A 56,744-nucleotide genomic window follows, 5' to 3' on the forward strand; every position below is an offset into this window, starting at 1 on the left:
TCGGCGAGCCGGCGGCCGATCGCAACGCCCTGCCCCTCGTCAAAACCCTCGAGCGTGCCCTGCTTGATGTTCTTGGCGATCGAGGTGAGGTTGTTGAGATCGTCGGCGCGGATGCCGCGGATGAAGACGCCGGCCGCGTTGAACGGTGAGGAGCCGAGCCCCTGCCCGTCCACCACAGGCGCGGCCAGACGGATGCCCTGGACCTGGCTGATGCGGTCGGCAACGTCCTTCCAGTCAGTCAGCGGCGATTCCAGCGGCTGCACCAGAAGATGTCCGTTGAGGCCGAGGATCTTGTCCAGCAGCTCCTTGCGGAAGCCGTTCATGACCGCCATCACGACGATCAGCGTGGCGACGCCGAGCATGATGCCGAGGAACGAAAAGCCGGCGATGACTGAAATGAACCCTTCCTTGCGACGTGCGCGCAGATAGCGTCCGGACAGCAGCCATTCGAATGGCGCAAAAGGCGGGGTACGGACTGGCTCGCTCATGGTCTCATCCATCTATCGATAATCCCATGATTCGGGCCAATTGTGGCCGGATTACCCCGCGGATAGGCGCGTGGTGAATAAACTTCAACTCGCCAGCTTTGCGACCAATTCGGCCGGGGTCATGTTCTCGCGCGAGCCATCGCTGCGACGCTTCACTTCGACCTTGCCTTCGGCGAGACCCTTGGGCCCAACGATGATCTGCCAGGGAATTCCGATCAGGTCGGCGGCGGCGAACTTCGCACCGGCGCGCTGATCGGTGTCGTCATAGAGCACATCGACGCCCTTCGCGATCAGGTCGCGATACAGGGTCTCGCAAGCGGCATCGACCGCGGCGTCGCCCTGCTTGAGGTTGAGGATCGCAGCGCGGAACGGCGCGACCGCCTCGGGCCATTTGATGCCGGCATCGTCATGGCAGGCCTCAATGATCGCACCGACCAGACGCGAGACGCCGACGCCGTAGGAGCCGCCATGGATCGGCACATCGACGCCATCGGGGCCAGCCACCATCGCCTTCATGGTGTCGGAATATTTGGTGCCAAAATAGAAGATCTGGCCGACCTCGATGCCGCGGGTGTTGACCCGCTTGTCCACTGGGACTTCGCTCTCGAACCGCGCGGCGTCGTGGACGTCCTCGGTCGCGGCGTAGACCGAGGTCCACTGCTTGATGATCGGCGTGAGATCGCCGTCATAGTCGACGTCGTCGGGCGGGATCGGCAGATCGAGCACGTCCTTGTTGCAGAACACGCCGGACTCGCCAGTCTCCGCGAGCACGATGAATTCGTGGCTGAGGTCCCCGCCGATCGGGCCGGTCTCGGCCCGCATCGGGATTGCCTTCAGGCCCATCCGCGCGAAGGTGCGCAGGTAAGCGACGAACATCCTGTTGTAGGAGCGCCGCGCAGCTGTTTCGTCGAGGTCGAACGAATAGGCGTCCTTCATCAGGAATTCGCGGCCGCGCATCACGCCGAAGCGCGGACGCTGCTCGTCGCGGAATTTCCACTGGATGTGGTAGAGGTTGAGCGGCAAGCTCTTGTAGGACTTGACGTAGGAGCGGAAGATCTCCGTGATCATTTCCTCGTTGGTCGGCCCATACAGCAGCTCGCGCTTGTGGCGATCGATGATGCGCAGCATCTCCGGCCCATAGGCGTCGTAGCGGCCGCTTTCGCGCCAGAGATCGGCGAGTTGCAGCGTCGGCATCAACAGCTCGAGCGCGCCGGCGCGGTCCTGTTCCTCGCGCACGATCTGCTCGATCTTCTTCAGCACCCGGAAGCCGAGCGGCAGCCAGGCATAGATGCCGGCCGCCTCCTGCCGCATCATGCCGGCGCGCAGCATCAGGCGATGCGAGACGATCTCCGCCTCTTTCGGATTCTCTTTCAGGATGGGCAGGAAAAACCGCGACAATCGCATGGGGTTACTCGGGAATCAGGGATGCGCCGGAAGAGCAGCAGTGAAACCGGATTGGGTGCGAAAACACAAGGCCGACAATTGCGACAAACCCGTCAAATCAGGCGATTTTCGGCCATTTCAGCGCCTTGCGCCCCACCCAGGCAGCCGGTCACGCAGGCCCTGCCCCTACCTGACCTCGACATCGTCTTCCAGCGTCACTTTCTTGAAATCGGTCACCAGGGCATCGATCTGCATGTGCCAGCGGCCCGGGAACGGCATCGGGACCTTGTTGACGTGCCAATAGCCGTCGGGTCCGAGCGCGGCGCTGCGTTCGATCGGCTCGATGCCCCGCTCGGGCAGGCTCAGCGTCAACGTCGCCTCCTTGGCGGCAAACGGGCTCGCATCACCGTTCATCAACTGCAGCACGAAATCGTTCTGTCCGACCTTGCCCGGCGCGATCAGCACCTGGAACATCGCGGTATCGGTGTGGATGTGAACGGCGAGCGGAACATCGGCCGACATCGCGAGTGCGCGCGGCGGCGGCGTGAAGCGCCAGCCGGCGACCAAGGCAAAGATCGCGACTGCAAGCACGCATTCCGCCAGCACCGATCGCAGCAGGGGTTTGGCGTTACCGACGTCGCGCGCGACCGCCGGCGTGAACACGAACCGGTTCAGCGCCGCCAGCACGAGCAACAACAGCACCAGGCCGAGCTTGAGCGCGAGGATGTTGCCGTAACGCGTGTCGATCAGCGCGGCAAAACTCTCGAGCTGGATGATGGCGAGCGCGAGGCCTGATAGCGCGATCAACGCCACGACGGGCACGGCGATGGTTGAAAAGCTCTTGAGCGTCCGCGGCAGCCTATCGCTTCGCCGCCACGCCATCGCCGCGAGCGGCCCGAGCGCGCCGATCCAGTAAGCGAGGCCGACGCCATGGATGAAAACCGCCGGCCGCGTCAGCCATTGCGGCGATGCCGTCGCGGCGTGTCCGCTCGCGGCCAGCGCGAGACCAACGCCGACCATCGCGACGGCGCTCGGTATCCGGGCCACGCTGACGGACGAAATTCGCCAGCCGATCGCTGCCATCAGCATCGCGGCAATCGCAATCAGCATCGCAGGACCAAGGCTGGTGGCTAGCGCGCTGACCCACGGCGCACGCGTCGCGAGTCCGGACAGCGGCAGGTTGAGCAGGTCAACGCCCTGCAGGCCGAGCGAGGCGATCGCGCTGACGAGTCCGACGCCGAGCGATCCCAGGATCACCCTTCCGCCCGCAGGCCCCTGCCCGATCCACGCCGCGAAGAACGCGCCGCCGACACCGATAAATAACCCGAGATAGACGCCGATCCGCGCCAGCCAGATCAGCGGAGTAACCACGCCGCCGCCCGAGGGGACCGCCGAGCCGGTCACGACGCCGATCGACAACAACAGCGAGCCGGCGACGGGATGGCCATCCTGCGACACCACGCGATAGCTGATGACCTGCGTCCCCACAGGCAGATCCGCGGGCAGCGTCACCTCGACGGATTGATCGACGGCGCGGATCGCGACGTCGCGCGGCTTGCCTGTGGCGTCGAGCAGGCTGACCGCGGTTGGCGCCACCGCCTCGTTGAAGCGGAGCACCACCGTTTTCGGCGCCTCCGCCAGCACGCTGCCATCGGCCGGTTCAGCACCAACAAGGACGGCATGCGCATGGGCCGCGGTCGCAAGACAGAGCGCGACGAGCAGCGCAGCAATGCTTGCGACCAGCCGCACGCGTCAGGACTTCGGCAGCAGCTTGACGCCGGGTGCCGGCGTTTTGCTACCACGGTCGTGGCCACCACCCTGCCCTTCGGCCGGAATGTCGATCCAGCGGCTGACGCCCTGCTCGCATTCCTGGACGACGGGGAAATACAGCGTGGTGTTCGGCTTCAGCGTGTCGGTGAGGAACGTCTGCATCACGAACTCATCGTAGTTCTTGTCCGCGAGCTTGCCGCCGCTCCAGGCCACCTCCGTTACACCTTCGGAAATCTTGGCACCGTGATTGTCATATTCAGTGGCGTACTTGCCCGTCACCGTGTCGACGTTCCAGCCAGCCTTCGGCATCGGCTTCACCCCGATCACGCCTTCCGGAATTTGCACGCGGATCTTGATCGTCGCCGAACCCGCGCAGCCATGTGGCACGGCAAACACCGCCTTGTAGGACGCGCCGACCGTCGCCTGTTTTCCTTCGAGCGTGATATGCGCCATCGCCGATGACATGGCGAGCGCCATGCCGGCGGCGACAAAGAGTGTATGCGTTCTCATGGTCGACCTCACATCTTCTTCATGTCCATATGGCCGGAATGGTCATCGCCGCCCGGCGCCTGCGCGCCGACGCCCTGCACATCCAGCGACACCGTGACCTTGCCGGCCTTCTCGAATTCGAGCGTGACCGGCACCTTGTCGCCCTGCTTCAGCTGCGCCTTCAGGTCGAACATCATCAGATGATAGCCGCCGGGCGCGAGCTTCACCGTCTTGCCGGGCTCGATGGTCAGGCCCTTGTCGAGCGGTCGCATCTTCATCACGCCATTGTCCATCGCCATCTCGTGGACCTCGATCTTGCCGGCGACGTCGCCCGAGCCACCGACCAGCCGGTCCGGCGTCGTTCCCTTGTTCTCGATCGTGAGGTAGCCGCCCCCAATCTTGGCGCCGTTCGGCGTGGCACGCGTCCAGACCTGCGAGATCACGAGATCGCCGGCCTTGACGTCCTCTGCGGACGCAGGCGCGACCATGACGAGGGCGAAGATCGCGGCAAGTCCAGCCAGTGTTCTTTTCATGATTGAAGCTCCTTTTGTTGTTGCCGACAGCTCGCCAGCTCAGAACGTGTATTTCCCGGCCAGAACGAAAGTCCGGCCCGGGAACGGGTGGAACAGGAAGTACTGCTCGTTGAAGATGTTATCGATGCCGAAATCGAACGCGAAATTCTTGGTCGCGTTGTAGTGGATCTTCATGTCCACGACGAAGTAGTTGTCGAACGCGCCGTAGACATGGGAGATGATATCGGTGTTGTCGAGTGTCGAGTACTGCTTGCCGCTGTAACGCGCCGCAACCGTGTAAGCCCAGCTTTCGTTCGGCCGATAGGTGACGCCGACCTTGGCGCGCCAGTCCGGAACATAGGGCACGCGCTTGCCGACGACGGTGGTCGGCAGGTTCGTCAACGGATTGACGCCGGCCCAACTCGCATCGGCCAATATCTTCGAATCGACATAGGTCACACTGCCGAACAATTGCAGACCGGTGACGAACACATTGTCCTTTTCGGCCGACAGCTCGACGCCCTGCATCTGGATTGCATCGACGTTGCTGATCACGGTGGTCGGAATCTGAACCTTGGTGGTGGGGTTTGTGACAAGATTCGTCTGCGAGATAATCGCGTTGTCGGTGCGCTCCTTGAACAAGGTCAATCTGACCCGTCCGTCGATCCATTTGCGCTCGATATTCAGTTCGCCGGTGAAATCCTGTTCAGGCTTGAGGAAAGGATTGGCAAAGGTAGCGACACCGCCGACCGTGAGGTTCTGGTAGAGTTCAGTTACCGTCGGGTAGCGGTACGCCTCGCCGAAATTGGCAGTGATGTTCCAGTCTTTGTTGGGATCATAGGACAGCGAGGCCTTCGGCGAGAAGTTCGTCGCACTCAGTTCGGGCTGATTGACCGAGGTCGCCGAGGTGATAACCCCGGCCGACGTCGCCGTGGTGTTGAGATTGAAGCCGTTTATCGCCTCCCAGCTCTCTAACCTGCCACCGAGTGTGAGCTTGAGGTTCGGCACAATCTTCCAGGCGTCCTGCACCCACAAAGCTTCCGTGCGCGTCTCGCCCTGGCCAGACGAATAGAGCTGTCCAGTACCAGTCAACGTCGTCGCATTCCAGACAGTCGATGCGTAAACGGGATTGTTGAGCTCGTAGCGGTCGCCATGGACGCCAAAGCTGACCTCCTGTGGTCCGTCGTAGCCAAATGGCCGCCAGATCGCCTTGGCATCTGCATTTTGCCAGTTGGTGCCGTCCATCCGGGTGATCTTGCCATTGGTCGAGTAGCCCGTTCCCGAAGCGGCAACCGTGTACGGATTGAGCTGAGTGTCCTCTAGATAGTTGTAGCTCGAAGCCGAAAAATCGAAGTCGTAGACTCCCTTGGTGTCGCTCTTGATCGACACCGCATTGCTCATGTGCGTTTCGTCCCAGACATACTTGCTGTTGGCAAAACTGCTGATGCCGGCGAAGGTTGGCGCGCCCGTGGCCGTCGAGCGCAAATAGGTCTGCGGGTCGGAGACCTGATGGTTGTTCCAGATTCCCAGCGAATAGGTTGCTTGCACAAGGGGAGTGACGTCATAAGCGACGCGGAAGTTGGCCGACGTCTGTTGCGAGTAAGCGAGGATGCCCGTGCCGACGACGTTTGCCGCCACACCCTGCTTGTTGAGCGCGGGAATCGTGCCCGCAGTACCCGCCGGTATCGTTCCGTTCGTCGTGTAGGTCAGCGGCTGCTGATAGCTGTCGAGGTAGTTGGCAGTGATCAACCACGACAGTCGGCCATCCTTGTTCCCGGCCGCCGCGCTGGTCTGGCTGGTCACATAGGTGTCCTTCGTGCCGTATTGATTCCACGGCATCACCGAGACCGTCTCCTTGGCCACGGCGAACGGCTTGTCGGGCATCTTCGACGTAATCAGCAGCACGCCGCCGATCGAGTTGCCGGGATAGGCGGCCGCGAACGGGCCGTTGAGGAAGTCGATCCGGCCGATCGCCTCCGGCGAGATCAGGTTCCATTTCGGCGAGGCGCCGGAGTTGTTGTTGCCGATCAAGGCCGAGATCAGCAGATCGTCGTAATAGATCAGCGTGCGTGCGCTCGAATTGAGGCCCCAGCTCCGCGTCGCCAGCACCGCCTGATTGTCGCCGTCGTTGCGTTTGCGCACGAACAGGCTCGGCATGTACTTAACCGCATCCTCGGGGTCCTTGAGGTTGATGGTCTCGTCGATCTGCTTCGAGGTGACGCTGAACGACCGCTGCGGCAACTGGAATCGCGCCACTGCCGGCGGCGTCCCCAGGGCGGCGTTGGCGCCCGCCCCGTCGGTCTGGACGACCACGACCGGGCGCGTCCGCTCGGCCGCGACAACGGGCGTGGTCCGCTGCCGAGCTGCGGCCGTCCGATTAGCCGGTTTGCGCGCCGCCGGCTTCGGCGGATGCGGCGATTCGACGGTGACGGGCGGGAGCACCCTTTGCTCGGCGCCCTGCGCGTAGGCGATCTCGGCCGGCGCCAGCAGCGCGGCCTGGATGGCAACAACGCTCACGCCACCGAGGGCATGATAGCGAAACATGGGAACTGTCCTGACACCGGCTCTCCTGCCGGCTGGTTCAATGGCACTGGCCGGCGCGCAAGGCGCACCGGTCGCGAGAACATCGTCAGGAGGAGAATGGCGGCGCGCGGGCCTGCGCATGCGAGCCGGCGCGGAAGCGATCGAACTCGGACGCGAAATCGAGCCACGCGACGTGGCTGGCCACGCGTTCGACGGCGACGGCTGCGATCTCCGGGGTATCAATCGGCGCCCCGGTGTGAAGCACGCTGCAGACCGAGCAACAGCCGTCATGGGCGCGATGCCCGGTTTGGTCGCCCTGCCCATTTTGTGGGCTTGCATTGCCATGGCAGATCGCGGCGGCCGCCAGCGGGTCGGAGGCGGCAAGGCTCGCCGCCCAGCACGCCCCGATCGGTGCAAAAATCTGCACCAACAGGGCAACCAGGACTATGGGCAGAAAATTCTTCAGCCGCCGGCGCATCATAAGACCCATCCGTAACGGAACTAACCATCGTGAGCGTCGGGAGTCGAGATCGTGGCGCTCTCCTGTTTCTTCCCGGCAACGAAAATTGCCGAGTGTGACGAGTTTGCGCGGGCTCCTCTGCGGAGTAGGGAAAGCGTCCGTATCCCCTTACCCGAGCGCGAGTTTTCAGGATTTTCTTGCAACCGGTAGTGGCAATATCCCAATCATTTCGCAAATTGCTCGAAATTTGAACAATCGTTGCCGAAAATGATGACAAACGAAAAAAGATAGTCTACCAATTCGGGCTCAGGCCAGCCGCAAGGCGAGTCCTGGTGGTCCAAGTCTCGGGAGGAGCCCGACGCGCACAAGCAGCGTCACCCCATCAATCAAGATCAATCGAATCTTTTGGGGCAAACAGGGTCGACACAATTTTTGGAGCAGGGCTCGGAGCCCTGCTCTTTTTTTGTCTGACGATCGCAACTTGCAATGACGTCATCATCCAATCCGATCGAGCAGAGCTTCGAACTTGCAGCTGAACGCTGCGATGATTTGACGCCGCTTGTTTATCGCCGCCTGTTTCACAGACATCCCGAAGCGCAGGCGATGTTTCGCACCGAAGGCAGCGAGCCTGTGAAAGGCTCGATGCTGTCGCTGACGATCGAAGCCATCCTCGATTTCGCCGGCGAACGCACCGGCCATTTTCGACTGATCGATTGCGAGGTGTCGTCGCACGACGCCTACGGCACGCCGCGCGAATTGTTCGTCGCGTTCTTTGCCGTGATTGCGGACACGCTGCGCGAGATCCTCGGCGAGCAATGGTCTGACGAGATCGATGCTGCGTGGCACAAGTTGTTGCGCGACGTCGCGGCCGTCGTCGCGCAACACGCCGAGTAGAAATATCCGCGGTCGCGAGGCCGTAGCGCGGCCGTTTCGATTGTGACACACTCCCTTGATCCGCGGCGCGTGCAACTGACGCCGACGGGCAGAAAAATGAAGAGGGAGCAAGCAACAATGCCAGGGATAGACAAGTCTCCGACGACCAAGTTTCCGACGACAAGGCGCGATCTTCTGCAAATGGCTGCAGCCGGCGGAGCGGCGGCAGCGCTGTTCGGCGGAATGAGCGTGAACCCCGCGCTCGCAGCCGAAATGGGCCGGTCGGAAAAGCCGCTGAAGGCCGCATTCTCCAACGCCGGACTGCAGGCGACATGGTGCGCACAAGGCAAGCAGGCCGCCGAGTTCTGGGGCAAGCTGTTCAACGTCGAAGTGACCTGGTTCGATGGCCAGTTGGACGCCGTCAAACAGCGCGCCGCGATCGACAATATGGCGTCGCAGAAATGGGATTTCGTCGCGATCCAGGCTTTCGGCATCGGCACCCTCACCCAGCCCGTGCAGAAGATGATCGACGCCGGCACGCCCGTGATCGACATGGACACGTTGATCGCGCCGCTCGACCAGATCAACGTCCACTCGTTCCTCGCGCCCGACAACGAGTTCATGGGCGCCTCGGTGACCCAGGCGCTCTGCAACGCGATCGGCGGCAAGGGCAAGGTCATCATGACCCAGGGTGCGCTCGGCCACACCGGCGCGCAGGGCCGCGCTAAGGGCTTCAACACGGTCATCAAGCAGTTCCCGAACATCGAGGTGCTCGATACCCAGCCCGGCGATTGGGATGTGTCCAAGACCGCCCGGCTCTGGGAAACCTATCTGACGAAATACCCGCAGATCGACGCGGCGTTCTTCCACAATGACGACATGGCGCTGGCCGCCGCCAACATCATGAAGGCGCATAACCGCACCAGCATCCTGATCGGCGGCGTCGACGCCATGCCGCCGGCAATCCAGGCGGTCAGCGAAGGCCGCATGTTCGCGACCGTCCGCAATCCGTCGTGTCGCATCCATGGCGGCGCGATCGTCGCAGGCGTTGCTGCCGTGGTCGGTGGCGAGAAGAGCGGCGCCCGCATCCCGAAGAGCGTCGTGACCGACGGTCCCGTCGTGACCAAGGCCAATGCCGCCGGCATGCAATGGATGGAGGATCACTTCCTGATCTGAGCACCCCGCATGTCGCAGGGACGCTCGCCGATCCTCGAGTTGAACCAGATCACGAAGGCCTTCGGCGGTGTCGAAGCCCTTCGTGGGGTCGACTTTGCGCTTCACGCCGGCGAGATCCATGGTCTCGTCGGCGAGAACGGCGCGGGAAAAAGCACGCTGATGAAGATCATCGCCGGCGTGCATCCGGAATTCTCCGGCCGCTTCATGCTGGACGGCAAGGAGACCCGCTTCCGCTCGACCCGCGATGCCCACGCGGCCGGGATCGGCATGGTGCATCAGGAGCTCAGTGTCGCCCCTGACCTCACCGTCGCCGAAAACGTCTTCCTCGGCAACCAGCCGACCAACCGCCTCGGCCTGGTGCAATGGCGGCGGATGGCGCGCGAGGCCCGCGAGCAGCTGTCTCGGTTTGGCATCGACGTCGATCCGATGACCAGGCTCGGCGACCTGCCGATCGGCCTGCAGCAGCTGATCGAGATTGCCCGCGTGCTGTTCTCGGGCGCACGCATCATCATCCTGGACGAGCCGACCTCCGCCCTCTCCCCGCCCGAGGTCGAGCGCCTGTTCGCGACGCTGCGCAAGCTGCGCGAAGAAGGCACCAGCATCGTCTTCATCTCGCATTTCATCGAAGACATCCTGCGTGTCTCCGACACGGTGACTGTGTTCCGCAACGGGCGGAAGGTCGCGGAAACCGCAGCCGCCGATACCACCAAGATCGCCCTGATCGAAGCCATGATCGGCCGCGGCGGCGAAGCGCTGGAGCACAGCTACACCGAAGACCGCATGCTGCAGCCATCCAGCGACGCCTCGGTGGTGCTGAAGGCCGACCAGCTCTCGCTCGGCCGCAACCTGCAAGACGTCTCCTTCGAGGCCCGCGCCGGAGAGGTGCTCGGGATCTACGGCTTCATGGGCTGCGGCCAGTTGGAGCTGTCGCGCATCCTGTTCGGCAAGCTGAAGCCGGATGGCGGAACGCTCGCGGTCGACGGCTCCGCGAAGCGATTCCGCAGCACCGCCGACGCGCGGCGTGCCGGCGTCGCGCTGGTGCCGGAAAGCCGGCGCGCGATGCTGTTTCACCAGGAACCGGTCTACAAGAACATCTCGATCAGCATCCTCGATCGAATCTCCACCCTGCTGCTCAAGCCCGCGCGGGAGCGCGAGATCGCGATGCGGCAGGTCGAGCAGCTGCAGATCAGGCCACCGGTCGTCGGCCTCGACCTCGGCATGCTCTCCGGCGGCAACCAGCAGAAGGTGGCGCTGGCGAAATGGCTGACCTACCCGCCGCGCCTGCTGGTGCTGTGCGAGCCAACCCGCGGCATGGATGTCGGCGCCAAGAACGACGTGATCAACATCGTCCGCGATCTCCGCGCCAAGGGACTGGCGATCATCGTGCTGTCGACGGAGCCGGAGACGGTGCTGTCGCTGGCCGACCGCATCCTTGTGCTGAAGCGCGGCGCGGTGGTGCGTGAATTCGTGGGCGAGGCGGTGAGTAAAGACCGCCTGCTCGAAGCCGCTTGATGGAGTCGAATGATGGCAAGCAGTGACGGCGCGACGACGCCGGTGGATCACAAGCGGCCGCGCGGGCTCGGCAGCTTCGTGCGCTCGCAGATGCGCAACATCGCACCGTTCCTGACGCTGATCTTTCTCAGCGCCTTCTTCGCCATATCGAGTCCCTCGTTTGCCACGCTCGACAATCTCGGCAACATCTTGACGCAGGTGTCGGTCACCGGCGTCATCGCCGTCGGCCTCACCTTCGTGATCCTGTGCGCCGAAATCGACCTGTCGATCGCCAGCATCGCCAACGTCACCGGCATCGCGGTGGCGTTTTTCACGCTGCAGGACTCCTACGTCAACATCGCCAACCTCCCGATGCCCGGCTGGGCCGCGATCCTTATGGCGCTGGCGCTGTGTGCGCTGCTCGGCCTCGTCAATGCGCTGGGCCTGACCATGATCGGCATCCCCTCCTTCATCATGACGCTCGCCATGATGCAGATCGCGGCCGGCGTCTCCGCGCTGCTGGTGCGGGGCCAGATCGCTTACAAGATACCGCCGCTGATCACGACGCTCGGCTCCGGCTCGATCGGCGGCATCCCCTGGATCGTAATCGTCGCCGCGGTGATGCTGCTCGGCGGCCATCTGGTGCTGACCTACACGCGGTTCGGCCGCTACGTCTACATGGTCGGCGGCAACCGCGAGGCCGCGGAATTCTCCGGCCTCAACGTCAAGCTGATCCTCGGCAGCGTGATGGTGATCTCGGCGGTCTGCTCCGGGATCGGCGGCATGCTCGGCGTCGCGCATTTCGGCAGCGCGCAGCAGAACGAGTTCGACACTTATCTTTTGGATTCCATCGCGGCCGTAGTGGTCGGCGGCACCAGCCTGTTCGGCGGCCGCGGCGGCATCGGCAACACCATCGTCGGCCTGTTCGTGCTCGGCGTGCTCAACAACGGCCTCGACCATGTCAATATCGACAGCTTCCTGAAGATCCTGATCCGCGGCGTCATCCTGCTCGCCGCGCTGATCATCAACGTCTATGCGCAGCGGCTGCGGGAGCGGACCGCGGACTAAGCTTGCTGACGGCGATGGCAACGGGTGCGCGGCTCTCTCACACCGTCGTCCCTGCGAAAGCAGGGACCCATAACCACAGGGTCGCGTTGTTGAAATGAGCTGTGGCCCCAGCGCTGCAAACCAATAGGCATTCGTGGGTATGGGTCCCGGGTCAAGCCCGGGACGACAGCGAATGTGTTGCGCGGTCTGTGATTCATACTTCCGCGTTCTCGCGGCATGATCTGCCCGAGCTTTGCTTCACGTTCCGCCCTCAAAGCAGAGGGCGCAGGGAATGCCGGGTGCACGCTGCACCCGCGGTCTCGTGTGCAATGGATAGAAAGAGAACGCACACGAGCATACAGGTTCAGCGGAGGCACTCCGGCATTCCCTGCGCGATGGCTTTACGGCTTATACGTGCTCTCCCCGGCGAGACCGGGCTTTGTTGTCACCGCTATCACAAAACGCTTGCGCGTTTGCGACAGGACACCGACCACTGGGGCGTCAGGTCCACACGACTTCACCGTCCGCCTCACGCGCTCTCGTCAGTTGCGCATTCGGCGGCCACCGCATCTCACCGCAACGTTCGTGACGATCGCGAGCGCCCCTCAATCGGATGAGACGGGAGATCTATAGCACTGAGTTGTCCTTCTGATAAAGCGAAATATTTTATCGCAGGGCCTTGCGCCGTCGGGCAACTCAGATGTATGGGCCGACCTTCCGTCCCAACTATCTGGCAAAATCCGGCTGCCATCCGCGCGCCTCGCGCGCCGCCCTCGTCACCGCGCCGATGGTCGTGAACGACGGCGTATCCAGCATCATGGTGCGCGCGAGCCTCAGACTCCGCGCCTCGCAAATCGCGCGCAGCTTCTCGTCGGCGATCGCCTCGAAATCGAGATTATGCGCGAGGCCGAGAATGCGCCGGATGGTTTTTGCCGCGGCGAAGCCGACCGTGTCCTGGAACAGCCGCGCCAAATAGGCCTGCCGCTCCGTCTCCAGCCGCGCGGCGCCGGCCTCGCCCGTGAACAGCGAGACCGGATAGCCGTCGCCCTTCCCCTCGCTGCGCCACAGCGCGAGGAATTTCCGGGAAAACTCGGTCCAGACGCCCTCGATCGTCTCCAGCAGCCAGGCCTCGAACGCGGCACGATCGCCGGGCGACCGCTCGTGCCCTGCGGAGGCCAGATAGGCCATGATGAGATTGCCGATGACGGCGCCGATATCGAACCCCATCGGGCCGTAGAACGCGAATTCGGGGTCGATCACCTTGGTTTCTGTTACGGTGACCATGATCGAGCCGGTATGCAAATCGCCATGGATCAGCGCCTCCGGGCTTGCCATGAATTTCAGCTTCAGCCTTGAGATCGCGACATGCAGCTCGAGGTCCTCGCGGAAGGCGGCCGCAATCGTGTCGAGCCAGGGCGCGGTCCAGCGGCTCTGTTCGGCGACGCGATAGGGGTCGGTGAAGATCAAATCCTCGGTGATCTTGCAGAGCGCGTGGTTGCCAGCGAAATCAGCGATCCCCTCCTTCTTCTCGGCGGCCGACAGCGCCAGATCGGACGAGAAGAACAGCGTCTGCGCCATGAAGGTCGAGATATCCTCGACGAAGCGCGGATAAGCGATACCGCCGATCAGCCCCTTGCGCATGATGATATGCGGCTCGAGCAACTCCATCGCAGTCAGCGCGAGCGGGTTGTCATGATGCAGGATCGCCGGCACCAGCTTCGGCGTCAGGCGTGCCTGATGCACGAGCGCCAGATGCTCGTAATGGGCGCGCGACAGCGGCAGCGGCCAGCTCTCGCCGACCAGCCGCACATAGGGCAGCGCCTGCTTGACGGCGATGCCGCCGCTGGTCCCCTTGACGATAAAGACGAGATTGAGGTTGCCGTCACCGACCTCGCTGATCGACCAGCCAGCTGGTACGCCACCGAGTTGCGCGGCGACGGGAGGTAGTCCCGCCAGATAATCGCGAAGATCGGCTTCCCGCAGGATTCGATACTGGCCCTGCCCGGAGGAGCTTGGTTGCGCCTGCAGGTTCATCTTTTTCGTCTCCCCACACTCACGGGGTGAGGTTGATCCTCACTCCCGTTCCAGGAAATTCGAGCCGATATAGGCCCGCTTCCCGACCGGATCATAGTCGCAATAAACGCTGTCGGCGACCAGCGTGTAGCTCGCGCTGACAATGTTCTTGTCGAGCTTGACCGAGCTGAGTCCGATCACGGCGGTCTTGCCGCTCCATTTGAACGGCGTGCTGCTCGGCGCCCGCTCGCAGGCAGCGACTGCGTCGGCAAAGACGGAGCTCTCGACAAAAGCCTGCACGGTGCGCAGCCGCGTCAGCGTCTTCCAGGAGAAATAGAACGATCCGGCGAGGCCGGCGGCAAGCAGCACGAAGAGAACGATCGCGATCCGCTGGAAATTCATTCATCTCCTCCGAATACTTAAAGTCGCTTCTAGAACGGCATCCCCATCAGTTTCGACAAACGTTCGACCGAAAGATAGCCGGCGTAATAGGCCCACATCCCGACCGCGAAGATCACGGCCGAGATCATCGTGGTCCAGATCAGCTTACTCCCCATCCGCGCCAGGATCGGCGCGCCGGGATCGGTGCCGGGTGCACCGACGCCGTCTTCATGCTGGCTGCGGACGCCGAACGGCAGCGTCAGAAACAGCACGAGCCACCAAAGAACGAAGTAGATCGCAAGCCCGGTGGAGATCAGGTACACCATGCGGCTCAGGCCTGCTCGATCTCGACCAAGGCGCCGGAAAAGTCCTTGGGGTGGAAAAACAACACCGGCTTGCCGTGGGCGCCGATCTTCGGCTGGCCATCGCCGAGCACCCGCGCGCCGTCGGCGATCAGGCGGTCACGGGCAGCGATGATGTCGGGCACGTCGTAGCAGATGTGGTGGATGCCGCCGTCGGCATTGCGCTCGACGAATTTCGCGATCGGCGAGGCCTCGCCGAGCGGCTCGATGAACTCGATCTTGGTGTTGGGCAGCGTCACGAACACGGTGACGACGCCATGGTCCGGCAGCGGCACGGCGTCGGAAATCTCGGCATTGAACGCGGAGCCGTAAATCTTCGCGGCCTTCCTGGCGTCCTTGACCGCAATCGCGACATGATTGAGCCGGCCCAGCATGCGTCTCTCCCTTGTCATCGCGCGCGCCTTTTAGGACGCGTCAGACCGTCAGAACGTGCACGAGGCAGATCGGCTTCTTGCCCCAGTGCTCGTTCAGCACCGACCGCACCGTGCGGCGCACCGATTCCGCCATCGCGTCCGGATCACGCCGCCGCGCCTTCGGCAGGCCCTCAATCGTCGACACGACAGCATCGAACACGATGTCGTCGAGCGGCTCACCTTCGCTATTCTTCTCCGGCATGCCGACGAGATCAACCTCGGGATCGTCAACAAGCTCGCCCTTGTCGGTCACGGCGAAGGCGATGAAGGCGACGCCGGCAAAGCCCATCCGCCGCCGCTCCACCACGGCGCGCGACTTGGAGTCCTCCAGGATGGTTCCATCCTTGTAGAGCCGCCCGGAGGGCACTTCGCCGATGATGCCGGGATCGCCGGGGCCGAGCTTGACCAGATCGCCATTGCGGCAAACCAGCACCTTCGGCACACCGGCGGCGCGCGCCAGCTTGGCGTGCTCGGCCAGATGCAGCGCCTCGCCATGGACGGGGATCAGAAGCTGCGGCCGCACCCAGGAGATCATGTCGCGCAATTCGTCGCGGCGCGGATGGCCGGAAACATGCACGAGGTGATCGCGGTCGGTGATGATCTCGATGCCTTGCATCACCAGCCCGTTGATGATGCCGCCGACCGCCTTCTCGTTGCCGGGAATGGTGCGCGAAGAGAAGATCACGGTATCGCCCTTGTTGAGCGTGACCTGCGGATGGTCGTCATTGGCAATCCGGGCCAGCGCCGCACGCGGCTCGCCCTGGCTGCCGGTGCAGAGCGCCAGCACCTTGTCGGCGGGAAAATGTCCGTAGTGATCGGTGCTGCGGAACTTATGCGAGGCGTCGAGATAGCCGCACTCGCGGGCCACCAGCACCATGCGCTCCATGGCGCGGCCGACCACGACCACCTCGCGACCGACGGCGTTGGCGGCATCCGCCACCGCCCTCATGCGGGCGACGTTGGAGGCGAAGGTGGTGACGGCGACCCGGCCCTTGGCCGCTCCGACCAGCTTCTTGATGGTGGCGGCAACCTCGGTCTCCGACGGCGAACGTCCGTCGCGCACCGCATTGGTGGAATCGCCGACCAGCGCCAGCACGCCTTCGTCGCCGATTTCGCGTAAGCGCCGCTCGTCGGTCGGCACGCCGATGATCGGGGTCGGGTCGATCTTCCAGTCGCCGGTGTGCAGCACTGTGCCGACCTCGGTCCTGATCGCCAGCGCGTGCGATTCCGGTATTGAATGCGCGACCGGGATGAACTCGACGTTGAACGGCCCGATATCGACCCGGCCGCCGGACGGGATCACGGTCACCGGGATTTTCGGCGGATTGCGCTCCGAGGCGCATTTGGCCTCGAACAGCGCGGCGCTGAACTTGGTCGCGTAGATCTTGCACCGCAGCTTCGGCCAGAGGTCGATGATGGCGCCGAAATGATCCTCATGGGCGTGCGTCAGCACCAGGCCCATCAGATTGTTGCGCTCCTTCTCGAGGAAGCGGATGTCCGGCATGATCAGGTCGATGCCCGGAAGATGCTCCTCGTCACCGAAGGAGACGCCGAGATCGACCGCGAGCCAGGATCGCTGGTTGCGGTTGCCGAGGCCGTAGATCGACAGGTTCATGCCGATCTCGCCGACGCCGCCGAGCGGCGCAAAGGTCAATTCGTCGGGTCGCGCCATCAGGTGGTCCTCATCGAGGCTGCGCTGCCGAAATAGACCTCGCCGGCCGTCACCGGCATCCGCCGGCCGTCCGCGGTGCGGACGATCAGGCAGCCGGTGTCGTCAATCGTATCGAACGTGCCTTCGAGCGCCGCATTGCCGGTCTGGATCGCGACCCTGTCGCCGAGGCCGGCGGCGCGCTCCAGCCAGAGACGACGGATGTCCGCGAAGCCGCCGCCGTTGTCCCAGATACCACGGAATTCGACCCAGGCGTCCGACAGCGCCCTAAACAGCTCCTCCGCCCCGATCTGGACACCGAGCGCCGCCAGCGACACGGCCGGCGTTGGCGTCCCCTCGGGCGCGGCGACGACATTGGTGCCGATGCCGACGACCACGGCCAGCCGGTCGCCGATGGTCTCGGCCTCGAGCAGGATGCCCGAGAGCTTCTTGCCGTCGGCCAGCACATCGTTTGGCCACTTCAACGTATATTTCGGGCTGCCAGGCCCAAGCCGCAGCGCGGCCTCGATACTAACCCTCTGCAACGCGGCCACCAGCGACAGCCCGGCCGCAAAGCCGAGCGTTGCCGCCACCGCGGGCTGAACGTCCATCACCTCAAGAACGCTGCTGGCGAGATTGCCGCGCGGCGCCACCCACGCCCGCTGCCGCCGGCCCCGTCCCGCGGTCTGCTCCGGCGTCACGAACCACATCGGCCCGCGTTCGCCCTCGCGCGCGAGCCGCATCGCCTCGGCATTGGTCGAGCCGATCTGGTCGAAGGCTGCGAGCTTGTAGCCCGCCGTTATAGCTCGGGATCCGAGAGTAAATACCATCTCAGGGCTGATCCGGCTTAGCCAGAATCATGCAGGACTCGATGTTTTTGTTGGGCATGATCCGCTCCGAAAACCGGGATCCACTTTTCGGGATCATGCCCTAGAATAGCGACTTCGCCGCCGCCGAAGCCATGCTGACCAGCGGCCCCGGATAGGCGAAGAAGAAGATGTTGAAGATGCCCGCAACCGCCAGCACGGTGCGCAGCTCGAGGCGCATCGGATCGAGCTTGGCGAGCGGCTGATCGAAATACATCACCTTGACGATCGACAGATAGTAGAACGCGCCGACCACGCTGGTCAGTACGCCGATCACCGCGAGCGTAAACAGGTTGGCCTTGATCGCCGCCACGAAGACGTACCATTTGCCGAAGAATCCGGCGAGCGGCGGCACGCCGGCGAGCGAAAACAAGAACATCGCAAACGCAAAGGCGAGCAGCGGATTGGTGCGGGACAGACCGGCGAAATCGCTAATCTGCTCGACTGCCTGGCCGTTGCGCTTCATGGCGAGGATGATCGAGAAGGTGCCGAGCGTCATCGCGACATAGATCGCGATATAGACCAGCACGCCCTGCGCGCCCTCGACCGTGCCGGCAGCAAGGCCGACCAGGGCAAAGCCCATGTGGCCGATCGACGAATAGGCCATCAGGCGCTTGATATTGGTCTGACCGATCGCTGCGAACGAGCCCAGCGCCATCGAGGCGATCGCGACGAACACTAGGATTTGCTGCCACTGGGTGACGATCCCCGGGAACGCGGTCAGCGTCACACGAGTGAACACGGCAAGTGCCGCGACTTTCGGGGCCGAGGCGAAGAAGGCCGTCACCGGGGTCGGGGCGCCCTCATAGACGTCGGGCGTCCACATGTGGAACGGCACCGCCGAGACCTTGAAGCAGAGGCCGGCGAGCAGGAAGACCAGGCCGAAGACGATGCCGATGCTGCCTGACGTCGCAGCCGCGGCGATGCCGGCGAAGTTGACCGTGCCGGTGAAGCCGTAGATCAGCGATGCGCCGTAGAGCAGCATGCCCGACGACAGCGCGCCGAGCACGAAATACTTCAGGCCGGCCTCGCTGGACTTGGCATTGTCGCGCGCGCTCGCGGCGACGACATAGAGCGCGAGGCTCATCAGTTCGAGACCGAGATAGAGCGTGATCAGGTCGCCGGCCGAGATCAGCACCAGCATGCCGAGCGTCGACAGCAACACCAGGATCGAAAACTCGAAGATCCGCTGCGACGGATTGGACAGGAACTCGGTCGCCAGGATCAGGGTCACGCCCGAGCCGATCAAAGCGAGGATCTTCAGGAAGCGGGCGAAATCGTCGACGATGAAGCTGCCGCCGAAGGTGACGAGCTTGCCGGCCGGCAGCGTGAGCTCCAGCACGCCGGTCACGACCAGCAGCAGCACCGCGAGCGTGGTGACGAGCCGCGCCGTCCCCTGCCCGCGATAGGCTCCGATCATCAACAGCACCATGGCGCCGACCGCGAGCACCAGCTCCGGCAGCACCGGCTGCAACTGATAACCTGCACTGGAAAAGCTCATGGGCTAAGGCCTTATTGGACCAGCGCGGCTGCCTTCACGGCAGTCACGGCAGTATTGTAATTATTGACGAGCTGCTGGACCGAGGCCGCCGACATGTCGAGCACCGGCTTCGGATAGACGCCGAACAGGATGGTCAGGGCAACCAGCGGGAATAGCGTCAGGCCTTCGCGAAAGGTGAGATCCTTCATCGACATCAGCGACGGCTTGACAAGCGCACCGAACACCACCTTGCGGTAGAGCCACAGCGCGTAGCACGCCGACAGAATCACGCCCGTGGTGGCGAAGAACACCGTCGGCAGCGACACCTTGAAGGTGCCGAGCAGCGTCATGAACTCGCCGACGAAGCCGCTCGTGCCGGGCAGACCGACATTGGCCATGGTGAAGACCATGAACACCAGCGCATAGAGCGGCATCCGGTTCACCAGCCCGCCATAGGCTGCGATGTCGCGAGTGTGCATGCGGTCGTAGACGATGCCGACGCAGAGGAACAGCGCGCCGGAGACGATGCCGTGCGAGATCATCTGGAACATGCCGCCGGCGACGCCCTGCGTCGTCACCGCGAAGATACCCATGGTGACGAAGCCCATATGCGCGACCGAGGAGTACGCGATCAGCTTCTTCATGTCCTCCTGCATCAAGGCCACCAGCGAGGTGTAGATGATGGCGATGACCGAGAGCGTGAACACGAACGGCGCGAAGTCGTGCGAGGCCAGCGGGAACATCGGCAGCGAGAAGCGCAGGAAGCCGTAGCCGCCCATCTTCAGCAGGATCGCGGCCAGGATCACCGAGCCCGCGGTCGGCGCCTCGACATGCGCGTCCGGCAACCAGGTGTGCACCGGCCACATCGGCATCTTCACCGCGAACGACGCGAAGAAGGCCAGCCACGCCCAGGTCTGCAACGAGCGCGGCACCGCGGTGTGCATCAGCGTCGGGATATCGGTCGTGTCGGCGGTCCAGTACAGCGCCATGATGGCGAGCAGCATCAGGACCGAGCCGAGGAAGGTGTAGAGGAAGAACTTGAACGAGGCGTAGACCCGGCGCGGGCCGCCCCAGACGCCGATGATCAGGAACATCGGGATCAGGCCGCCCTCGAAGAACAGGTAGAACAGCACGAGGTCGAGCGCCGAGAAGGTGCCGATCATCAGCGTTTCCAGGATCAGGAACGCCATCATGTATTCGCTGACGCGGGTCGTGATCGCCTTCCAGCTCGCGACGATGCAGAACGGCATGATCGCTGTCGTCAGGATGATCAGCGGCAGCGAAATGCCGTCGACGCCCATGTGGTAGGTGATGCCGGTGGCGAGCCAGTTCGCCTTCTCGACGAACTGGAAGTCGGCCTGCGCCGGATCGAAGCGCGCAACCACGATCAGCGAGACCACAAAGGTGATCAGCGTAGTCCAGAGCGAGATCCAGCGCGCCGTGCGGTTGGCCGCCTCGTCGCCGCCCCTTGCCAGCAGGTAAACGAGAGCCGCGCCGAGGGCCGGCAGGAACGTGAGGACCGAAAGGATGGGCCAGGTTGTCATTACTGGCCTCCCAAGCCGAACATGAACCAGGTGATCAATCCGGCAGCCCCGATCAGCATCGCGAACGCGTAGTGATAGAGGTAGCCGGTCTGCAGCTTGACGACGTTGCGGGTGATGTCGAGCACGCGGGCCGAGACGCCGTCGGGGCCGAAGCCGTCGATGACGAAGCCGTCGCCCTTCTTCCAGAGCTGGTAGCCGAGCCACTTGGCCGGGCGCACGAAGATGAAATCGTACAGCTCGTCGAAGTACCATTTGTTGAGCAGGAACTGGTACAGCATCGGCTGCTGGTTCGCGAGCTCGACCGGCAGATACGGCCTGCGGATATAGAACATGTAGGAGACGAACAGGCCGAGCAGCATCATCACGGTGGGCAGCGGCGCGAGCCAGCTCGGCATATTCTCCATGTCCTCGAGGATATGCGGGTTCATCTTGACGGACTCGCGGAAGAACTCCTCGACCCCGTGCGGGCTTGCGAACAGCTCCTTGAACGGCAGACCGGCCAGGATCGAGCCCGCGGCGAGCACGCCGATCGGGACCAGCATCCATATCGGGCTCTCATGCGCCGCATCGTAGTGCTTCTGGTCGTGCGGCTCGCCGAAGAAGGTCTTGAAGATCAGACGCCAGGAATAGAACGAGGTCAGGCCGGCGGCCGCGATCGTCAGCAGATAGGCATAGACCCCGAACGGGTTGTGCGACGCAAAGGCCGCCTCGATGATCGCGTCCTTGGAGAAGTAGCCGGCGAACAGCGGGAAGCCGGTCAGCGCCAGCGTGCCGATGCACATCACCGTGAAGGTGTAGGGGATCTTGCGCCACAGGCCGCCCATGTTGCGGATGTCCTGCTCGTGATGCATCGCGTAGATCACCGAACCTGAGCCCAAGAACAACAGCGCCTTGAAGAAGGCGTGCGTGAACAGATGGAACATGCCGACCGAATAGGCCCCTGCTCCCATCGCCACGAACATGTAGCCGAGCTGCGAACAGGTCGAGTAGGCGACGATGCGCTTGATGTCGTTCTGCACCAGGCCGATCGTGGCGGCGAAGAACGCCGTGGTCGCACCGAAGAACATCACCACCGCCTGCGCGGTCGGTGACAGCTCGAACAGCGGCGACAGCCGCGCCACCATGAAGACGCCGGCGGTGACCATGGTCGCCGCGTGGATCAGCGCCGACACCGGGGTCGGGCCTTCCATCGCGTCGGGCAACCAGGTGTGCAGCAGGAACTGCGCCGACTTGCCCATCGCGCCCATGAACAGCAACAGGCAGGTCAGGGTCAGCGCGTCGGGATGCCAGCCGAAGAAGTCGATGGTCTTGCCGGTCAAGCCCGGTGCGGCGTGGAAGATGGTGTCGAAATCGGTCGAGCCGACCAGCGCGAAGATCGAGAAGATGCCGAGCGCGAAGCCGAAATCGCCGACGCGGTTGACCACGAAGGCCTTGATCGCCGCCGCGTTCGCCGACGGCTTCTGGTACCAGAACCCGATCAGGAGGTAGCTTGCGAGACCGACGCCCTCCCAGCCGAAGAACATCTGCACGAGATTGTCAGACGTCACCAGCATCAGCATCGCGAAGGTGAACAGGCTGAGATAGCCGAAGAAACGCGGCCGGTTCGGGTCCTCGTCCATGTAGCCGATGGAATAGAGATGGACGAGCGCGGACACCGTGTTGACCACGACCAACATCACCGCGGTCAGCGTGTCGACCCGTAGCGTCCACGCCACTTGAAGATCGCCCGAATTGATCCAGGGCAGCAGCACGACGCGGGCGTCATTGTGCATGAAGCCGACATCGACCAGCGTGATCCACGACAGCGCGGCCGATACGAAAAGCAGGCCGGTGGTGATCAGCTCGGCCAGCCGCGAACCGGAAGCCGGCGGCTCGGAGACATGGTGGTCGTCGTGGCCGTGGTCGTCACCATGATCGTCATGAGCCGCGGACGCATGGGCGTCGCCATGCGCGTCATCGTGATGCTCGACGGTGTCGCCGCTCGGATTGCGCGCATGTGCCCCGACCAGCGAGATGATCCCCGCAAGGATGGCGCCGAGCAGCGGCAGGAATACGATTGCCTGAACCATAGCTGCGCCTAGCCCTTCATCAGATTGACGTCTTCAACCGCGATCGAACCGCGGTTGCGGAAATACACGACCAGCACGGCAAGACCGATCGCGGCCTCGGCCGCCGCCACCGTCAGCACCAGCAGCGCAAACACCTGGCCGACGATGTCGCCGAGGAAGGTCGAGAACGCCACCAGATTGATGTTGACCGAGAGCAGGATCAGCTCGATCGACATCAGGATGACGATGATGTTCTTGCGGTTGAGGAAGATGCCGAGGATCCCGAGCGTGAACAGGATCGCGCCGACCGCAAGATAGTGCCCGAGCCCGATCGTCATTTCACCCACTCCGCCGCATCGGCATCCTGCAGTCCCTGCCCCGACGCCACCTTGCGCAATGCCATCGCGATCTCGGGCGTGCGCGCGTTCTGCACGTTGATGTTCTGCCGCTTGACGTTCACCTTGTGACGCAGCGTCAGCACGATGGCGCCGATCATGGCAACCAGCAGCACCATGCCGGCGAGCTGGAAGTAGTGAATGTACTTGGTATAGAGCACGAGGCCGAGCGCCTCGGTGTTGCTGACATTGGTCGGGATCGCCGCCGTGATCGACTTGGTCACGGTCGGATTGATCACCCAGGCGCCGACCACGAGCAGCAGCTCGAACATGAAGATGCCGCCGATCACGATGCCGACCGGCAAATACTGGATGAAGCCTTCGCGCAGCTCGACGAAGTCGACGTCGAGCATCATGATCACGAACAGGAACAGCACGGCGACCGCGCCGACATAGACCACGATCAGCATCATGCCGAGGAATTCCGCGCCCATCAGCACGAACAGGCCCGAGGCGTTGACGAACGCCAGGATCAGGTACAGCACCGAGTGCACGGGATTGCGCGAGACAATCACCATGACCGCCGACGCCACGCAGGCGGCAGCAAACAGATAGAAGAACAGCGCCGGAACGATCATCGGTTTTTCCCCGTCATTCCGGGGCGCGGACGCAGTCCGCGAACCCGGAATCTAGAGGTTACGGCGCGAGATTCCGGGTTCACGCTGCGCGTGCCCCGGAATGACGGAATGTGGCTGGGAACGATCATGCCCTCACCTCACCGGTACGGCGCGTCGAGTTCGATCGACTTCGCAATGTCGCGCTCCCAGCGGTCGCCATTGGCGAGCAGTTTCGCCTTGTCATAGAACAGTTCCTCGCGGGTCTCGGTCGCGAATTCGAAATTCGGTCCCTCGACGATGGCATCCACCGGGCAGGCCTCCTGGCACAGGCCGCAATAGATGCACTTCACCATGTCAATGTCGTAACGCACCGTGCGGCGGGTACCGTCGTTGCGGCGCGGGCCGGCCTCGATCGTGATCGCCTGCGCCGGGCAAATCGCCTCGCACAGCTTGCAGGCGATGCAGCGCTCCTCGCCGTTCGGATAGCGGCGCAGCGCGTGCTCGCCGCGGAACCGCGGCGAGATCGGGCCCTTCTCGAAGGGATAGTTCAGCGTCGGCTTCGGCTTGAAGAAATAGCGCATGGCGAGGATGAACGCCGAGACGAATTCCGACAGCAGAAGCGAGCGGGCTGTTGCGTTGATGTTGACACTCATGATGGCCTCACTTTGGCGCGATGCCGGTGAACTGCAGCACACCGGCCACGATCACCACCATTGCCAGCGACAGCGGCAGGAACACCTTCCAGCCGAGCCGCATCAGTTGATCGTAGCGGTAGCGCGGCACGATCGCCTTCGCCATCGCGAACATGAAGAACATGAAGAACACTTTCAGCGCGAACCAGATGATCCCCGGAATCCAGTTGAACGGCGGCAGGTTCACCGGCGGCAGCCAGCCGCCGAGGAACATGATCGTCGCCAGCGCGCACATCGTGGTGATCGCAACATACTCGCCGAGCATGAACAGCAGATACGGCGTCGAGCCGTATTCGGTCATGAAGCCGGCAACCAGCTCCGATTCGGCTTCCACGAGATCGAACGGCGGACGGTTGGTTTCGGCGAGCGCCGAGACGTAGAACACCACGAACATTGGGAACAGCGGCCAGACATACCAGTTCAGGATGGTCAGCTGTGGCAGGCCGATCAGGCTGGCGAGCCCGCGGGTGTTCTGCGCCTCCACCACGGCCGACAGGTTCAGTGAACCGACGCAAAGCAATACGGTGATGATCACGAAGCCGATCGAGACCTCGTAGGACACCATCTGCGCCGCCGAGCGCAGCGCGGCCAGGAACGGATATTTCGAGTTCGACGACCAGCCGGCCATGATGACGCCGTAGATCGACAGCGACGAGATCGCGAAGATGTAGAGCACGCCGACATTGATGTCGGAGATCACCCAGCCGAGATTCATCGGGATCACGGCCCAGGCGGCGAGCGCGAGGACGCAGGAGACCAATGGTGCCAGCAGGAACACGCCCTTGTTGGAGCCGGCGGGAATGACCGGTTCCTTGAGCACGAACTTCAGCAAATCGGCAAAGGATTGCAGCAGTCCGAACGGGCCGACCACGTTGGGGCCGCGGCGGATCTGCACCGCCGCCCAGATCTTGCGGTCGGCGAGCAGGATGTAGGCGATCGCGATCAGCAGCACGACCAGCAGCAGCAGGCTTTCCGCGACCATGACGATCAGCGGCCAGAGGAAGCCGGTCCAGAACGCGCTTGCGAAGAATTCGGTCATCAGGTCACGCTCACTCCGCCGCCGTCAGCATTCGGCCCGACGCCAGCCGCGAACATTCCGCCATCACGGCAGACGCCCGCGCGATCGGGTTGGTCAGGTAGAAATCCTCGACGGTCGGCTTGAACGCCGCCTTGTCGACGCTGCCGCCCTTGGCCGCCAGCGCCTGGACGTCGGAGGCTGCGCCCGCTTCGATCTGGTCAAGTCGCATCAGATGCGGAGTGGTCTTGAACATCGCCAGGCGCAGCGCCGGCATGGAATCGAACGGCAGTTTCTTGCCGACTACGTCCGACAGCGCGCGGATGATCGCCCAATCCTCACGGGCCTCGCCCGGCGGGAACGCAGCGCGATTGGCCAGCTGCGCCCGGCCCTCGGTGTTGACGTAGATGCCGGCCTTCTCGGTATAGGCCGCGCCCGGCAGGATGACGTCGGCGCGATGCGCGCCACGGTCGCCATGGGTGCCGATATAGACGACGAAGGTGCCGTCCGGCGCCTTGATCTCGTCGGCGCCGAGCAGGAACAGCACGTCGAGCGTGCCGAAGGTGGTCATCTGCGCCGTGGTCAGGCTGCCGGCCGAAGGCGAGAAGCCGATATCGAGCGCGCCGGCGCGCGACGCCGTATCCTGCAGCACCGCAAAGCCGTTCCAGCCGTCCTTGAGCGCGCCGACATCGACGGCGAGCTTCGCCGCCTGCGCCAGCACCGCGGCACCGTCATGCCTTGTATAGGCGCCGGCGCCGACCAGGATGATCGGGTTCTTGGCGTTCTTCAGCACGTCGGCAAAGGAATGCTTGCCGGCGACGAGGTCGGCGAGCGTATCGGTGCCCGCGCCGAGATAATCATGGGGATAGGTGAAATCGGCCCGCTCGCCGATCAGGCCGACCTTGATGTTGGCGGCGCGCCAGCGCTTGCGGATCCGCGCGTTCAGCACGGCGGCCTCCTTGCGCGGGTGCGAGCCGATGATCAGGACTGCATCCGCCTGATCGATCCCGGCAATGGTCGGGTTAAAGATGTAGGAGCCGCGGCCGGCCTTGGCGTCGAACGCGTCGCCGCCCTGCACTGCGAGGTTGGCCGAGCCGAACTTCGCCAGCAGCTCCTTCAGCGCGAACATTTCTTCGATGGCGGCGAGATCGCCGGCGATGGCGCCGATCCGTTTGCCGTCGATGCGGCCGACCTTGGCTGCGACAGCCGCGAAGGCTTCCTGCCACGATGCGGGCCTGAGCTGGCCGTTCTCTCTGATGTAGGGGCGGTCGAGCCGCTGCGTGCGCAGGCCGTCGACGACGTGACGGGTCTTGTCGGAGATCCACTCCTCGTTCACGGCCTCATTGATGCGCGGCAGGATCCGCATCACCTCACGACCGCGGGTATCGACCCGGATCGCCGAGCCGACGCCGTCCATGACGTCGACCGACTGCGTCTTGCCGAGCTCCCATGGCCGCGCCGCGAACGCGTAGGGTTTCGAGGTCAGCGCGCCGACCGGGCAGATATCGACCAGGTTGCCCTGCAGCTCCGAGCTCAGCGCCGATTCGAGATAGGTGGTGATCTCCATGTCCTCGCCACGGCCGGTCGCGCCCATCTCGGGCGCGCCGCAGACTTCGGCGGAGAAGCGGACGCAGCGCGTGCACTGGATGCAGCGGTTCATCGAAGTCTTGACCAGCGCGCCGAGATACTTGTCCTCGACCGCGCGCTTGTTCTCGGCGAAACGGCTGGTGTCGACGCCGTAGCCCATCGCCTGGTCCTGCAGGTCGCATTCGCCGCCCTGGTCGCAGATCGGGCAGTCCAGCGGATGGTTGATCAGCAGGAATTCCATCACGCCTTCGCGCGCCTTCTTCACCATCGGCGAACGGGTCGAGATTTCCGGCGGCTCGCCCTTCGGGCCCGGACGGCAGTCGCGCACGCCCCAGGCGCAGCTCGCCACCGGCTTCGGGCCGCCCTTCACCTCGACGAGGCACATCCGGCAATTGCCGGCGATCGACAGCCGCTCGTGATAGCAGAACCGCGGTATCTCGGCGCCGGCCGCCTCACACGCCTGCAGCAGCGTGTAGTCCGGCGGCACATCGATCTCTTTGCCATCGATGATGATCTTGGTCATGTCTGTCTCAGGTCTTTCCGAGCTTGCAGTCGGGCGGTGCGACGCTGGCGGTTTGCAGTGATGTCTTCACCCATTGCTGGGTGTCGGCGCCGTAGGTCGCGAGATAGGCGGGCTGCGCCTGGTTCTTCTCGCAAAGGAACGGCAAATGGGGCCTCAGATCGTAGTCACACGACGCCTGCCATTCGCGCTTGTCTGCGAACGCGGCAATGGTCTCCTCGCAGGCATAAAGGAAGTACGAGACAAAACTCTCGTACTGGGACCGTTCGTCGCGATTGCCGGCCTTGATCGTCTCATAGTCCGGCTGGGCGAATTTCGGGTTCTTGAACGCGAGGTCGGTGTAGCCCAGAAACACCGCGCGCGCGCTGGAGGCGCGGTTGGCGGTGCGGATTTCGTTGATCTGCAGCAGGATTGCAACAAAGCCGAGCAGCGCAACGGTCGCCTGCGCCATCTGCGCAAGCGTCCCGTATTTCTGCCACCATGCGGCCTGTTGCGACATCGCTGCCATTACTCCGCAGCCACCATATGCACGGGATCGCGAACGCCCTGATCGTCGAGATCGGCCTTGTGCGAATACTGATCGATGCGCTCTTCGATCTCGTGACGGAAATGGGCGATCAGGCCCTGGATCGGCCACGCCGCGGCGTCGCCGAGCGCGCAGATCGTGTGGCCTTCGACCTGCTTGGTGACTTCGAGCAGCATGTCGATCTCGCGCTTGTGGGCGCGGCCGTCGGCCATCCGGGTCAGCACGCGCCACATCCACCCCGTGCCCTCGCGGCACGGCGTGCACTGGCCGCAGCTCTCATGCTTGTAGAAATACGAGATCCGCGCGATCGCCCGGATCAAATCGGTCGACTTGTCCATCACAATCACGGCCGCGGTACCGAGGCCGGAGCGCAGCTTGCTCAAGCTGTCGAAGTCCATCGGCGTGTCGATGATCTGCTCGGCCGGCACCATGCGCACCGACGAACCGCCGGGGATGACAGCCTTCAGATTGTCCCAGCCGCCGCGGATGCCGCCGCAGTGCTTGTCGATCAATTCCTTGAACGGAATCCCCATCGCCTCTTCGACGTTGCAGGGGCGCTCGACATGGCCGGAGATGCAGAACAGCTTGGTGCCGACATTGTTGGGCCGGCCGATGCTGGCGAACCAGGAGGCGCCGCGGCGCAGGATGTCGGGCGCCACCGCGATCGACTCGACGTTGTTCACCGTGGTCGGGCAGCCATAGAGACCGACATTGGCCGGGAACGGCGGCTTCAGCCGCGGCTGGCCTTTCTTGCCCTCAAGGCTCTCGAGCAGCGCGGTCTCCTCGCCGCAGATATAGGCGCCGGCGCCGTGCGCGACGTAGATGTCGAACGGCCAGCCGTTGATGTTGTCCTTGCCGACAAGCTTCGCGTCATAGGCCTGGTCGATCGCGGCCTGCAGATGCTCACGCTCGCGGATGAACTCACCGCGGACATAGATGTAGCAGGCATTCGCGTTCATCGCGAAGCTCGCGAGCAGGCAGCCCTCGACGAGGAGATGCGGATCGTGCCGCATGATCTCGCGGTCCTTGCAGGTGCCGGGCTCGGACTCGTCCGCATTGACGACGAGATAGCTCGGACGACCGTCCTTGGATTCCTTCGGCATGAACGACCACTTCATGCCGGTCGGGAAGCCCGCCCCGCCGCGGCCGCGCAGGCCGGACGCCTTCATCTCGTTGATGATCCAGTCGCGGCCCTTGTCGATGATCCCCTTGGTGCCGTCCCAGGCCCCGCGGCTGCGCGCGCCCTCGAGGCCCCAGTCATGGAGGCCGTAGAGGTTCTTGAAGATGCGATCCTTGTCGGCGAGCATGCTCAAAACTTTCCGAACATCAACGGTTGGCTTGGGAGTAAGCGAGCCCGGCGGCGCAGCCGCCGAACACGATGGCCCACAACAGGCTGGTCTCCAGCGAGGCGTTCAACCCGTAGCGCTGCAGCAGGAAGATGAAGCAGGCCGCGGCCGCAGTATGCAGGGCGATGTAGCGCCAGTTCTTCATCGGCACCGCCCTCCCCATTCCGCACGCCTGTCGCTGAAAGCCGCGCATCAGGTGGTTTCCTTCAGCGTGGTCGGGCCGCCCAGCGGCGCCGAGAACTGACGGTCATTCTGCGGGCCGGGCTTCGGCGGATTGCCGGCGGCAAAGCCATCGAGCACCTTGCCGAAGCTCTCCTTGGTCAGGTCCTCATAGGTGTCCTTCCAGATCAGCACCATCGGCGCGTTCACGCAGGAGCCGAGGCACTCGACCTCTTCCCAGGAGAAATTGCCATCCTTCGACAGCTGGAACGGATCGTGATGGATGCGGTGCTGGCACACCTCGATCAAATCGGCGGCGCCGCGCAGCCGGCACGGCGTGGTGCCGCAGACCTGCACATGCGCCTTCTTGCCGACCGGCGAGAGCTGGAACATGGTGTAGAAGGTCGCGATCTCCAGCATGCGGATATGCGGCATATCGAGCAGATCGCCGACGGCGCGGATCGCCGCCTCCGACACCCAGCCCTCATGCTGCTCCTGCACGCGCCACAGGATCGCGATCGCGGCCGAGGCCTGACGTCCCGGCGGATATTTCGTGATCTCTTTCTTGGCCCAGGCAAGATTCTCGTCCGTGAACGTGAAGCTCGCGGGCTGCAATTCCTTCGGGGCTAGGCGGCGGACGGACATCGTTCAGTCTCTCATTGCACGCGGCGTGCGGCTTTCGCATTCAACGCATCGATCCGCTCTTGCCAGAAGGCGCTTGCAGTGCCGAACACGTTGTAGCCGATATTGCTGGAAACCTTGATGCGATCGAGCGTCGAGAGCTCGTTCACGGTCTCAAGGCGATTGGTACTGGGATCGTAGACGATCAGTTTCAGGGGCGTCTGTTCGAGGATATAGCGCGACACGGTGTGCGCGCGATCGTTGCCGTGCTCCTCGCAAAGCAGCACGCTGTCGGCCTCCATCAGCCGTCGGCCGCCCTTCATGGCCTCGATCTCGACGCCTTCGACGTCGAGCTTGACCAGGTATTTGCCTGACGCCGCGACCTTGCCGTCCTCGATCAGATTGTCGAGCGCGACAACCGGCACTTCCTCGCCGCTGGTCTGGTCGCCGGCGATGCTGAAGGCCTCGTGCTTGGTGCCGGACAGCCGCGCGGTGCCCCTGCTGGCACCGATCGCGCACTTCATGGTCTCGAAGCGGTTGCCGTTGACGCGCGCATTGTTGGCGAGCTTCGGATAGTTCTGCCCCGACGGCTCGATCGCGATCGCCTTGTGCGCGCCGAACGGTTTGCTCGAAGCCAGTACCGACCAATAGCCGTAATTGGCGCCGCAATCGAGCAGGGTGTAGTCGACGTCGGCGGAGTCCGCGAACAGCAGCTCGAGCTCGTCCTCATAGGTGTAGCCGAGATCGAGCAGCTTGCTCCAGTAGCCGTCGCCATAGGGAAACTCGAACACGGCATCTTCGTTGAGCTTCACCGCGATGTCGCGCTTCGGCAACGCCTTGCGCAGCAAATTGGCGCAGGCGATGTAGCCCTTGTGCGAAAAGTGTGACGAGATCTTCGCGCCCGTCGACAACGCCAACGCAGCCGTCCGCTCCCAGGCGTTGGCCCCCTCAAGGGCCCCCGAGGCACGGTCAAACTGGATCGGCGGCTGCGCCATCAGCGGTCGACCTCTCCGAACACGATATCGAGCGAGCCGAGAATCGCCGAGACGTCAGCGAGCAGATGGCCCTTGCAGATGTGATCCATCGCCTGCAGATGCGCGAAACCCGGCGCGCGGATCTTGCACTTGTAGGGCTTGTTGGTGCCGTCGGCGACGAGATAGACGCCGAACTCGCCCTTTGGCGCCTCAACCGCGGCATAGACCTCGCCGGCCGGCACATGCACGCCTTCGGTGTAGAGCTTGAAGTGATGGATCAGCGCTTCCATCGAGCGCTTCATGTCGGCGCGGCGCGGCGGCGCCACCTTGGCGTCCTCGACCACGACCGCCCCCTGCCCGTCTGGCGCTTTCAGTTTCTGGATGCACTGCTTCATGATGCGCACCGACTGGCGCATCTCTTCCATGCGGATCAGATAGCGGTCGTAACAGTCGCCGTTCTTGCCGATCGGAACGTCGAACTCCATCTCGGCATAGCATTCATACGGCTGCGACTTGCGCAGGTCCCAGGCCGCGCCCGAGCCGCGCACCATCACGCCCGAGAAACCCCACGCCCAGGCTTCCTTCAGCGGCACCACGCCGATATCGACGTTGCGCTGCTTGAAGATGCGGTTGCCGGTGAGCAGCGTGTCGAGGTCCTTGACGACCTGCAGGAACGGATCGCACCACGCCTCGATGTCGTTGATCAGCTTCGAGGGCAGATCCTGATGCACGCCGCCAACGCGGAAGAACGCTGCATGCATCCGCGAGCCGGAGGCGCGCTCGTAGAACACCATCAGCTTCTCGCGCTCTTCAAAACCCCACAGCGGCGGGGTCAGCGCGCCGACGTCCATCGCCTGCGTGGTGACGTTGAGCAGATGGGAGAGGATGCGGCCGATCTCGCAATACAGCACGCGGATCAACTGGCCGCGGCGCGGCACCGTGATGCCGAGCAGCTTTTCCGCCGCGAGGCAGAACGCATGCTCCTGGTTCATCGGCGCGACGTAATCGAGCCGGTCAAAGTACGGAATCGCCTGCAGATAGGTCTTGTGCTCGATCAGCTTCTCGGTGCCGCGGTGCAAGAGCCCAATGTGGGGATCGACGCGCTCAACGACTTCGCCGTCGAGCTCCAGCACGAGACGCAACACGCCGTGCGCGGCCGGATGCTGCGGCCCAAAGTTGATCGTGAAGTTACGAAGATTTTGCGGTTGCTCGTTCATGATCAGGCCTTCGGCTCTGCCTTCGCCTTCTCATCGCCAGGGAGGGGATAATCAGCGCCCTCCCAGGGCGAGAGGAAATCGAACTTGCGGAATTCCTGGTTGAGCCTGACAGGCTCGTACAGCACCCGCTTCTCCTGGTCGTCGTAGCGGACCTCGACGAAGCCGGTGAGCGGGAAATCCTTGCGCAGCGGGTGGCCGTCGAAGCCGTAATCGGTCAGCAGTCGCCGCATGTCCGGATGGCCGATGAAGATGACGCCGTAGAGGTCGTAGGTCTCGCGCTCGAACCAGTCGGCGCCCGGGAAAACGCCGATGATCGACGGCACCTGGGTGGTCTCGTCGGCCACGGCGCGCAGGCGGATGCGCGTGTTCAGCACCGGCGACATGAAATGATAGACGACGTCGAAGCGCTTATCGCGGCCGGGATAGTCGACCGCGGTGACGTCGGTGATATTGATGAAGCGGCAGTTGGGATCGTCACGCAGGAAGGTGACGATCTCCACAATCTTGGCCACCTCGACGTCGACAGTAAGTTGGTTGAAGGCGACCGAGTGCGCGGTGGCGGCGCCCGGAAGCGCGCTCACGATCGTCTGCCCAAGGGCGTCGAGCTTGCCGTCGTCCATGACGTAGAAACCTTAGCGTTCGATGGTGCCGATGCGGCGGATCTTCTTCTGCAGCAGCAGCACGCCGTAGAGCAGCGCTTCCGCCGTGGGCGGGCAGCCCGGCACATAGATGTCGACCGGCACGATGCGGTCGCAGCCACGCACCACTGCGTAGGAGTAGTGATAGTAGCCGCCGCCATTGGCGCAGGAGCCCATCGAGATGACGTAGCGCGGCTCGGGCATCTGGTCGTAGACCTTGCGCAGCGCCGGCGCCATCTTGTTGGTCAGGGTGCCCGCGACGATCATCACGTCGGACTGCCGCGGCGAGGCGCGCGGCGCGAAACCGAAGCGCTCGACGTCGTAGCGCGGCATCGACACCTGCATCATCTCGACCGCGCAGCAGGCAAGACCGAAGGTCATCCACATCAGCGAGCCGGTGCGGGCCCAGGTGATGAGGTCGTCAGCCGCCGCGACGAAGAAGCCCTTGTCGGACAGCTCGTGATTGACCTCGAGGAAATAGGGATCGTTGGCGCCGACCGGCTTGCCGGTCGACGGATCGAGGATTCCCTTCGGAGCCATGGCAGTAGCAGGTTTGGCAATCGCCGGCTGCGAGGATACGGCGGTGGGGCTCAATCCCATTCGAGCGCGCCTTTCTTCCATTCATAAGCAAACCCGACCGTCAGCACGGCCAGGAACACCATCATCGACCAGAACCCGGTCGCACCAAGCTTTCCGAACGCCACGGCCCAGGGAAACAGGAACGCCACTTCGAGGTCGAAGATGATGAAGAGGATCGCCACCAGATAGAAGCGGACGTCGAACTTCATGCGGGCGTCGTCGAAAGCGTTGAATCCGCATTCATAGGCGGACATCTTTTCCGGGTCCGGCGACTGGAACGCGACCAGGAACGGCGCGATCAGGAGCGCCAGACCGATCAGGCCCGCGACCCCGATAAAAACCACAAGTGGGAGGTAATTCTGCAGGATGCCGGGCATCGGCGAGGCCTTCTTGTTGCGGTTTCGGAGCCGCCGCAGATTCGTTGATTGGAATTGTTCTTGAGGCTTAGCGCAGCGCAACAGAGCGCGCAAGACAAGCTATTTTGACGCTCTGCAAGGCTCCGTCTTGTCGAAATCTGCCGCCACGGCGGGAGATTCCAGCCGCCACGGCACAACGCTCCGGCGGCCATCCGGTGCCCTGCACGGCCTCCCATCAGCCCAGTTCTCTCTCGGCGGCAAGCATCTCGGCGGCGGTCGCAGTCAGGCGGTCGATATGGCCGAGCAGCAGCTCCATGTCATGCGGGTTCAACTGTTCCAGCAGACGACGGTTGCGATCCTGCGCCCCCGCCACAATAGCGTCATGTGCGGCGAGCCCGGCCCTGGTCAGAGAGACCAGCGTTTCCCGGTTGTCCAGCGGGTTGACCGCCTTGGCGACCAGCCTGCGCGCCACCAGTTCGGCGAGCGCCCGGCTGATCTGGCCCTTGTCCATGCCGACGGCTTCGGCCAGCCGCACCACGCTCATCGGCGGGCGCCGGCCGAGTGAGGCGACCAGCCCGAACTCGACCGACGACAGGCCAGCGAGGCGCTTGTAGCGCAGGATCGCGCCGCGCTTGAGCAGGTTCGCCAGCACCATCAGGCGCGAGGACATCATCGCGGTGATCGGCGCCAGTTCGGCATCGACGGTCTCCGGCGACACGACCCGCATCGTCTTCAGCTTCTCGGTCATCCGCCAACCTCTGCCAACAAACCGGTGTGCTGCCAAGCTATCCGAGATCGTTGACATTGTCATCGATCTATCGTTGACTTGGTCGATACGAGACGACCGCGGGCCAAAGGCCGCGGCGGGAGGAAACAAACATGACCGTCACGCAACGGGATCGCGATCTCGGCACCGCCTATGCCATGAAGCCATCCGCCACCCGGACCGAGCTGACCGCGGTTATCAGAGGCACGCCGATGGGCGAACTGCTGCGCCGCTACTGGCACCCGATCGGTCTGGTGAGCGACGCCACCGATATCCCCAGGAAAGTGCGCGCGCTCGGCGAGGATCTGATTTTGTTTCGCGACCGGCATGGCCGCATCGGCCTGCTGCATGCCCGCTGCTGCCACCGCGGCACCACGCTTTATTATGGCAAGGTCGAGGAAGACGGCATCCGCTGCTGCTATCACGGCTGGAAATTCGACACCGAGGGCCACTGCCTCGAGCAGCCCTGCGAGCCCGAGGGCGGCCTGTTCAAGGACAAGGTCCGCCAGCCCTGGTATCCGGTGCAGGAGCGCTACGGACTGATCTTCGCCTATATGGGGCCGGCCGAAAAAAAGCCGGTGCTGCCGCGCTACGAATGCCTCGAGACGATGGACGACGGCGAGTTCGTCGAGGCCGACGATTCCTCGATCGGCGGCGGCGGACCTGCCGTGATCCCCTGCAACTGGCTGCAGCATTTCGAGAACGTGGCCGACCCCTACCACGTGCCCGTGCTGCACGGCTCGTTCTCGGGGCCCCAGTTCACCAACATGATGGCCTCGATGCCCGAAGTGAAATTCGAAATGTCGCCGCGCGGCGTCGCGGTGCGCTCGATCCGCAAGCAGGACGACGGCAAGGTGTTTTACCGGGTCACCGAGGCCGCCCTCCCCACGCTCCGCGTGGTGCCGAACCCGCGCGTCGCCCAGTTCGCGCGCGTGGAATCGATCGGCTGGACCCTGCCGATCGACGACACCTCGTTCCGCATCTATGTCGCCGGCCGCGTCAAGAATACCGGCGACATCGGCCGGATGCGCTCGAAGTTCAACGGCAAGTTCTGGTGGGACATGACGGAGACCGAGCACCAGCAATTCCCCGGCGACTACGAGGCGCAGGTCGGCCAGGGCGCGGTAACGGTCCATTCGGAAGAGCATTTCGGCCAGAGCGACCGCGGCATCCTGATGGTCCGCCGCATGCTCGGCGACCAGCTGGAGGTGCTCGCCGGCGGCGGCGACCCGATCGGCATCTCGTTCGAGGTTGACGCGAAGCCGGTCGAATTCGAGGCGGGGAATTATATCCGCGAGGCGTAAGGCCCGATCAAAGAAAAGAAAACGTCGGGGGAAAACCATGGTCGATCTCGCGCCACAAGCAACCGTGCCAGCGCAGGCCGCCGCAAGGCCTTCGACCCGGCGCTATTACGTGCTGGCCCTGCTCACGATCATCTATGCCTTCAACTTCCTCGACCGCACCATCTTCAACGTCCTGATCGAGCCGATCAAAAAGGAATTCACGCTCAGCGACACCACGATGGGCCTGCTCGCGGGCTTCGGCTTCGTGCTGTTCTATTCGCTGCTCGGCATTCCCATCGCGCGAATGGCCGACCGCCTCAACCGCCGCAACATCGTCGCCTGCGCTTTCGCGTTCTGGAGCGCGATGACATATTTTTGCGGCATGGCTTCCAGCGTCTCCACGTTGGCGCTGGCGCGGATCGGCGTCGGCATCGGTGAATCAGCGGGAACGCCGGCGTCGCAATCGATCATCGCCGATCTCTTCGACAAGAACGAACGTCCGCGCGCACTCGGCGTCTACGCGATCGGCACCTATCTCGGCGTCTTCCTCGGCTATTTCATCGGCGGATATGTCAACCAGCACTATGGCTGGCGCACAGCGTTCTTCGCCGCGGGCCTCCCCGGCCTCGCGCTCGCCGCGGTGCTGTGGCTGACGATCTCCGAGCCGAAGCGCGGCGCGATGGCCGAGACCTTCAAGCCCGAGCCGATCGGGCCGACGCTCCGCTTCCTTAGCCTCCAGCCGAGCTTCGTCATCGTGCTGATCGGATTCTGCCTGACGACCTATACGAACTACGCGACAGCAGTCTGGATCCCACCGTTCCTGGCGCGCATCCATCATCTCTCCAGCGCCGAGATCGGCAGCTATGCCGGCACCTTCAAGGGCCTCGCGGGCATGGCGGGCACGCTGGTCGGCGGTCTCGTGGTGGCGCAGATCAGCCGCCACGACGACCGCTGGAAATTATGGGCGCCCGCGATCATGTCCGGCCTCGCCGGTCCCGTGTTTGCGCTGTGCATGCTGACGCAGAGCTTCACGCTGATGGTCGCGATGCTGGCGCTGACCTCGTTCCTGGTCGGCTTCCATCTCGGCCCGATCTTCGCGATCGCCCAGACGGTGGCAAAACCCAGCATGCGCGCGCTGGCCTCGGCGATCGTGCTGCTGACGGCGACCTGCTTCGGCCAGGGTGTCGGCCCGCTCGCCGTCGGCATGATCAACGACGCCCTCAAGGGCGCCTATGGCGCCGATGCGGTGCGCTACTCGTTGCTGTCAGCCGCGGTGACGACCACGCTCGGCGCGCTGCTGTTCGTCTGGGCGGCGCGCTCGATCCGATCGGATATCAAGCGCGCGAGCCAGTAGCGGCCTTAACTCGTCATGAAGGCCAGAATATCGGACACAAGGCGCTCGCTGTGCGTCAGCGGGAGCGCGTGCGGCGCGCCTTCGTAGACGGTGAGCTTGCTGCCCTTGATCAGCTTGGCCGTCTTGGCTCCCGTGAGCGGCAGCGGCGCGCTGGCATCCTTGTCGCCGTGCAGGATCAATGTCGGACGATCGATCGCGGCGGCGGCTGCGCGTAGATCGGCAAAGGAGATCGTCTTGCGGCAGGCCAGCGCCACCGGCAGCGGCACGCTCAGCATCATCTCCCTGATCCAGGACCGCGTGATGTCAGGCGTGTCAGGCATGAAGAACGGCGCTTCATTCGCGGCCATCCATTTTGGAAAGTCCTGCGCGATGGCTTCGTTCTGCGCGTCGATCATCGGCTTCGGAACCGCGTCGGGATTGTGCTCGGTCTGGACCAGGAACGGTGTCGTCGGTGCCACCAGAACCAACCGCGCGATGCGGTCCGATCCGTGACACGCGAGATAGTTCACCGCTTCGATCGAGCCCATCGAGTGCGCCACCAGCGTGACGTCGCGCAAATCGCGCTGTTCGATCACGGCGGCGACGTCCGCGGTCAGCGTTTCGAGGTCGTATCCCGTCATTGGCATGTCGGAGCGGCCGTGCCCGCGCCGGTCGGGCGCGACGCAGCGATATCCCTTGGCGTTGAGCGCGACGATATGGCTGCCCCAGGCGCTGGAATTGAAGGTCCAGGCGGCGAGAAACAGCACTGGCCGGCCCGCGCCCCAATCCTGCACGAACAGCGAGGTGCCGTCTTTCGCCGTCACGCACGGCGAGCGAACGGCCGCCGGCGCCGCGGAGGTTTGTGCAGCAACCGGCGTCGCCGCTGCCAAAGCGGTGCCAAGCAATGTTGCTTCGAGAACAGTTCGACGATTCATCCCGGATCTCCCTTGCGGATCGATCGGCAACATCGTCGCTGCCGACAATTCGATCATCGCAAAGGGAGATCGTGCGCGCGATTACGCGTCAGGTAATCACGCGTACGATGACTGACGCCCTCACGTCAGCTTCCCCGTATATTTCTCCAGCGTCGCCCACGCATCCGCGCCATAGGTCTTTTGCCATTGCGTGTAGAAGCCGGCCCTCACCAGCGCGGCGCGAAACTGCACCGGATCCGGCGTGTTGAAGGTCATGCCCTTCGCCGTCAATTCGGCCTGCAATGAGCGATCCATCACGACGAGATCGGCCCGCTCCTTCAGCGCCGCGGCATCAAAGCTTGCATTGACGATCTCGAGCAGATCGGGCGGCAGGCTCGCCATCGCGCGGCGGTTGCCGAGGATCCAGTAGCCGCTCCAGCAATGGTTCGACAGCGCGCAGTACTTCTGCACCTCATAGAGCTTGCCGGTCGAGACTTGCGCGAGCGGATTCTCCTGCCCTTCCACAATATGGGTCTGCAGCGCCGAATAGAGCTCGTTGTAGCTGATGCTCGACGGCAACGCGCCAAGGCCGGAGAACAGCGAGGTTAGCAACGCCGTTACCGGCACGCGAATTTTAAAACCCTTGAAATCGTCGACGCTGTTGAGCTGCCGGTTTGACGACGAGGTGATCTGGCGAAAGCCGTTGTCCCAAACCTTCTTCAGCGGCACCACGCCGGTCTTGCCAATCGCCTCGCGCACGAATTCGCCGACGCCGCCATCCATCGCGGCCCAGACCTGGTCGTAGGACTGGAAGGCAAAGCCGATGCTCGGCAGGCCCGAGAGCGGCACCAGGATCGACAGCGTCAGGCTCGGCGCAGCCATGAGTTCGATACCGCCGGCCCGGACCTGCGACAGCATTTCGGGATCGCCGCCGAGCTGGCTGTTGGGAAACACCGTGATGTTGACCCGGCCGGACGACTGCTCGGCCACCGCCTTGGCCGCCTCTGTTAGCCGGATCGTCAGCGGGTGGGTTTCCGGAGTGTCAACGCCGAGCTTGAAATCGAACTCGGCGGCGGCAAGGGCTTGTTTGCCAAACATCGTGGCCGCGACCGCGCCGGAACCCGCGCCGAGCAGCGTCCTGCGGGTCATCTTCATTGTTTTCATTATTGTTTTTCTCCCGGGCGCCGTCCCGCGCTTGGGCGCCAGTTTCGGTCCCGCCGCGGTACCGCGCAAGACGCGGCGAAACCGATCCACCGGTGGGATGAAACCATTTTGGGGAACCCGCGAAACGATCCGGAAACAGATCGGGCTTACGACTGTCGTTAACAGGACGGCGCATAGACGCCCGGAGGCGACCATGAACCACTCGATCCACTCAGCGGACCGTTCGACCCATCTCAAGATCGTGGTTGTCGCCCTCGTGGCCGGCATCGCGGTTGCGGCTTTCGGCTTCTCGGCCCGGACCAACACGGAATTCACCGAGACCGCCCAGAACACCCACATCATCAAGGCCGGCAAGCCGATCGCGATAACGTCGTCGGAGACCTCGACCGTCCGCTAGGACTTTCCAGCTTCTGCAGACAAAATGGCCGCCTTCTGGCGGCTTTTTTGTTGCCTGGAGCCCTGCTCTCGGCCGTCAGCCGAAATGAAACATCTGTCCCATTCCGGCGCATCCCGCGGGAGGCCATCCGCCGGAACGCCAGGGCGCGCGCAGGCCGATGACGCGGATCGCGCGCTAGGCGAGATCGGCAACCGCACCCAATCCACGCCTCCGCTACCGGCATTAACTGCGTTGCATGCCTTCCGCCCCGACCGACGGCCAACGCCCTGCCGCGGCACGATCGCTGCCCTTCCAAAGCATCTTTCGCCGCACGCGCCCCGATGCGGCACAGGTGGAATTTGGAGCATCGCAATGTCGATCACCAATCACGCGCAGCCGAACGCCGGTATCGCCGACTACGTCGCGATCGCCAGGCCCGACCACTGGATCAAGCACGTTCTGATCATCCCCGGCATCGCCTTTGCGATGATCATGTCGCAGACCGGGCCGATCGATGTCGCGACACTCGCCGAACGGCTGGTCACCTGCCTGTTCGTGGCGATGGCGCTGTCGTCGGCCAACTACACCATCAACGAATGGCTCGACGCCCCCTTCGACGCCATGCATCCGACCAAGCGGTCGCGGCCGGCGGTGCAGACCGCGATGTCGCCGACCATCGTGTTTGCCCAATATATCCTGCTGACCACGCTCGGCATCCTGGCGGCCAACCGGCTCGGCTACGCCTTCGCCATCACCGCGACCGTGTTCGCGGTGTTCGGCGTGATCTACAATGTGCGCCCGATCCGCGCTAAGGACCGCGCCTTCATCGACGTCATCGTCGAGTCCCTCAACAATCCCTTGCGCTTCCTGTTCGGCTGGTTCGCCGTGGTGCCGAGCATCGCGCCGCCGATCTCGATCCTGCTCGCCTACTGGTTCGGCGGCGCCTTCCTGATGGCCGCCAAGCGGGTCTCCGAGCATCGCGCGATCGTCGAGGCCGGCGGCACCGCCAACCTCGCGGCGTACCGCCCCTCCTTTGCGGTCTACACCCATTCGAGCCTGGTCACGAGTTGCCTCGTCTACGCCCAGGGCTTCGCCTTCATGATGGCGATCTTCCTGTTGAAGTACCGCATCGAATATCTCGTCGTCATTCCGCTCCTGATCGTGCTGTTCGCCTCCTATATGCGGCTCGCGCTGACGCCCGACTCCGCCGCGGCACGGCCGGAGGAACTGATGCGGCAGCCAGGGATGCTGATCGCCGCCGCCGTGACCATGGCGCTGTTCGGCGTGCTGACCTTCGTCGATCTGCCCTCACTGAATAGCCTGACCAGCTCGGACCTGATCCGTCTCGGCGGGATCCATTAGGGATGTCGATCGCCGCGCCCTTCGAGACCCCGAAAGCCAATCTCGGCGTGCTCGCCGCAGTTTTGCTGTTCGCAGGGCTCCTCGTACTGCTGGATGGCCCGATCTGGCTGGTGAAGCTGGTGCCGACCCAGGACGGGCCGGTGCATCTGGCGCAGGCCGATTTGATCGCCCGCTTCGGTTGGGGCGGTGCGTTGCAGGAGCCGGCGGCGTCGTTCTACCAGTGGAATCCGCGGATCGAACCGAACTCGGCGATCTATCTGCTGCTCGCCGGGCTGATCCGGCTCACCGGCGACGCGCTGGTCGCCAACAGCCTGTTCCTCAGCCTCTACGGCCTGCTCTGGATCGCGGCTGCCTTCACCGCCAGCCGCGCCGAGACTGACCGGCCGCTGCTGCCGATGCTGCTGTTGCTGCCGATCGCGTTCGGCGTCTTCATCCATTGGGGCTTCTACAATTTCGCGCTCGGCGTGCCGCTGTTCCTGCTGTTCGCCAGCTTCTGGCGCAGCCTGAGCGGACGCCGCGATGCGCTGGCCTTCATCGCGACCGCGCTGTTCCTGGCCGCGCTCTATCTCACCCACATCACCGCGGTGGTCGCGGCGTGCCTGCTGCTCGCCGCCGAAGGCATCGCGCGCACCCTCGATACGTTCGAGCGGGCCGGCGCAAAGGCCGCGACACGGCGGCTGCTGATCGACGGCGCCTGGGCCGCGGCAGCAGCGCTGCCGGTCCTGGTTCTGATCGCAAGTTTCCTGCTCGCCTATCAGAACATTCCCGGCGAGACCGCCAGCGCGGAAGGCGGCGTCACCCAGATCATCCGCCGCATCGTGGCTGCGACCTATCTTTTCACCTTCAGCTGGTGGGAGGTGGTGGCACTCGTGCCGGTGTTCGGCGCGCTCGCGGTCGCGGGCTTTGCCGCGCTGCGACGCTTCCGTTCGGGCGATTTGCTGTGGCCTGCCTTCTTCGTCCTCGTGGCCGGACTCTCACTGCTCAATCTCAAGCTCGGAGCAGCCCTGCTCTCGGAACGGCTTGCACCCTTTAGTGGACTCGCAATCGTGCTGACGATCGCAAGCCGGCAGCCGGCCCAGGCGCTGGTGCGCACGCTCTGCCTGGCGGCGCTGTCCGGCCTGGTCGGACAAACGGCAGTGCGCGCCATCGCCTACAAGAGCTGGGCACCGGTGCTGGAGAGCGAACTCGCCGCCGGCCGCGACAACCCCGGCCAGACCTTTGCCAATGCCGATTTAATCGCGCAGCGCGACAGCCATTTGTTCGCCTGGCGGATCCGGCCGACCCTGCATGCCGCGCAAACTGCAGCGCTCGCAAGCCACGGCGTCGGCCTGTCGTCACCGCTGCCGTCGACGCGCTACTTCGGCTATTTCCCGCTGCAATATGTCGAGGCGCGCGATTTCATGCGCGCCACGCCGGACTGGCAGGACGCGCCCGACACCGCCTCGGTCGCGAAATTTCGTGCCGCCAATCGCGGCGCCCCGCAGGTGCTGATCGTGTCGGCGTCCGATGAGGATGGCACGGCATTCGCGAGCCGGTTCGGCTATGGCGATTGCAGGACCACCGACACCGGAGCCCGCGAGATCAACGTCTGCAAGGTCTCCACCCAACTGAGCGCCGCGCATGACTGAGCTCTTCCTTGAACCCGCGCCTACCGACAAGCATCTGCAGCGCCGGCCGGACGCCGGCAAACCGGACGTCGTGTTCAGCCTGCCGCTATCAATGCCGCTGGTGCTCGACCTCGACGGCACGCTGATCAAGGGCGACCTGCTCTACAAAAGCTTCTTCTCGATCCTGCCGGTCCATCCGCTGATCGCGTTCTCCTGCGCCGGATGGCTGTTGCGCGGCCGTGCCGCGCTGAAGCGCCAGCTCGCGCTTCGCCACCGGATCGACTGGGACCGCATCGCATTCCACCACGACGTCGTGGCGCTGGCCCGGCGCGAGAACGCCGCCGGCCGCCGGGTCGTGCTGGCGACCGCGGCCGACGCCGTGCTGGCGGGTCAGCTCGCCGCGCTGTTGCCCTTTATCGACCAGGTGTTCGCCTCTGACGGCGAGCACAATCTCAAGGGTTCGAACAAGGCCAACCTGTTGCGGCGGAGTTTTCCGGGCGGCTTCATCTATGCTGGCGACAGCAAATCCGACCTCGCGGTCTGGGCGCACGCCGCCGGGATCGTGACCGTCAATGCGAGCGAAACTGTGCGTAACGCAGCGCAGGGCTTGCGAAAGCCGATGCTGCATCTGCCGGGCAGCCCCCGGATCTGATATCTTTAAGAATATCCTAAAGCGGCCGCTCGATTGCGATTCACTCCGCGGCTCCAGTTTTAAAAATTGTTCCCTAAGGTCGGCCTCAACAAAGGCGTAGGCCACAATGAATTTGCAGCAGCAAACCGTTTCGAGCGGCTTCAAGATCGTCTGCACCGATTGCGGCAGCCTGTCGATCAAGGCGACCGACCCGGTGCATGCCTCCGACGACACCATCATCGAATGCCGCCGATGCAGTGCGGCGCGCGGCACCGTGGCCGACCTGCATGTGCTGGCGCGGCGTGGCTGCGACCTCTACGAATTCTAGCCCCCATTCCGCCGATGCTGTCAGACCCGAAAGCCGCCATGCTCAGCGACATCCCGATGGATACGATCTGGTCGATCCTCGAGGCCGCCAATGAATTGGGGGACACCCCAACCGTCGACGCCTGCCGCCGCGTCATCGACGCCAATCTGCGCGGCGGAACTCCGGGCCAATCCGACCTCGACGCGGTCGCGGCATTTTTTGCGTGAGAGCGAGCGCCACTGACGAGGCGGCGCGATGTGGTGACACTATGCGGTCAGCGGACATCACCGTTTCCTCGACGATGTCGCTTTGAACTCGGAAATGGATGGTCCAAGCTGATCTGTTCAAGACCTAATTGGGAGACTGCCACTTATGTCCAGAGATCGAAACGGAGTCGAGATCCCAGCCATCGATCATTTTGAAAGACGTACAGCTGGAGCTTGCGCCAACTTTATTGAAGGTAAAACCAACACAGTGAAGATCAGTGCTACATTTGCTTTGGCATAGATCGCTCGTGGACGCGTCGATTTCTGAAAGGACAGTTCCGTGAAATCGCTTTCCGCGAACGGGCTGCATCTTTGCTTCGTTTTTAGAAACGGTTGGCAATTCTGCTGGCCTCTTAACGGCGATCATCGAACGCACGTCTAGCAACGAGCCGGTAATTTTGTCCTTCGGGAAACAACGGTTATTCCAGCGGTCAAAGCTAAAGGCAACACAAGACGGCAACCCGCCGCAAATCTTCGCACATCCTCCGAGATCAACTCCCGGCACCCCGAGCGAACCGCCCGAGAATTGAATATCGCTTCCTTCAATGTCTCGGTTGTCTCTCGTGGCGAATGTACTGCTTATAGGAAGGTCCTTTGGAGCGACAATCGGTGCGGTTGAGCTAGTCGGTGTGGCTCCGGGCCCTGCTGCCGAGCCTCCTGGTCCTCCAGAGCCCCCCAGGGGCGAAAGTATTACGACCGTTCCCCCATAGACATTGATGACTGCGTCGCCACCACGACCGCCATCTCCACCAATCACCGTGTCATTCACGGTGTGCAAGTCATCCCTATGAGGAAGGGGTAACGAAAGAAGTACGCCAGTAATCAACGCACGAACTAACACTTTCTCCTCCCCTAGATCCTGAAAGCAATAAGCTAAATGAACAAACACCAACTCGGCCATTTAGGGCCAGATTGATCTCATTCTTTAGTCGCTTGAACCTCCAGCTCCACCCGGGCCGCCGCGTCCTCCATCGATGCTAGCGCCACCAGCCCCTCCGGCCCCACCTCTGGGACCGCTGCCGCGCTTGCCGGCTGGGCCATCAGGCGAGGAGCCGTTTTCTGTTCGCACCTGGTCGCTTGGACGAACCGAGGCAGGCCCATCCTGAAAACAACCGGTGGCGACGCAGGCAAACATCATCATGAATATGATAGCGAATAGTCGGTTCACGACCTCACTCCAAAGCTCTTTGCACTAATCGCCCAGCGCGAAATTGTAGACCACTTCTCGATCTGACTGGCATATCAAACAACAGTTTGTGCACGATCGTTCTCCGTAACGACCTGCTCCCCAAGTCTGATCACTATTCCGATAGAATGCTCCAAAACAAATCCTCTCGCCGGGTTCGCAATCCAGTCGAAAGGGAGTGGGTGACCGAGTGTTCAGTACGTACGCCCTGTCATCTGACGGCCAAACGTGCGATGGCGAAAAGAACTTGAGATTTACTTGAAAGGACGCTCGATTGGTCAGTACGAAATTAATAACGCGCACCGATCGCGACGTCGGCGCCAACGTGCCTCCCCCGGACGAAGGCGCGCGGCCCTGAGATGAAGATGCGCTTCCGCCATCGCCTCCCCCGCCGCCATTGACAATTATCGTGCCGTAGTTGTCGCCATTGACATAGGCGCTACCTGCTCCTCCTGATCCTCCGGCACCGCCGCTTGTCGTTTGGGCGGCTGCAGGAAGCCAAGCAGTGCCAAGTTGTCCGATAATAATTGCTGCCGCAAACAATAAAACTTTTGCGAGCCAAAGCGTACCGCCTAGAGGCCACATCCTGTCGTTCCCTTGCTCTGGGATCACAGCGTCATTGATCTGCTCCTCCGGCCCCCCCGCTTCCACCTTTTCCTCCGGCGATGCCAGCTCCTCCCGATCCACCACGACCACCGCGTAAGCCCTTACCTCCCTTGCCGCCTTTTCCTCCCACACCGCCTAAGCTTGGCCCTTGATCGCCATCAGGCGCACGGTCAGATCGATTGTCCCTACGAAGCGCCAAGCGCTCGAGGTTGATAAAGTACTGCGCACAATCCAAAGGAGAAAATGTGTTGGCAGTCTTTTGGCCTGCTGTTTGCAGAACGTCGACGCAGTAAGTCACCAAGGCAGGATCAGCCGCCAGCACACTTCCGGGCGTTGGTGGGCTGCTGACGACCGTTCCCCGATCACCTGGCGTACCGGATTCGCCTCCGCGACCGCCCGGCACGCCTGGAATACCGCCTCCCTCGCCTCCACGGCCAGGTTGACCTGACTCGGCGGGTTGCGCTGCTTGAGCGACCCGAGATTTGACCTTCTCTGAAGTTGAATCGACGAGATCGGAGTCTCTCGGCTGCGGAGCCGAGAGACGAATGTTGTGATCTGCCAGCGCGGATTTAGCAACCGTCGCGATTGGTCCGGCGACCGTGAGCGCGACTACTAATGCAAGGCTATATTTCATGGGCAGTTCGAATTACCGCCAGAGCCGCCGGGTCCTCCAACTCCTCCGCCAACTCCACTACCGCCGCCGCCACCGCCGCCGCCGCGAGCGCCGTAGCAGCCAGCTCCGCCGCCTCCGCCAGATCCTCCAGTGCCTCCGAAGCTACCAGCACCGCCCCGTCCACCATAGCCGCCGGCTCCGCCAGCGTAACCGACGCCGCCGCCGCCGCCACCACCGCCCGCACCGCCAGTACGGCCGGCGCCTCCCGCGCCTCCGCCGCCACCTACGCCGCCAGCAACTCCCGCGCCGCCCCCACCACCTTGACCACCCTCACCGGTTCCAGGCCAGCAGTAGTATCCGTCCGGTCCCAGATAATAACCGGGAGGGCAATACTTCGCGGCAGATGCAGTTTGAATTCCGACAAAGATACAAACCGCTGTAGCGACTGAAAGGGAAAACGCTTTCATGTTAAGGTTTCCATCTATTTGATAATCAATCAAAGCATCACATCACACCTCTGCTACTTTGTCACGCTTTCTGGTAGAGTGTTCTGTCCCATGAAGCCTGCTGGCGATCCAACCTCAGATTGCCAGGTTATTTGATAAGTCTATTTTCCTAGAATTTTGGAGCGCGATACCAGTCGCGATAGGTTGGCCACCGTACGCTCTCAGCGGAAACAGCTGGCTTTGCTACAAGGCGCACCGAGTCGTTTCCCAACACGTCGCGGAAGCGCCTGCTATCAGCGTTTGGTTGCAAAGCCGTTTGAAGCTTGTCCAGGCGACATGGCGAACGGCAGCTGCGGCCTCATGACCGTGGCACGGCGCGGCTGCGATCTCTACGAATTCTAGCCCCCGGCCGAACCGATGCTGTCAGACCCGAAAGCCGCCATGCTCAGCGACATCCCGATGGACACGATCTGGTCGATCCTCGAGGCCGCCAATGAATTGGGTGATACCCCAACCGTCGACGCCTGCCGCCGCGTCATCGACGCCAATTTGCGCGGCGGAACTCCGGGCCAATCCGACCTCGACGCGATCGCGGCATTTTTTGCATAAGCGTTCGCGCGCCCCCCACCGAGGTGGCGCCATCAGGTCAGCTAAGTGCTTGAAAAGACTGGCGCGAGAGACGGGACTCGAACCCGCGGCCTCCGCCGTGACAGGGCGGCGCTCTAACCAACTGAGCTACTCCCGCGGATGCCGATCACGAGGTTGATCCGCGCAGAACCGAGGGCATAAAGGCCCGCATCCGGTTAGTCAAGGAGGTTGCAAATGTCCGCACAGGGCGGGCATTTCTGCGGTTGGGATACGAATCGTGCCCTGTTTTCAGGCCAAGCAGCGTAGTCAGCAAAGCCCCGAATCGAATAAGCCCTGATACGTCTAGGTTTCCTGACGCCGGACCGGCGCTGATCCTATAAAAACCGGTGGTTTCGGGACTTGTCCGGACCCATTTTTCCCGACGCGAACGCCTTGCCTTTCGCGCGAAAGCACCAATCCAGCCATTCAACGAGGAGGGCTACATGGCGAAGAAAGCAGCGACCCCGGCGACGATCACACTGAAGCACCTTGCGGCGGCCATTGCCGAGGAACAGGAGCTGTCCAAGAAGCAGGCCGAGGCGATCCTGACCGACATGGTCGGTCGGATCACCAAGCACCTGAAAAAGGGCGAGCGTATCAGGATCGTCGGCCTCGGCATCCTCCAGGTTCGCAAGCGCGCCGCCCGGATGGGCCGCAATCCCGCCACCGGTGAGCAGATTCACATCAAGGCGAGCAAGAAGGTCGCCTTCCGCGCCTCCAAGGAGCTCAAGGAAGCGATCTAACCACCCCTGTCCTCACTTGATGAAGCGCCATTCCGGCTCGCGGCGCGGCCCCGGAATGGCGCTTTTCTGTTATAGAACCTCAAGCTTCTCGTTTTGATTGCGCGGTCTTCATGCTGGCACCGGTTCTCGACTTCAAGCACACCGTCACCGAGCGCTTCCTGCGCTATGTCGTGATCGACACCCAGTCCGATCCGGAATCGCCGACCTGCCCCTCCACCGAAAAGCAGAAGAACCTCGGCCGCCTCTTGGTCGCCGAGTTGCAGGCGATGGGGGTCTCCGATGCCCATCTCGACGCGCACGGCTATGTCTACGCGACAATCCCGGCCAACACCGACAAGACCGTGCCGGTGATCTGCTTCTGCTCGCACATGGACACCTCGCCCGACTGCACCGGCAAGGACGTCAAGCCGCAGATCGTGACGAATTATCGCGGCGGCGATATCGTGCTGCCGGCCGATCCCTCGCAGGTGATCCGCGCCGCCGAGCATGAAGCGCTGGCCGACCAGATCGGCAACGACATCATCACATCGGACGGCACCACGCTGTTGGGCGCCGACAACAAGGCCGGCCTCGCCGAGATCATGGATGCCGCGCATTTCCTGATCAGCAACCCGCAGGTGAAGCACGGCACCATCAAGATCCTGTTCACGCCGGACGAGGAGATCGGCCGCGGCGTCGACAAGGTCGATATCAAAAAGCTTGGCGCCGATTTCGGTTACACCATGGACGGCGAGAGCGCCGGCCATATCGAGGACGAGACCTTCTCCGCCGACGGCGCCAGCATCGTCATCGCCGGTGTCGCCACCCATCCGGGCTTTGCCAAGGGCAAGATGGAGCACGCGATCAAGATCGCCGCTGCGATCGTCGACCACCTTCCGAAAGACAGCTGCTCGCCCGAGACCACCGACGGCCGGGACGGCTTTCTGCATCCGGTCGCAATCTCGGGCGCGCTGGAGACGGCGCGGATCGAGTTCATCGTGCGCGACTTCACCGAGGACGGGTTGAAGCAGAAGGAAGCCCTGCTCGAGGCCATCACGAAGGATGTCATGACCGCGTATCCGCGATCGAGCTACCGCATCGACGTCAAGCAGCAATACCGCAACATGAAGCAGGTGATCGACCGTCACCCCGAGATCGTCGCTTACGCGATCGAGGCCATCAAGCGCGCTGGGCTAACGCCGGTGACGGGCTCAATCCGCGGCGGCACCGACGGCTCGCGGCTGTCGTTCATGGGCCTGCCCTGCCCCAACATTTTTGCGGGCGAGCACGCCTTCCATTCGCGGCTCGAATGGGTCAGCCGGCAGGACATGGAAAAGGCGGTGCAGACCATCGTGCACCTCGCGATGATCTGGGAAGAGCGGGCGTAGGTCCTCAGGCCCGCGCCGTCACGATCCAGATCGCGGCCGGCAGCAGCACGGAATCGCCCTTCGCATACTGCGCCAATGTCTCGCGCATCGAGTTGACTGCGGCAGCGCGCACATCGGCCAGCTGGCCTTCCAGCGCGCGGCTGGCCGGGCCGATCTCGAGTGTGCCCTGGATCGCGGCGTCCATGCCGCGCCCGATCGCGACGTCGAGTTCGAGCCGGTGCGGCTCCATGGCAATCCCGGAGAACCCGGCCTCGCCCAAGATCCGCGTCACGCGCTCTTCGGACGCGAACGCAAACGGACCCGGATCCTCCGGTCCTTGCGGCGGCAGCTTCGGCACGTGCTTGTAGACCGCCTGCAGCGGCGCCATGAAGAAGGGATTTTCGCGCGGCTCCTTCCAGCAGGCGAAGGCGAGCCGTCCCGATGGCTTGAGCGCCTTGCGCAGATTGGCAAACGACACCGAGGGCTCGGCAAAGAACATCACGCCGAAGCGCGAGGCGAGCAGATCGAAGCTTGCCGGATCGAACGGATAGACCGTGGCATCCGCGAGCGCATAATCGACCGGCGCGCCCTTGGGCGTGCTCTGCCGGGCCCGCTCCAGCATCGGGCCGGACACATCGACGCCGAACACACGGCCTGATGACCCGACCCTGTTCGCGAATGCGATAGAGGACGCGCCGCTGCCGCAGCCGACATCGAGCACCCGTTCGCCGGCCGCGGGCCTCGCGCGATCCAGCAGGATATCGAGCACCGGCGCCAGCAGAATGTCCTGCACCGCCTGGCGGTCGGCCCAACGCTGGCCGCCGGGCCCGTTCCAATAGGCGACCTGGTCGGCGTTTCGCTCGTGGGCCTGGGAGGCGTCCATCGAAACTCTCCGGCTACTGGTTCGTGGTGCCGCCGGAGCTTGTGGTGCCGGTCTTGGCCTTGGATGATTTCATCGCAGGCTTGGCCGCTGCCGCAGGCTTCTTCGCCGCGTCATCGCCGCGGGCGATCCCCCACGGATCGGTCTGCTTCCGGTCCGGCACGGCGTTGAGCGAACGCTGGTAGGCGTTCGCGGCCTTCTTGTCGGCTTCCAGCTGGGCCGGCGTCTTCTCCGCGGGCTCTTCGCGATACTTCTGCATATGTTCTTCCTGCGCGAAGGCAGGCCCGGCAATCAGAGCGATGACGAGGGCGATTGCAAATTTGTGCATGGATCGAGTTCCCGGTTGTGCACCGAACATATCATCGCGCCAACCTCGGCGCCAATTGGCACTACGTCGCCCCCCGGCAATTCGTCAACCCCCTGGGGACCGGAACGGCGCGGCGCCACAGCAGGTCGGCGATGTGGACAACCGACCGAATAAAAATGCCCCTAATACCCTCTTGGGCCTTATCCCAGGAGTGTCGGGGGGCTGGGCAGCCCCAGCTCGACCGCCGCGGTCAAACACGTCAGGGCATGGGCGGCATAATCGCAACGCAGTTGAAACGAAGCCAGATCCCGGCGCAATCCGCCGACCGCGAGTTGGGGATCCACGAACATGAAATGTTGGTCTTCGGATATCTGCAGTCGAAACATGCAATCGATGCCCCGCCGCACGACCTGCATGTAAAACGCCGCTCTCGAATGATCGTTGGTCTCGACGGCGACGTGCCAGCCGAGAACGGCCGCTTCGGTAAACAGCGAGACCAGAAATGTCGGAGGCGTTATGCCGGTCGGGTCGGCACTGGCTCGATAGCCGCCGACAAAATCCGACGGACAATTCTCGCCGGGCTCCATCTGGAATGTGGCGAGCTGATCCAGCAGGCGAAATGCCAGATCGGCATATCGATCTATTTTCGTGCGCTGCCACATCTCGCACCAGGCCTTGCACTGCCAGGCCAGGAAGAAACGCGAAGCCTGCTCGATCGGACGGCTGGAATAGAAGCTGAACGCTCTTTCGAGCGCCGGCAGGATGTCCTCCAGCGGACGGCTGTTCTGCTTGAGTAACGCCAATATCGCCTGACCGGGCGCGAAGTCCTGCTGACCGGCTTGATCCGGATGCAGGATCTCGTTCGGAAACCATCCCTCGCCGCTTTGAGATTTCAACAGCACGTTGGTCAGCAAAGGCGTGATGTCGGATGTCGCCGCCGCATCCGGGAAATATGCAAACGCCAGCAGCGACAGCGCGCTGCTGCCAAGCAGTGCCTCACCCTGATCGTCACGGAAATAGGCGCCATCGGAATTCTTGGAAAGGCGGCTGCGGATAAATGACAGGCCACGCTCCGCTCCTTCGAGAAACGGAGCTGCATCGCAATCCGGATATGAGCTGCGCGCCAGCCACGCTCCAAACCTTGCAAGCGCATAGGTGGCCAGGATGACGCGAACGATGTTTATCTCGGATCCGACGGCCCTCCCCCGCAGCGGGTCGTATTGATAGGTATATGACCCGTCGAAGCGTTGAATGTTGAGGAGGTGTCGGCCGGCCTCGGTCGCCATTTGCACGAGGGACGGCCGCGGTTGTTGTTCGTCCGCTCGCAGCCTGAAGAACCGGCGCGCGGATTGCTTCCCCTCGACGAAGTGCGTCCACTCGGTTTCGAACAACTGCGATGATTCACGGGAGCCGGCCGACCATAGTCGTCCCTTTCCAAACAGGCGTTCCAGGAATTCATCGGGATCCCTGGATTCCTCTTCGACGCCGACATATGGCAAATAAAACGCCGATCGATCGTGGCCGCGGACCTCTAATCCGTGCGAGCCCCAGAGGTGTCGCGGCAGCACGCCCGTGATGGCGCGCCTGCTTTCCTGAATCCAGACTTCGACCAGCGCCTGTTCGAGTTCGACGCGGCTGATCCACTCGCATCTGGGATCACACAGCGTCAGGCGCACGGCCGATTCGATTGCGGCCTGCAATGAGTTTGCCGTGGCAGGCCAGCATCCGCGAACGGCGCCGCGGACCCTGATGGTCACGCAGACCGTAATCTTGCCCTGCGGCCCCGCCTCTTGTGTATCGACAATGGCAGCTGCATCGGTCGAAAACGCCCTCTGCAGGGTGGCCCGTGCCATCGCAATGATGTCTTGAGCGTCTCGCACTGTTTCGCAGATCCCCGATTGTGCCCCTTCAGTCCTCGACCACAAACTCGTCTACCCTGCGAAATGCATAGATCTTGCCGTCATAGGAGCGCGCATAAAATAATCCGGTCGTGGAGCTGTGGACGATGGGGTCTGTGATCCGCTCGGGAAGCTGGACCTCACCGGTGATGGCATTGATCCGTGGATTGAACTCGTAGACGAGACCGGACGTCGAGCCGAAATAGATCCGCCCGCCGATCAACCGCGGCGACGCGTAGTTCTTGCCTGACGTTGCCATCCTCAAGACGCCCCTGCCGCTGTTGGCGTCTATCGCGTAGACGTTCTTGTCCGCGCTGGCGACATAGACGCGATCGCCTGCGACCAGCGGCGTCGCATGGATGGCGTCGCTGGTCTGCACCCGCCAGCGCTCGCGGCCCGCGAGATCGATGCTGCGCATCGACCCGTCCATCGCGCCGACCACGATGGCGCGCCGGGCCGGATCGAACGCTGGAGCCGCCCTGACTTCGCCGCCGGTCGGGTGACGCCACAGCAATTCCCGAGTCACGGGCTCGAACAGCAGCAATTCGCGCTCGTTTGTCCCGCAAGCAACAAGGCACAGCTCCTTGCTGTAGGCCGGCGATCCCAGGACCGGCTTTTCGACGGCAAACTCCCAGACCTTCTCTCCGGTCTCGAGGTGCAGCGCCACGATGCTGCCGCCGCGCCCGGGGACCTCGTGCTGCAACCCGATGAACAGCATGTCGAGGTCGGGGGCCAGACAGGGCGAGGACTCGACCCGATCAGCTTCAACGAAACGCCAGCGTTCGCGTCCCGTCGCCGTATCGAGGCAATAGACATTGCCCTCGGAGCTGCCGAAAAAGACCCGGTCCTTGTGCACGGCCGGCGACGAACGAATTGCGTTGCGCGTCGCGCGCGCCAGCTCGAAGCTCCATACCTGAGCGCCCGTACGCTGATCGAGCGCAAAAAAGATTCCGCCGTCGTTGCCGAAGTAGAGCCGCTCGCGATCGAGCGCCGGCGTCGATCCCGGCAGCACGTCGAAGAAGTGCCCCCCGGAGGCCGAAAACTCCCAGGCGGCGGTAAACTCGGATTGCTTTACGGGAGCGCGTTCGTTTCCGAGGACAATACCGAATTGCGGGAGCGTATAGAGAAAATCAAATCGTACGTCGTTGCGTTCGACCCAGCGATCGCCGGCCGGGGTCTCGTAGTTGATGACGACGAAGAGATCGCGAATGCTCCGCCCGGCCTGCGCCAGTACCGCCCGAACCTTCTCGACCGTGCCGCCGCTGTTGAGCAGGTCGTCGACGACGACGATGGGATCGTCGGTGAGTTCGCCTTCGTAGGTCTTGTTGAGCCCGTAATGCTTGCGCTCCTTGCGCACCACAAATCCGTTGACGTGCAATCCACGCTTGAGGCCATGCAGCTGAATTGCCGAGGTCAGCGGTACCGAACCGACCTCCAGTCCTCCTACCTGAAAGGGATATTTATCGGCAAAGCGCTCCCAGAACAGCTCGGCGATCAGGTCAAGTCCGACCGGGTCGAGGAACGTCTTGCGCAGGTCGATCAGCCACTCCTGCGGAGTGCCTCGCGTCGAAAGGATTTTCTGCTGCGAATTCCGTACGATCGATTTTGCGCTGATGATGTCGAACAGCTTTCGCATCCTGCCGTCAGCGGCACCGTTCGCGCCGGACGCGCGTTCGATGATCTCGCGGCCCGAGGGGATGGTGGTTGCAGAAGGTGTCGGCACGTCCGGAACGTCCACGGCAGCTTTCACGTGTTCCGTCATCCGGTTTCCTTGTCAGGCGGCGCCAAAATATAAAGGGCGCGGCCGGATATCGACCGCCTGAGCCTAGCCGATATGGGCGGTCGTTTGAAGGATACGACCGCCCTCGACCCTCATCATTTATGCGATTGGGGAGCACCCGGCGGAGCGAACAGGTTGTCGCCACCGAGAGCAATCGGAGGATCCGAGCCGTGAATGCTCCCATGGCTGAAGCCCTCCTGCGGGAAGGCCGACACCATGTAGTTTTTGAACAGCGCCAGGTCGAACGCCGGGGGAACGCTGCCGACCGGCGGCCCCTGCCCACCTTGTCCGTCGGACGCCCACGGCGGATGGACGGTACCGGTCCCTCCAGCCGGGTCGGCCGAATAAGCCAGCGTGGTCGGGGTCTCGGATGCAAAGTCGGACTTGTGCAATACGCTCCATGCGGAGGACACCGCCTGATCGGACGTCCCGCCGGTATCGGCCGTATGCGCCACGCCGAACGTAACATCGTAGACCTGCTCGACTTCGCCGTCCGCGAAGGTGAGCGAGCCGATCGCAGTCACCTCGTTGCCGTTGATCGCCTGCGTTACCGGAGTCGATGCGAGGCTGATCGAGGTGATGCCGAGCGAGGCCAGCGAGACCAACTCACCCGAATCTTTGGGCCCGCTGGCGTTGCCATCGACCCACACGTCGATTTTCGAAAAGACAGGGTCGCTGGCATCGATGACGTCGCTGCCCTTCCGGGCCAGCGCCGCCAACTGGCCGAAATTCTCGATCTCCGAGACGGTGCTGCCGCTCTCGACGACCAGTATGCCCGTGTTTTGGCCGACCCAGCCGGTCGTCGTCTTGGTTCCCGCCTCCTGGGCTCCGAACAGCACGTTCGATTTGCCTGGCGCGACCAGAACGATGGGCCCGCCATTGGTGCTGATGACCAGGGGATCCACCCCGCCATCGCCACCGGCGGGAACGATCTGCCAAGCCGCGGCAGGAGGAATGACTGTGCCGGATGATCTTAGAAGGTGACCATGCGCGTCATAATTCGCAGCTCCCAAGACTACACGGGAAGGGGAGCCGCCATCGCCCCCGACGTTGCCGCCATCGCCACCGTCGCCACCGCCGCCATCCCCGCCACCGTCGCTGCCGCCATCGCCGCCGTCGCTGCCACCATCGCCACCGCCACCGCCATCGCCGCCGGACACCGTGGTCGAGGTTAAAATATTGTAGGAATATTCGGTCTCGCTGTAACCCGTCAGACTCCCCTGGCTGTCGTAATTGAAGCTGACCAGGATAGACCTGTCGTTAGTGTCGAGCACGATCGCTTGCGTCTCTTGGCCGGTGGCGTTGGCGCCGGCGAAATCTTCGACAATTTTGCTTATGCTGGACGTTGGATTGTAGATGGTTTCGGTCGAGCCCCCGGTGGAGAAATTATCGATCTCGCTCTTGAGTGTTCCAGATTCGTCGGCCCCAGAGTAGTGATCGACCACATTGCTGACGCCGGTCGGCAAATTGTAGAACCGCTCGGTCTCTGAATCGCCGGACGATAGATTGGAATCGATTGAGCTAAGGCCGCCGCTGGCGTTTGGGCCATTATAGAACAGCGTCTCGCTGGAAACGCCGCTGGGCAGGTTGGTGAGCAACTCTACGGTCGAGTAGCCGTAAATGTTGGTTAGAACTTCGGTCTCGGTGCCGGAAGCGTTGGTGCCGCTGAAATACTCGATTTCGCTGGTGACGCCGCTGGGCAGCCCGGTGAGCAAATACTCGATCGAGCCGCCTGTCGAAAGATCATAGATGGTCGCTATATTGTTCCCGCTGCCGTTCGAGCCGTCATAGACTTGGTATTCGTCGAGCGCGCCGCCCGGCAGGCCAGTGCTCGGCAGCGCAGCGAAGGTCTCGACCTCCGAGCCGCCGGAGGACAAATTGAAAACGTCCTGGGTGATGGTACCGGTGGCGTTCGCACCGGAGTAAGTCAGCGTCTCGCTGATAACGCCGCTGGGCAGGTTCGTCGACAGCGTTTCGGTCGATGTGCCGTCGCCGTTGCCGGTAATCGTGCCGCCTGACACCAGATCATAATTGGTCGCCGTATTGGTCCCGGTGCCATCAGGACCGCTATAATCCCGAACTTCGTCGAGAGCGCCGCTCGGCAGGTTAGCGAAGGTCTCCACCTTCGAACCGCCGGAGGATAGATTGAACACG

Annotated in this window: 55 protein-coding genes and 1 tRNA gene (2 of these 56 only partly in view); 15 read left to right on the forward strand and 41 right to left on the reverse strand. The window is 63.2% G+C overall.

Going from position 1 to position 56,744, the window contains the following annotated elements; translation table 11 throughout:
- The 7 genes from UP09_RS32500 to UP09_RS32530 all read right to left on the reverse strand — a co-directional run.
- On the reverse strand, positions 1-500 hold the beginning of the coding sequence (locus UP09_RS32500; RefSeq protein ID WP_044542379.1) for a lipoprotein-releasing ABC transporter permease subunit. The gene continues 781 nt to the left of window position 1, outside the view; only the first 500 of its 1,281 coding nucleotides appear in the window; its start codon is at positions 498-500; its stop codon lies beyond the left edge, outside the window.
- Between the two features lie 72 nt (positions 501-572).
- A complete protein-coding gene (gene proS, locus UP09_RS32505; protein WP_044542380.1) occupies positions 573-1,892 on the reverse strand; it encodes a proline--tRNA ligase in 1,320 nt (439 codons plus the stop codon).
- A 165-nt stretch (positions 1,893-2,057) separates the two neighbouring features.
- Positions 2,058-3,620 (reverse strand): copper resistance CopC/CopD family protein, encoded by a 1,563-nt coding sequence (locus UP09_RS32510; protein ID WP_044542381.1) that lies wholly within the window; start codon positions 3,618-3,620, stop codon positions 2,058-2,060.
- Positions 3,621-3,623: 3 nt separating this feature from the next.
- Entirely contained in the window at positions 3,624-4,151 is a 528-nt protein-coding gene (locus tag UP09_RS32515; protein WP_044542382.1) for a YcnI family copper-binding membrane protein, read from the reverse strand.
- 8 nt (positions 4,152-4,159) lie between these two features.
- Complete coding sequence (locus UP09_RS32520; RefSeq protein ID WP_044542384.1) at positions 4,160-4,663, reverse strand: copper chaperone PCu(A)C; 504 nt, start codon at positions 4,661-4,663, stop codon at positions 4,160-4,162.
- Between the two features lie 39 nt (positions 4,664-4,702).
- Entirely contained in the window at positions 4,703-7,186 is a 2,484-nt protein-coding gene (locus tag UP09_RS32525; protein ID WP_044542385.1) for a TonB-dependent receptor, read from the reverse strand.
- Positions 7,187-7,271: 85 nt separating this feature from the next.
- Positions 7,272-7,646 (reverse strand): DUF2946 domain-containing protein, encoded by a 375-nt coding sequence (locus UP09_RS32530; protein WP_245302307.1) that lies wholly within the window; start codon positions 7,644-7,646, stop codon positions 7,272-7,274.
- 465 nt (positions 7,647-8,111) lie between these two features.
- Here UP09_RS32530 and UP09_RS32535 point away from each other — a divergent pair, with 465 nt between their 5' ends.
- The 4 genes from UP09_RS32535 (at position 8,112) to UP09_RS32550 (ending at position 12,233) form a co-directional block, all read left to right on the forward strand.
- The gene (locus UP09_RS32535) at positions 8,112-8,519 is read left to right on the forward strand and encodes a globin (protein ID WP_044542387.1); all 408 of its coding nucleotides are present in this window, start codon (positions 8,112-8,114) and stop codon (positions 8,517-8,519) included.
- A 117-nt stretch (positions 8,520-8,636) separates the two neighbouring features.
- Entirely contained in the window at positions 8,637-9,674 is a 1,038-nt protein-coding gene (locus tag UP09_RS32540; RefSeq protein ID WP_044542388.1) for a sugar ABC transporter substrate-binding protein, read from the forward strand.
- 9 nt (positions 9,675-9,683) lie between these two features.
- Positions 9,684-11,186: a sugar ABC transporter ATP-binding protein gene (locus tag UP09_RS32545; RefSeq protein WP_044542389.1), complete on the forward strand. Its 1,503-nt coding sequence runs from the start codon at positions 9,684-9,686 to the stop codon at positions 11,184-11,186.
- A gap of 12 nt (positions 11,187-11,198) precedes the next feature.
- A complete protein-coding gene (locus UP09_RS32550; protein WP_044542730.1) occupies positions 11,199-12,233 on the forward strand; it encodes an ABC transporter permease in 1,035 nt (344 codons plus the stop codon).
- Positions 12,234-12,938: 705 nt separating this feature from the next.
- Here UP09_RS32550 and mtnK read toward each other — a convergent pair.
- The 24 genes from mtnK to UP09_RS32670 form a co-directional block, all read right to left on the reverse strand.
- Complete coding sequence (gene mtnK, locus UP09_RS32555; protein ID WP_044542390.1) at positions 12,939-14,246, reverse strand: S-methyl-5-thioribose kinase; 1,308 nt, start codon at positions 14,244-14,246, stop codon at positions 12,939-12,941.
- A gap of 39 nt (positions 14,247-14,285) precedes the next feature.
- A complete protein-coding gene (locus UP09_RS32560; protein WP_044542391.1) occupies positions 14,286-14,627 on the reverse strand; it encodes a hypothetical protein in 342 nt (113 codons plus the stop codon).
- Between the two features lie 29 nt (positions 14,628-14,656).
- Positions 14,657-14,932 (reverse strand): DUF1467 family protein, encoded by a 276-nt coding sequence (locus UP09_RS32565; RefSeq protein WP_044542392.1) that lies wholly within the window; start codon positions 14,930-14,932, stop codon positions 14,657-14,659.
- A 5-nt stretch (positions 14,933-14,937) separates the two neighbouring features.
- Positions 14,938-15,342, reverse strand: a complete 405-nt coding sequence (gene mce, locus UP09_RS32570) for a methylmalonyl-CoA epimerase (RefSeq protein ID WP_044542393.1) — start codon at positions 15,340-15,342, stop codon at positions 14,938-14,940.
- Between the two features lie 40 nt (positions 15,343-15,382).
- A complete protein-coding gene (locus UP09_RS32575) occupies positions 15,383-17,053 on the reverse strand; it encodes a ribonuclease J (RefSeq protein WP_044542394.1) in 1,671 nt (556 codons plus the stop codon).
- Complete coding sequence (locus UP09_RS32580) at positions 17,053-17,859, reverse strand: biotin--[acetyl-CoA-carboxylase] ligase (RefSeq protein WP_044542395.1); 807 nt, start codon at positions 17,857-17,859, stop codon at positions 17,053-17,055. The genes UP09_RS32575 and UP09_RS32580 overlap by 1 nt, the downstream gene beginning before the upstream one ends.
- Before the next feature lie 100 nt (positions 17,860-17,959).
- Complete coding sequence (gene nuoN, locus UP09_RS32585; RefSeq protein ID WP_044542396.1) at positions 17,960-19,396, reverse strand: NADH-quinone oxidoreductase subunit NuoN; 1,437 nt, start codon at positions 19,394-19,396, stop codon at positions 17,960-17,962.
- A gap of 11 nt (positions 19,397-19,407) precedes the next feature.
- Positions 19,408-20,919 carry an NADH-quinone oxidoreductase subunit M gene (locus tag UP09_RS32590; protein WP_044542397.1) on the reverse strand — a complete coding sequence of 504 codons (1,512 nt, stop codon included), beginning with the start codon at positions 20,917-20,919 and terminating at the stop codon, positions 19,408-19,410.
- Positions 20,919-22,988 (reverse strand): NADH-quinone oxidoreductase subunit L, encoded by a 2,070-nt coding sequence (gene nuoL, locus UP09_RS32595; RefSeq protein WP_044542398.1) that lies wholly within the window; start codon positions 22,986-22,988, stop codon positions 20,919-20,921. Before nuoL ends, UP09_RS32590 begins: the two co-directional genes overlap by 1 nt.
- An 8-nt stretch (positions 22,989-22,996) precedes the next feature.
- On the reverse strand, positions 22,997-23,305 hold the full coding sequence (nuoK, locus tag UP09_RS32600; protein ID WP_027537255.1) for an NADH-quinone oxidoreductase subunit NuoK: 309 nt from the start codon (positions 23,303-23,305) through the stop codon (positions 22,997-22,999).
- Positions 23,302-23,940 (reverse strand): NADH-quinone oxidoreductase subunit J, encoded by a 639-nt coding sequence (locus tag UP09_RS32605; RefSeq protein WP_044542399.1) that lies wholly within the window; start codon positions 23,938-23,940, stop codon positions 23,302-23,304. The genes nuoK and UP09_RS32605 overlap by 4 nt, the downstream gene beginning before the upstream one ends.
- Before the next feature lie 137 nt (positions 23,941-24,077).
- Positions 24,078-24,572: an NADH-quinone oxidoreductase subunit NuoI gene (nuoI, locus tag UP09_RS32610; protein ID WP_044542400.1), complete on the reverse strand. Its 495-nt coding sequence runs from the start codon at positions 24,570-24,572 to the stop codon at positions 24,078-24,080.
- 7 nt (positions 24,573-24,579) lie between these two features.
- Positions 24,580-25,650 (reverse strand): NADH-quinone oxidoreductase subunit NuoH, encoded by a 1,071-nt coding sequence (gene nuoH, locus UP09_RS32615; RefSeq protein ID WP_044542401.1) that lies wholly within the window; start codon positions 25,648-25,650, stop codon positions 24,580-24,582.
- A gap of 10 nt (positions 25,651-25,660) precedes the next feature.
- Positions 25,661-27,736 carry an NADH-quinone oxidoreductase subunit NuoG gene (gene nuoG, locus UP09_RS32620; protein WP_044542402.1) on the reverse strand — a complete coding sequence of 692 codons (2,076 nt, stop codon included), beginning with the start codon at positions 27,734-27,736 and terminating at the stop codon, positions 25,661-25,663.
- Between the two features lie 7 nt (positions 27,737-27,743).
- Positions 27,744-28,232: a hypothetical protein gene (locus UP09_RS32625; RefSeq protein ID WP_156164887.1), complete on the reverse strand. Its 489-nt coding sequence runs from the start codon at positions 28,230-28,232 to the stop codon at positions 27,744-27,746.
- A gap of 8 nt (positions 28,233-28,240) precedes the next feature.
- Entirely contained in the window at positions 28,241-29,566 is a 1,326-nt protein-coding gene (gene nuoF / locus UP09_RS32630; RefSeq protein ID WP_044542405.1) for an NADH-quinone oxidoreductase subunit NuoF, read from the reverse strand.
- A 19-nt stretch (positions 29,567-29,585) separates the two neighbouring features.
- Positions 29,586-29,798 carry a hypothetical protein gene (locus tag UP09_RS32635; protein WP_044542406.1) on the reverse strand — a complete coding sequence of 71 codons (213 nt, stop codon included), beginning with the start codon at positions 29,796-29,798 and terminating at the stop codon, positions 29,586-29,588.
- Positions 29,798-30,409, reverse strand: a complete 612-nt coding sequence (gene nuoE, locus UP09_RS32640; RefSeq protein WP_044542407.1) for an NADH-quinone oxidoreductase subunit NuoE — start codon at positions 30,407-30,409, stop codon at positions 29,798-29,800. Before nuoE ends, UP09_RS32635 begins: the two co-directional genes overlap by 1 nt.
- 11 nt (positions 30,410-30,420) lie before the next feature.
- The gene (locus UP09_RS32645) at positions 30,421-31,380 is read right to left on the reverse strand and encodes an FkbM family methyltransferase (protein ID WP_044542408.1); all 960 of its coding nucleotides are present in this window, start codon (positions 31,378-31,380) and stop codon (positions 30,421-30,423) included.
- On the reverse strand, positions 31,380-32,576 hold the full coding sequence (locus UP09_RS32650) for an NADH-quinone oxidoreductase subunit D (RefSeq protein WP_044542409.1): 1,197 nt from the start codon (positions 32,574-32,576) through the stop codon (positions 31,380-31,382). Before UP09_RS32650 ends, UP09_RS32645 begins: the two co-directional genes overlap by 1 nt.
- 2 nt (positions 32,577-32,578) lie before the next feature.
- Positions 32,579-33,196, reverse strand: coding sequence for an NADH-quinone oxidoreductase subunit C (locus tag UP09_RS32655; protein ID WP_044542410.1), 618 nt, complete (start codon positions 33,194-33,196; stop codon positions 32,579-32,581).
- A 12-nt stretch (positions 33,197-33,208) separates the two neighbouring features.
- Positions 33,209-33,814: a NuoB/complex I 20 kDa subunit family protein gene (locus tag UP09_RS32660; protein WP_044542411.1), complete on the reverse strand. Its 606-nt coding sequence runs from the start codon at positions 33,812-33,814 to the stop codon at positions 33,209-33,211.
- The gene (locus UP09_RS32665; RefSeq protein WP_044542412.1) at positions 33,805-34,170 is read right to left on the reverse strand and encodes an NADH-quinone oxidoreductase subunit A; all 366 of its coding nucleotides are present in this window, start codon (positions 34,168-34,170) and stop codon (positions 33,805-33,807) included. The genes UP09_RS32660 and UP09_RS32665 overlap by 10 nt, the downstream gene beginning before the upstream one ends.
- Before the next feature lie 214 nt (positions 34,171-34,384).
- Positions 34,385-34,897 (reverse strand): MarR family winged helix-turn-helix transcriptional regulator, encoded by a 513-nt coding sequence (locus UP09_RS32670; protein WP_044542413.1) that lies wholly within the window; start codon positions 34,895-34,897, stop codon positions 34,385-34,387.
- A 131-nt stretch (positions 34,898-35,028) separates the two neighbouring features.
- On the opposite strand from UP09_RS32670, the gene UP09_RS32675 reads away from it, so the two are divergent.
- Positions 35,029-36,219, forward strand: coding sequence for an aromatic ring-hydroxylating dioxygenase subunit alpha (locus UP09_RS32675; protein WP_044542414.1), 1,191 nt, complete (start codon positions 35,029-35,031; stop codon positions 36,217-36,219).
- Between the two features lie 37 nt (positions 36,220-36,256).
- On the forward strand, positions 36,257-37,552 hold the full coding sequence (locus UP09_RS32680) for a spinster family MFS transporter (protein ID WP_044542415.1): 1,296 nt from the start codon (positions 36,257-36,259) through the stop codon (positions 37,550-37,552).
- A gap of 5 nt (positions 37,553-37,557) precedes the next feature.
- Here the strand turns inward: UP09_RS32680 and UP09_RS32685 are convergent, their stop codons facing one another.
- On the reverse strand, positions 37,558-38,466 hold the full coding sequence (locus UP09_RS32685) for an alpha/beta fold hydrolase (RefSeq protein WP_082070404.1): 909 nt from the start codon (positions 38,464-38,466) through the stop codon (positions 37,558-37,560).
- 120 nt (positions 38,467-38,586) lie between these two features.
- Positions 38,587-39,600 (reverse strand): TRAP transporter substrate-binding protein, encoded by a 1,014-nt coding sequence (locus tag UP09_RS32690; protein ID WP_044542416.1) that lies wholly within the window; start codon positions 39,598-39,600, stop codon positions 38,587-38,589.
- Positions 39,601-39,802: 202 nt separating this feature from the next.
- Between UP09_RS32690 and UP09_RS32695 the strand changes: the two genes are divergently transcribed.
- The 6 genes from UP09_RS32695 (at position 39,803) to UP09_RS32720 (ending at position 44,119) form a co-directional block, all read left to right on the forward strand.
- On the forward strand, positions 39,803-40,006 hold the full coding sequence (locus tag UP09_RS32695) for a hypothetical protein (protein WP_044542417.1): 204 nt from the start codon (positions 39,803-39,805) through the stop codon (positions 40,004-40,006).
- 351 nt (positions 40,007-40,357) lie between these two features.
- The gene (locus UP09_RS32700) at positions 40,358-41,347 is read left to right on the forward strand and encodes a UbiA family prenyltransferase (RefSeq protein WP_044542418.1); all 990 of its coding nucleotides are present in this window, start codon (positions 40,358-40,360) and stop codon (positions 41,345-41,347) included.
- A 2-nt stretch (positions 41,348-41,349) separates the two neighbouring features.
- Positions 41,350-42,975 carry a hypothetical protein gene (locus tag UP09_RS32705; protein WP_044542419.1) on the forward strand — a complete coding sequence of 542 codons (1,626 nt, stop codon included), beginning with the start codon at positions 41,350-41,352 and terminating at the stop codon, positions 42,973-42,975.
- Positions 42,968-43,606, forward strand: a complete 639-nt coding sequence (locus tag UP09_RS32710) for a haloacid dehalogenase-like hydrolase (RefSeq protein ID WP_156164889.1) — start codon at positions 42,968-42,970, stop codon at positions 43,604-43,606. Before UP09_RS32705 ends, UP09_RS32710 begins: the two co-directional genes overlap by 8 nt.
- A gap of 106 nt (positions 43,607-43,712) precedes the next feature.
- Positions 43,713-43,913, forward strand: coding sequence for a hypothetical protein (locus UP09_RS32715; RefSeq protein WP_044542420.1), 201 nt, complete (start codon positions 43,713-43,715; stop codon positions 43,911-43,913).
- A 38-nt stretch (positions 43,914-43,951) separates the two neighbouring features.
- The gene (locus UP09_RS32720; RefSeq protein WP_245302309.1) at positions 43,952-44,119 is read left to right on the forward strand and encodes a hypothetical protein; all 168 of its coding nucleotides are present in this window, start codon (positions 43,952-43,954) and stop codon (positions 44,117-44,119) included.
- A 124-nt stretch (positions 44,120-44,243) separates the two neighbouring features.
- Here UP09_RS32720 and UP09_RS37240 read toward each other — a convergent pair whose 3' ends face one another.
- A complete protein-coding gene (locus tag UP09_RS37240) occupies positions 44,244-45,059 on the reverse strand; it encodes a PAN domain-containing protein (RefSeq protein ID WP_082070370.1) in 816 nt (271 codons plus the stop codon).
- 1,514 nt (positions 45,060-46,573) lie between these two features.
- Positions 46,574-46,846, reverse strand: coding sequence for a hypothetical protein (locus tag UP09_RS38780; RefSeq protein ID WP_044542423.1), 273 nt, complete (start codon positions 46,844-46,846; stop codon positions 46,574-46,576).
- Between the two features lie 604 nt (positions 46,847-47,450).
- Here UP09_RS38780 and UP09_RS32735 point away from each other — a divergent pair.
- Positions 47,451-47,618 (forward strand): hypothetical protein, encoded by a 168-nt coding sequence (locus UP09_RS32735; RefSeq protein WP_245302311.1) that lies wholly within the window; start codon positions 47,451-47,453, stop codon positions 47,616-47,618.
- Between the two features lie 59 nt (positions 47,619-47,677).
- Here the strand turns inward: UP09_RS32735 and UP09_RS32740 are convergent.
- Positions 47,678-47,754, reverse strand: a tRNA-Asp gene (locus UP09_RS32740).
- Between the two features lie 325 nt (positions 47,755-48,079).
- Between UP09_RS32740 and UP09_RS32745 the strand changes: the two genes are divergently transcribed.
- Entirely contained in the window at positions 48,080-48,379 is a 300-nt protein-coding gene (locus UP09_RS32745; protein ID WP_044542425.1) for an HU family DNA-binding protein, read from the forward strand.
- Positions 48,380-48,489: 110 nt separating this feature from the next.
- Positions 48,490-49,746, forward strand: a complete 1,257-nt coding sequence (gene pepT, locus UP09_RS32750; protein ID WP_044542426.1) for a peptidase T — start codon at positions 48,490-48,492, stop codon at positions 49,744-49,746.
- A gap of 4 nt (positions 49,747-49,750) precedes the next feature.
- Here the strand turns inward: pepT and UP09_RS32755 are convergent, their stop codons facing one another.
- The 5 genes from UP09_RS32755 to UP09_RS32775 all read right to left on the reverse strand — a co-directional run.
- On the reverse strand, positions 49,751-50,608 hold the full coding sequence (locus UP09_RS32755; protein ID WP_044542427.1) for a class I SAM-dependent methyltransferase: 858 nt from the start codon (positions 50,606-50,608) through the stop codon (positions 49,751-49,753).
- A gap of 13 nt (positions 50,609-50,621) precedes the next feature.
- Complete coding sequence (locus UP09_RS32760; RefSeq protein ID WP_044542428.1) at positions 50,622-50,933, reverse strand: hypothetical protein; 312 nt, start codon at positions 50,931-50,933, stop codon at positions 50,622-50,624.
- A gap of 179 nt (positions 50,934-51,112) precedes the next feature.
- Positions 51,113-52,765, reverse strand: a complete 1,653-nt coding sequence (locus UP09_RS32765) for an AMMECR1 domain-containing protein (protein ID WP_044542429.1) — start codon at positions 52,763-52,765, stop codon at positions 51,113-51,115.
- A gap of 55 nt (positions 52,766-52,820) precedes the next feature.
- A complete protein-coding gene (locus tag UP09_RS32770) occupies positions 52,821-54,572 on the reverse strand; it encodes an outer membrane protein assembly factor BamB family protein (protein WP_044542430.1) in 1,752 nt (583 codons plus the stop codon).
- Positions 54,573-54,685: 113 nt separating this feature from the next.
- A protein-coding gene (locus UP09_RS32775; RefSeq protein ID WP_044542431.1) for a beta strand repeat-containing protein crosses the window boundary here: on the reverse strand, positions 54,686-56,744 show its 3' portion. It continues 5,081 nt past the right edge of the window; only the last 2,059 of its 7,140 coding nucleotides appear in the window; its start codon lies beyond the right edge, outside the window; its stop codon occupies positions 54,686-54,688.

Origin of the sequence: Bradyrhizobium sp. LTSP885 (assembly GCF_000938305.1) — a bacterium.
Lineage (GTDB): Bacteria > Pseudomonadota > Alphaproteobacteria > Rhizobiales > Xanthobacteraceae > Bradyrhizobium.

Excerpts from the sequence above, each read along its gene's own strand:
- UP09_RS32755 (WP_044542427.1), bottom strand. The coding sequence starts at position 50,608 with ATGGACGCCTCCCAGGCCCACGAGCGAAACGCCGACCAGGTCGCCTAT.
- UP09_RS32525 (WP_044542385.1), bottom strand. The coding sequence starts at position 7,186 with ATGTTTCGCTATCATGCCCTCGGTGGCGTGAGCGTTGTTGCCATCCAG.
- UP09_RS32650 (WP_044542409.1), bottom strand. The coding sequence starts at position 32,576 with ATGAACGAGCAACCGCAAAATCTTCGTAACTTCACGATCAACTTTGGG.
- UP09_RS32690 (WP_044542416.1), bottom strand. The coding sequence starts at position 39,600 with ATGAAGATGACCCGCAGGACGCTGCTCGGCGCGGGTTCCGGCGCGGTC.
- UP09_RS32685 (WP_082070404.1), bottom strand. The coding sequence starts at position 38,466 with ATGAATCGTCGAACTGTTCTCGAAGCAACATTGCTTGGCACCGCTTTG.
- UP09_RS32535 (WP_044542387.1), top strand. The coding sequence starts at position 8,112 with ATGACGTCATCATCCAATCCGATCGAGCAGAGCTTCGAACTTGCAGCT.
- UP09_RS32710 (WP_156164889.1), top strand. The coding sequence starts at position 42,968 with ATGACTGAGCTCTTCCTTGAACCCGCGCCTACCGACAAGCATCTGCAG.
- UP09_RS32530 (WP_245302307.1), bottom strand. The coding sequence starts at position 7,646 with ATGATGCGCCGGCGGCTGAAGAATTTTCTGCCCATAGTCCTGGTTGCC.
- UP09_RS32665 (WP_044542412.1), bottom strand. The coding sequence starts at position 34,170 with ATGCCCGGCATCCTGCAGAATTACCTCCCACTTGTGGTTTTTATCGGG.
- UP09_RS32645 (WP_044542408.1), bottom strand. The coding sequence starts at position 31,380 with ATGGCGCAGCCGCCGATCCAGTTTGACCGTGCCTCGGGGGCCCTTGAG.
- UP09_RS32560 (WP_044542391.1), bottom strand. The coding sequence starts at position 14,627 with ATGAATTTCCAGCGGATCGCGATCGTTCTCTTCGTGCTGCTTGCCGCC.
- UP09_RS32520 (WP_044542384.1), bottom strand. The coding sequence starts at position 4,663 with ATGAAAAGAACACTGGCTGGACTTGCCGCGATCTTCGCCCTCGTCATG.
- UP09_RS32565 (WP_044542392.1), bottom strand. The coding sequence starts at position 14,932 with ATGGTGTACCTGATCTCCACCGGGCTTGCGATCTACTTCGTTCTTTGG.
- UP09_RS32580 (WP_044542395.1), bottom strand. The coding sequence starts at position 17,859 with ATGGTATTTACTCTCGGATCCCGAGCTATAACGGCGGGCTACAAGCTC.
- UP09_RS32735 (WP_245302311.1), top strand. The coding sequence starts at position 47,451 with ATGCTCAGCGACATCCCGATGGACACGATCTGGTCGATCCTCGAGGCC.
- nuoF (WP_044542405.1), bottom strand. The coding sequence starts at position 29,566 with ATGCTCGCCGACAAGGATCGCATCTTCAAGAACCTCTACGGCCTCCAT.
- UP09_RS32590 (WP_044542397.1), bottom strand. The coding sequence starts at position 20,919 with ATGACAACCTGGCCCATCCTTTCGGTCCTCACGTTCCTGCCGGCCCTC.
- UP09_RS32675 (WP_044542414.1), top strand. The coding sequence starts at position 35,029 with ATGACCGTCACGCAACGGGATCGCGATCTCGGCACCGCCTATGCCATG.
- UP09_RS32770 (WP_044542430.1), bottom strand. The coding sequence starts at position 54,572 with ATGACGGAACACGTGAAAGCTGCCGTGGACGTTCCGGACGTGCCGACA.
- UP09_RS32695 (WP_044542417.1), top strand. The coding sequence starts at position 39,803 with ATGAACCACTCGATCCACTCAGCGGACCGTTCGACCCATCTCAAGATC.
- nuoG (WP_044542402.1), bottom strand. The coding sequence starts at position 27,736 with ATGACCAAGATCATCATCGATGGCAAAGAGATCGATGTGCCGCCGGAC.
- UP09_RS32715 (WP_044542420.1), top strand. The coding sequence starts at position 43,713 with ATGAATTTGCAGCAGCAAACCGTTTCGAGCGGCTTCAAGATCGTCTGC.
- UP09_RS32605 (WP_044542399.1), bottom strand. The coding sequence starts at position 23,940 with ATGATCGTTCCGGCGCTGTTCTTCTATCTGTTTGCTGCCGCCTGCGTG.
- UP09_RS32670 (WP_044542413.1), bottom strand. The coding sequence starts at position 34,897 with ATGACCGAGAAGCTGAAGACGATGCGGGTCGTGTCGCCGGAGACCGTC.
- nuoL (WP_044542398.1), bottom strand. The coding sequence starts at position 22,988 with ATGGTTCAGGCAATCGTATTCCTGCCGCTGCTCGGCGCCATCCTTGCG.
- UP09_RS32655 (WP_044542410.1), bottom strand. The coding sequence starts at position 33,196 with ATGGACGACGGCAAGCTCGACGCCCTTGGGCAGACGATCGTGAGCGCG.
- UP09_RS32680 (WP_044542415.1), top strand. The coding sequence starts at position 36,257 with ATGGTCGATCTCGCGCCACAAGCAACCGTGCCAGCGCAGGCCGCCGCA.
- UP09_RS32550 (WP_044542730.1), top strand. The coding sequence starts at position 11,199 with ATGGCAAGCAGTGACGGCGCGACGACGCCGGTGGATCACAAGCGGCCG.
- UP09_RS32765 (WP_044542429.1), bottom strand. The coding sequence starts at position 52,765 with ATGGCACGGGCCACCCTGCAGAGGGCGTTTTCGACCGATGCAGCTGCC.
- UP09_RS32545 (WP_044542389.1), top strand. The coding sequence starts at position 9,684 with ATGTCGCAGGGACGCTCGCCGATCCTCGAGTTGAACCAGATCACGAAG.
- UP09_RS32745 (WP_044542425.1), top strand. The coding sequence starts at position 48,080 with ATGGCGAAGAAAGCAGCGACCCCGGCGACGATCACACTGAAGCACCTT.
- mce (WP_044542393.1), bottom strand. The coding sequence starts at position 15,342 with ATGCTGGGCCGGCTCAATCATGTCGCGATTGCGGTCAAGGACGCCAGG.
- UP09_RS32575 (WP_044542394.1), bottom strand. The coding sequence starts at position 17,053 with ATGGCGCGACCCGACGAATTGACCTTTGCGCCGCTCGGCGGCGTCGGC.
- nuoH (WP_044542401.1), bottom strand. The coding sequence starts at position 25,650 with ATGACCGAATTCTTCGCAAGCGCGTTCTGGACCGGCTTCCTCTGGCCG.
- mtnK (WP_044542390.1), bottom strand. The coding sequence starts at position 14,246 with ATGAACCTGCAGGCGCAACCAAGCTCCTCCGGGCAGGGCCAGTATCGA.
- UP09_RS32515 (WP_044542382.1), bottom strand. The coding sequence starts at position 4,151 with ATGAGAACGCATACACTCTTTGTCGCCGCCGGCATGGCGCTCGCCATG.
- UP09_RS32760 (WP_044542428.1), bottom strand. The coding sequence starts at position 50,933 with ATGCACAAATTTGCAATCGCCCTCGTCATCGCTCTGATTGCCGGGCCT.
- UP09_RS32660 (WP_044542411.1), bottom strand. The coding sequence starts at position 33,814 with ATGGGATTGAGCCCCACCGCCGTATCCTCGCAGCCGGCGATTGCCAAA.
- UP09_RS32635 (WP_044542406.1), bottom strand. The coding sequence starts at position 29,798 with ATGCGCGGCTTTCAGCGACAGGCGTGCGGAATGGGGAGGGCGGTGCCG.
- nuoK (WP_027537255.1), bottom strand. The coding sequence starts at position 23,305 with ATGACGATCGGGCTCGGGCACTATCTTGCGGTCGGCGCGATCCTGTTC.
- UP09_RS32705 (WP_044542419.1), top strand. The coding sequence starts at position 41,350 with ATGTCGATCGCCGCGCCCTTCGAGACCCCGAAAGCCAATCTCGGCGTG.
- UP09_RS32540 (WP_044542388.1), top strand. The coding sequence starts at position 8,637 with ATGCCAGGGATAGACAAGTCTCCGACGACCAAGTTTCCGACGACAAGG.
- proS (WP_044542380.1), bottom strand. The coding sequence starts at position 1,892 with ATGCGATTGTCGCGGTTTTTCCTGCCCATCCTGAAAGAGAATCCGAAA.
- nuoN (WP_044542396.1), bottom strand. The coding sequence starts at position 19,396 with ATGAGCTTTTCCAGTGCAGGTTATCAGTTGCAGCCGGTGCTGCCGGAG.
- UP09_RS32625 (WP_156164887.1), bottom strand. The coding sequence starts at position 28,232 with ATGTCGCAACAGGCCGCATGGTGGCAGAAATACGGGACGCTTGCGCAG.
- nuoE (WP_044542407.1), bottom strand. The coding sequence starts at position 30,409 with ATGTCCGTCCGCCGCCTAGCCCCGAAGGAATTGCAGCCCGCGAGCTTC.
- UP09_RS32700 (WP_044542418.1), top strand. The coding sequence starts at position 40,358 with ATGTCGATCACCAATCACGCGCAGCCGAACGCCGGTATCGCCGACTAC.
- pepT (WP_044542426.1), top strand. The coding sequence starts at position 48,490 with ATGCTGGCACCGGTTCTCGACTTCAAGCACACCGTCACCGAGCGCTTC.
- UP09_RS32720 (WP_245302309.1), top strand. The coding sequence starts at position 43,952 with ATGCTCAGCGACATCCCGATGGATACGATCTGGTCGATCCTCGAGGCC.
- nuoI (WP_044542400.1), bottom strand. The coding sequence starts at position 24,572 with ATGAGTGTCAACATCAACGCAACAGCCCGCTCGCTTCTGCTGTCGGAA.
- UP09_RS37240 (WP_082070370.1), bottom strand. The coding sequence starts at position 45,059 with ATGGCCGAGTTGGTGTTTGTTCATTTAGCTTATTGCTTTCAGGATCTA.